Below are 57,671 nucleotides of genomic sequence, written 5' to 3'. Positions count from 1 at the left end.
CGCATCCGAGACGCGCTTGGTGACGACACCGGCACCGGAATAGATGACGGCATAATCGCGATCAACGCCAGGCAGGCGCGTCATTTCGACTGCGCCCAGTTGTTCCAGTTTTTCTGTATTGATGACTGCCGACAAAGGTGTCAGCGGTATCGCGCCGCCGGTATAACCCGTGCCGCCGCCACGCGGGATGATGGTCAGGCCCAGCTCTATACAGCTTTTGACGAGTCCCGCCATTTCATCTTCAGTGTCTGGTGTCAGCACGACAAAGGGGTATTCCACGCGCCAGTCGGTTGCATCAGTGACATGGGATACGCGGCTCAGGCCATCGAACTTGATATTGTCTTTTGCAGTGAAGCGCGCCAGCAGCCTGTTGGCCTTCTTGCGCAAATCATAGGTATCGCGAAAATCTTTGGAAAAGGCTGCCACTGCCTTGCGTGCAGCCAGCACCAGCGTCTCTACGCTATTGCTACGTTCTGCATCATCGTTGACGGTACTCAGGCGGCGCTTCTCGACTTCAGCCAGCCTGTGGTTCAAGGCATCAATCAAATCCTGACGACGCTTGGGGTTGTCCAGCATATCGTCTTGCAAATAGGGATTACGCTGCACGACCCAGATATCACCCAGCACTTCGTACAGCATGCGCGCAGATCGCCCGGTCTGGCGTTTGCCGCGCAATTGATCGAGCAATTGCCAGGCGTCTTCACCTAACAGGCGTATGACGATTTCGCGGTCAGAGAACGACGTATAGTTATAGGGAATTTCCCGCACGCGGGTCGGTGTGGCGCCTTGGGGTGCATCTGCGAGCAAGGCCTGGATCTGGGCTGGAGCATTCATCAGTGACGTGGTTGGACGGATATATAAAAGTCCATTCTAACTTATTGCGATGCACCACGCGCCAACAGCCTTGAAGTTTATACGGTAATGAATGGTGATTGTGGCAATTTTCCGAATGGAATTTGGCAAAAACTCACAGAAATGCCAAAAAAGTGGATAAATTGCAAAATCATCACAATTAGCGCTGCACAAAAATCAGTCGGGCAAATTTGATTTACATCGTTTGTCGTATTTTACACCTGACTGAAGAGCAGGCAGTGGTCGTTTGACACAAAATAGAGAAGATGAAACTTAAGCCAGCACTTCCAATCCTTTAAGATCATTCAAATCATCAGCGCAATTTGCCAAGCTTGGCGAAAACTCCCGAGTAACAGACAAATCCCAGATTTTTGCATATGAAATATTTTGTTACAATGCTGCCGTTATTTGCGATTGAAATAATAAATCGTCAATATTCTTAAGCGCAAAAATCACTGATCACGAATAATATGAAACTAACACACGCAACAAGCCTTTCCCTGGCGCTACTTTTATCTGCCTGTGGTGGTGGAAGTGGTGGTAATAGTCCTGCAAACAATACCGCCGTTGTTAACAATGGGACTGGAACTGGTACCGGAAATAATACAGGTACTAACACGGGTACTAATACGGGTACTAATACGGGTACTAATACGGGTACGGTAACGGCCTATGGCTGCACAAACAAGTTTGGAACAACCTGGACAGAAATTGATGCAGCAAAGAACGTACCCTATTTCAGTATTGTTGTGTATGGCAATGGTTTATTTTTAGGCATGGGTTACGGAGATACCCTGGCAAGCACAGATGGTGAAAATTGGAGCAAGGTAAGCAATTCCTCCACCAACAGTCCGAATATAGCCTATGGTGGTGGGAAGTTTGTCAAGGTTGGCAATGCAGGACTCAATTACACCAATTTGATGGCCTCCATCACCAGCGATGGCGTGAAATGGGAAGATGTATTGATCTCAGACGGCAACAAAAAGTCTGCGCAGGCCGTACCAGTTATTCAACCTGTAGATATTACTTACGGTAATGGCAGGTTCGTTGTACTTGGCGTCAACGGCAATATCATCTGGAGTGCAGATGGCAGGAACTGGAATTTAGCAACCAGTCTGGCCAACACCAAAGTAATAGGATCAGTATGGGTCGCCTTTGCCAATGGCAAATTCTTTACTTACGGCATTGAAAGTAAAAATCAGCTCAGTGTCAGCAGCGACGGCAATACCTGGCAAACACAAGGAATCACCAGTGAAGAAGGGTTTCCTACCGATACCATCACTGGAATGCAATATGTCAACGGCAAGTATGTAGCGATAGACGCCAAAGGTGTGATTGCTTACAGCACTGATAGCATTAGCTGGAAAATTGGATACAGGGGCCGAGGTAGTACTCCTGTGCATGGCAACCAGATGTTCGCAGGTGGCGGGCAAGTGATGACCGTCGATTATGCAAGCGCTTTTGTAGCCGATGACCACGCTGTCGTCTACAGTTGCGATGGTGTGCACTGGGACAAAACCGCAGCACCGCATGCCAACGTCAATTACATGATTGCCATTGGAGACAATGTAGCGGTGCGCTCTTCAGGCAAGATGGCATTTTCCAAGCGCTAATCAGAACAGACTGAAAGAAAATAAGAGACTGACTGAAATTACTCTGGATTTCCGCAATTAGGAAAATTGCTTGCTATCAAGGATATCTGCGGAAAGCTGTACGCAACCTTCCGCAGTTTCAATACAATCAACCCAGCAAAGCAGGCGCAGTCTTGCCGTATTTCAGTGTCGTTTCAACAGGTAACCAGTTGCCTGTTGATTCCTGGCGGCCTTGCAGCAAGAAGCGTGGGTGGGCTTCTTTGGCGGCGTCGGCAGCGGCTTTGGACAACTCTCCGATCTTGCCTTTTTTGAGGCGGTTTACGACCAGGCCGATTTCTGTTTCTGTGAAATCGCGCAGCATGTCGTAGTCACCATCGCTGTCGCCAGCAACAAATACCGGGCCGTAGCCTTTTTTGGCAACCAGTTCGCGCTTGATGACGACGGTTTTGCCCGGACCCCAGTTCAAAGGCCAGTCTTTGCGGTAGGCGTTTTTATACACGTCGCCGTTTTGCTCCAGACGGAGGCCCAGAACATTTTCACGTTTGACGTGGTAGCCATATTTAGGATTGGTGGCGAATACGGCAACCACGTCTTCCAAAGAAGCGGTGCTGACATAGACATCGAAACCATTCTCGCGGAAAGTGTTCATCAGTGTCGCCACTTCTGTACACAGGCGTATGCCGTGGAAGTGCGCTGTGGTGACGACGCCGGCCACGCCAGGCAGAGAGGCCGGGCTGGTGTATTTGGTTTTGGTCAGGCTCATGCCGAGGTTGGCATCATTCGACGCTTCTGCCAGAGCGCTGACTTCGCCTACTGTCATATTGGCGAAGAAGTAGATGACCCATGGGTAACCGACGTTCACGCCATGGGTGTCATTGACGGCTTCATACAGGAAATAAAGCTTGGCGCGGAAATCCTGGAATTGGGCAGTTTCAACGATTTCTTCGAGGCTGCGGCTGCCCGCCATGCCTTTGTAGTTAGCATGCAAGTAGGCATAATCGCTGTCGAGGTCAGTACATACACTTTCGAGGTCCAGAATCTTGCCAGCAGCATTTTTGTAGTCAGCCGTGAAATTACCAGCCGGTACGTTTTGACGGATGGTTGCAGAGAATTCTTGCGGGCTCAGCTTGAATGCGAGGTGATTGATCTGGTACATCAGCAGCGCTTCTTCGCAGTCATTCATGATGCTGGTGTTGTCCCAGTCGAACACGGCGTAAGGTTTGCGCTTGGCAGAATAGGTCTTGCTGGTATTGCCATGCTTGGCGATCAAGGCCGCAACCAGGTCACGGTTGCGCGGTGACCATTTGGCGGCATCGAGAAATACTGCCGGTGCTGCTGCAGCTGGTTTCGCCAGTGCAGGGGCAGCAAGGCTTACGCCAGCCGCAGTGGCAACCAGACCTTGCAAAAAGCCACGGCGTGGCTGTTGATGGGGTTGTTTAGTATCTTGCATTTGATTTCCTCAATGAGCGCATGACATGCCACATGCCGGGCATGTATCTTTATTAAAAACTTGTTTAAGCGTACAGAACTTGCATAGTGTGATCGTGCGAATACTGCTTTTTTTGACTACTTTCCGGCAAGCATTATAGTCAAACATTGTGACATCCCGACAAAAGGCACAAAATTTTTAAGCGAATTTGTCTATACATTAACTACCAGGCTGGCTGACCTGATCTGGCTTGGCTGCGATTCTGTTCTAATACATCCAGCAAAGAATACAAATGACATAAATGCACTTCGGAAGGTGCAAACAGACGTACCGGTAAATCGCTCATGCCTATGCCCTGGCTGGTCAGCAATTGCCGCCCGTCTGGCAAGGCAATCAAGCCCCTGGCATAACGGCGCTCACCTGAGCCGGGCGGCAAGACCAGCGGCTTGCCACCGGGCGTGGCAATTTGCCCGCCATGGGTATGGCCGCAAAAAGCAAGTTGGAAATCATGTCCAGCGACAAGCTTGAGACCCAGCGGCGAATGCATGAGCAACAAGCGTACCTCGCTTGCCCCGGCAAAAGTCTGGTCTGCGTCAGGCATGCCGACGCCGGGTTCATCCAGGCCGCAAATCGAAATTGCATCAAAGGGAGCGGGCAAGCGGGTGTTTTGATTGACCAGGAGCTGGACACCCGCCGCCTTGAGGCAATTACTGATATGCACATCATCCAGCCACAAATCATGATTACCCATGACGGCAAACTTGGGAGTAGCAGGATTGAGTAAACCCAGTGGCCTGCGCAGATGCCGCATGTGTCTGGCATGCAGCGAGACGAAGTCGCCACCAAACAGGATGACATCCGGTGCAAAATCAGCAATGGCGGCAAATGCCTGTTCCAGCAAACGAACATCCGTCAACGGGCCTGCATGCAAGTCTGAAATGAAAGCCAGCTTGCATTGAAAGCCTTCAGGCAGGGGCAGGTAAAAATCACGCCTGTCGATGTACAAACCACCTTGCAGCTTCAGCGCATAGGCAATGCGTGCGGCCCAGTTTTCTTGATAGAAAGCGGCTTCCAGCCCTTCTCCAGCACGCCGCCACCAGCCATAGTATTTGCCTCTGCCCATATTTGATCAGATCAGAATATGAAGGTGGCGATTTTGGACCAGACCCCTTCTGGCACTTTCAATAACAGCCAGGTGATGACGATGTAACGCAGGCACTTGCCCACGGCCATATAAAACACACTGGGCCAGAAAGGCATGCGCAGCCAGCCTGCCAGAGTACAGATAGGGTCACCGATGCCGGGCAACCAGGCCAGCAGCATGGTCTTGGGGCCAAAATGCTGTAGCCAACGGTACCAGTAGCTTTCACGCTCACGGTCAAAGGCTTGCTTGGCGGCATAACCCATACCGTAATCAACCACCCCACCGAGGGTATTGCCTATGGTGGCGACGATGATCACTTGCCAGAAAATTGCCGGGTTGGCCTTGATGACGGCAAATACGGCAGGTTCTGAGCCTAATGGCAACAAAGTGGCTGAAATAAAACTGATGAGAAATACCGAACTCAAACCGACTTCAGGTACGGCCAGGACACTTAATAACCAATGGACTGCGGCTTCTATCATCGTGGTTTGATATGGCTGTAAAAAGCATACATTATAATGGCGCCTGCAATTTCAAATCAGTATGCAGTGACTTAGGGCTAAATTAGCTCTAGATCACCAGTAAATCACGACTAGATCAGCCATTTTTAACTAACAATAAGACATCCATGAGCACCGATTATCTGAAGAAGATCCTGACAGCGCGCGTCTATGACGTCGCATTTGAAACCCCGCTGGAATACGCTACCAGCCTGTCGGCTCGCATGGATAACCGAATTTATTTCAAACGCGAAGACATGCAAAGCGTGTTCAGCTTCAAGCTGCGCGGTGCTTATAACAAAATTGCTCATCTCACACCAGCGCAACTCAAGCGCGGCGTCATCTGTGCCTCTGCTGGCAACCATGCCCAGGGTGTGGCTTTGAGTGCGAGTAAAAAAGGCTGTAAGGCAGTCATCGTCATGCCAACCACCACGCCACCGGTCAAGATAGATGCTGTACGTACTCATGGTGGTGACCTGGTTGAAATCGTGCTGTTTGGTGATTCTTATACCGATGCATACGGCCATGCGCTGGAACTGGAAAAGAAACGCAAGCTGACCTTTGTCCACCCCTTTGATGACCCTGACGTTATCGCAGGCCAGGGTACTGTGGGGATGGAAATTTTGCGCCAGCATGCCGAGCCTATCCATGCAATCTTCGTCGCGATTGGCGGCGGTGGCCTGATCTCTGGCGTCGCTGCTTACGTCAAGGCAGTGCGCCCTGACATCAAGATCATCGGTGTGCAAACGACAGATTCTGACGCCATGGCACGCAGCCTAAAAGCCGGCAAGCGCGTGACTTTGAATGATGTGGGTCTGTTCTCTGACGGCACCGCCGTCAAACTGGTGGGTGAAGAAACCTTCCGTCTGGCCAAGTTGTATGTCGATGAAGTAATTACCGTTGATACTGATGCTGTCTGTGCTGCCATCAAGGACGTGTTCCAGGACACCCGCAGCATTTTGGAACCTGCCGGCGCATTGGCAGTAGCCGGTTGCAAGGCGTATATAGAACGCGCCAAGGCCGATAAAAAACCGCTGAAGAATGAAACCCTGGTGACCATCGCCTGCGGTGCCAACATGAATTTTGACCGCCTGCGCTTTGTCGCTGAGCGTGCCGAAGTCGGTGAAGCGCGTGAAGCGGTGTTTGCCGTGACCATACCAGAAGAGCGCGGCAGCTTCCGCCGTTTCTGTGAACTGGTCGGTGCACGCAATGTCACAGAATTCAATTACCGCATCAGCGATGAAAAAGCTGCGCATATTTTTGTGGGCATACAAACCCACGACAAGCTGGAATCTGGCAAAATTGCCAAGAATTTTGAAAAACACGGCTTCCCTACCCTGGATTTGACACATGACGAGCTGGCGAAACTGCATATCCGCCATCTGGTGGGTGGCAAGAGCAGCCTGGCCAAGGATGAATTGCTGTACCGCTTTGAATTCCCTGAACGCCCGGGCGCTTTGGGTCGTTTCCTGAACAGCATGGCACCGAACTGGAATATCAGTTTGTTCCATTATCGTAACCATGGCGCAGATTACGGCAGAACTTTAGTTGGTTTACAGGTTCCAAAGAAAGAAATGAAGGCTTTCCGAGAATTTTTGGCGACCCTGGGTTACCGCTATTGGGATGAAAGCAAGAATCCCGTTTATCAATTATTTTTGGGCTGATACAGCCCAGAGCCTTAAGTAATACTGACCTTAAGTAACACGGACCTTAAGTAATACACTAAGCAATACAGACAATATGACAGATTCCGCACCAAATACGCCTGAACATTCTTTACTGGGCAAGCCCGCGACTTACAAGTCAGAATATGACGCCAGCCTGCTATTCCCTATTTCCCGCAGCGGAAAAAGGGAAGAAATAGGCTTGGGCAACAGCCTGCCTTTCTTTGGTGTGGATATCTGGAATGCCTATGAAATATCCTGGCTGAACATGCGCGGCAAACCGCAGGTAGCGATTGCTGCGATTACGGTACCGGCAGATTCACCGAACATCATAGAATCAAAGTCTTTCAAGCTTTATCTGAATTCTTTCAACCAGACCCGCCTGGCGGGTACAGATGCGCTGGTCAGCCTGTTGCAGGCAGATTTGTCTGCAGGTTTTGGAGCGGCAGTACAGGTAAAACTGAGCACGCCAGACCAGTTCGACAAGTTAGCCATGCACGAACTGCAAGGCCAGTTGCTCGACAGGCTAGATATTGAAGTCGATAGCTATACCCCCAACCCATCGCTGCTGACTGCGAATGTTGATGAGTCTCCAGTAGAAGAAACTCTGATCTCTCATTTGCTGAAGTCCAACTGCCTGGTCACTGGCCAGCCAGACTGGGGCAGCGTGCAAATCCATTACGTCGGTCCACAAATCAACCAGGAAAGCCTGTTGAAGTATTTGATAGGATTTCGCGACCATAATGAATTCCACGAGCAATGTGTGGAACGCATTTTTGTCGATATCATGCGCCACTGCAAGCCGCAGAAGTTGTCAGTCTATGCAAGGTATACCCGTCGCGGCGGGCTGGACATCAACCCATGGCGCAGCAATTTCAGTACGGGCCAGGGCCCGGACAATCGCCGGAATGCACGCCAGTAAGCGCAGCAATATGCGTGGCTGCATCCCTCTTACACTCATTTTTGTATCCATTTGTAAGCAATATTATGTTGAAATTCAAATATTTCCCCTTGCGCGCTGTCTTGTGCGCCTCCGCTTTTTTGCTGTGCACAGCATCCCAGGCGCAAACAGCTAGCGCCCCAGTCCAGGAAGATATGGGCTGGTGGGATAGTGCCAAAGCCAAAGCCAATAAAATCCTGGATGAAGGCGACTTTTCCCTGATGCTGGCTGGTCATACCCACCATGGCCGCAATACTTATACCAGGGAAAGAATTGCAGAGCTGAATGAAAATACCTGGGGTCTGGGTTTCAGCAAAGCCATACGCACCAAGGAAGATAATGAAGAATCCCTGTATGCCATGATGATCTCGGATTCGCATTTCAAACCCCAGCCCATGGCTGGCTATGCCTACCAGTGGATGAAACCGCTGGGTGACAAGGTCGAAGTTGGTGGCGGACTGACTGGCGTGCTGATCAGCCGTACCGATTACTTTGGCGGCTTTCCCTTCCCTGCTATATTGCCCGTGGCCTCGATAGGCACACGCAATACCAAGCTGATGGCGACCTATGTGCCACGTTTTTCCAAGAACAAGGGCAATGGCGACGTGCTGTTCATGTTTGTCCGGATAGACTTGAAATAAGCGCTTGAAATAAGCGCTTGAAATAAAGTCCGGACAGGTAAGTACAATTTTGCAAGTGGCGCTTTTTATCTGACGCAGGCTAATGTGTTTTTAATATGCTAGCTAATTACCATCATTGTCCTTAGAACTTGCTTGATGTAAAGTATCCAGACTTATTCGTTTTATAGATTGTCGTCGTGATAATTCCGGTCCCGTTTTCAAGTACTAGTACACGCGAGCCTGTCGCCAGTCAAGACTGGCATCTGGCCTTGCTGGAACATAACCCGGATGCGATGTATGTGCTCATCGACGACAACCTCGTGTATGCCAATCCGGCAGGTGCAGAACTCATGCATGCCGGTGACCCGCAGCAGTTGATAGGCCTGAAGCCAGAAGCTTTTTTGCATGGGCGGCATCATGAAGGTGCCAAGACCATACTGCAAAAACTACGGCAGGATGGGGCACAAAGCAAACACACCTGCCAGTGCATACGGCTTGATGGTCAATTGCTTGATATAGAAGTCCGCGCTACCCAATTCAATTTCAATGAACAAACCGCCATCTTGCTGACGGCGCGAGAAATCACTCCCCGCAGCACTTCACGTTCCAGCGCTACCGTCACCGCCCTGCCCCTCATCGATCAAGTCCGTTATAAATCCAGCCGCGTCCATGAAGCCCTGCATCACGAGAAAGAAATTCTCGAGATGATCGCGCTCGACAAACCGCTGACTGATATTCTGGAAGACGTCTGCGACCGCATGGAACGCTTGCTCGACAATGGTGCCTTGTGCGCCATCACGCTGTATGACGCCAGTAGCCAGCAATTGAGTTTTGGTGCCGGCCCTTCGCTGCCAGATGGTTTTTGCGCCTTGCTCGGTAATCTGCCGGTCGATACCAGTTCGGGCTCAGCCTCTGCTGCGATTTATTACCAGCGCACTACGATAGTCCAGGATATTGCAGTCAGCCCGCTGTGGAAAAATTTGCGTGAACCGGCGCTGCGCTACGGCTTGCGTTCATGCTGGTCCTTGCCTATCACGACTGCCTTTAACACCCTGCTCGGTACGGTCGATGTGTATCACCAGATGGTGCACAGCCCGAATGAAGATGAGCAGGCCATGATGATGGATGCATGTGACCTCATCGGCCTGGCCATCGATAAAAAGAACATGGAACAAAGCCTGGAGGAAAGCGAAGAACGCTATCGCTCCGTGGTCACCAATCTCAGTGAAGGTATTATGGTGATAGGCCCTGACGGCCAGATCCTGACCTGCAACCCCAGCGCCCAGCGCATTTTGAAGATAGAAGATATCGCCACCGTAGGCAGGCGTCATCGGTACTTCAAGAACATACTCGGTGACGAGGGACAATCAATACGCATGGGCGATGATCCGGCCTCAGTGGTGTTCCGTACCAGGACACCGATACTGAATTTGTCGATGGGCGTGGAGTTGCGCGATGGCTCCATCGTCTGGTTGCTGGTGAATGTGCTGCCTATCAACAAGAAAAGCAGTGCCAGTGTGTCTGCCGTCTTGATTTCATTCACCGACACCACAGAAGTGCGCGAGACGCAAAGGCAATTACATTTCATGGCTTCTTACGATGCCCTGACTGGCTTGCCGAACCGCCATCAACTGAACCAGCGTCTGGTCAAGGCACTGGCCGGTGCCAAACGCACCCAGCACCGCCTGGCCTTGCTCTTTCTTGATCTCGACAGGTTCAAGAACGTCAATGACACCGCTGGCCATGCGGCGGGCGATACACTCTTGCGTGATGTATCGTCGCGCCTGAGTTCGTGCATACGTACGACCGATATGCTGGCCCGCCTTGGTGGGGATGAATTCGTCATCGTTGCTGAAGCCTTTGAAGATGCCATGCAACTCAAGGACCTTGCGGAGCGTGTACTGGCCCGCATGCGCGATCCTTTCGTCATTGAGGGCAATGAATATCATCTGGGTACCTCTATCGGCATCAGCGTTTATCCACATGATGGTGAAGACGGTCCTACGCTGCTGCGCTGCGCTGATTCGGCGATGTACCATGCCAAGGAACTGGGCCGCAACAACTACCAGTTCTTCACCACAGAACTCAATGTACGCGCCCAGCACCGCTATGCGCTGGAAACCAATCTGCGCCGCGCGCTGACTGACAATGAATTCCTGGTGTATTACCAGCCCAAGATCAGTCTCAGTACCTCACAGATCGTTGGTGCAGAAGCACTGATACGCTGGCAAATGCCAGACGTGGGCCTGGTACCACCGAATGAATTCATCCCTATATCAGAAGAAATCGGCCTCATCCTGCCACTGGGCCGCTGGATCTTGCGCCAGGCCTGCCTGCAAACCCAGCTATGGCGTGAGCAATATTCGCCGGACATGGTCATCAGCGTGAATATCTCGCCCAAGCAATTCCAGGACCCTGGCCTGCCTAAATATATAGAGCAAATCCTGCAAGAAATCGGTTTGCCACCATCTGCACTGCAGCTGGAGATTACTGAAGGCTTGCTGATGGGTGACATAGACTTGCTGCTGCCGGTCTTTGATGCGATCAAAAAACTCGGTGTCAGCATTTCTCTGGATGATTTTGGGACAGGCTTCTCTTCACTATCTTATTTGCAACGTTTCCCTATTGACAACCTCAAGATAGACCGTTCTTTCATCCGCGATATCCCGGGCAACCCCGATTCTGTTGTACTGACGCACGCCATCATCGCCATGGCCAATGCGCTGGGCATGAGTGTCACAGCCGAAGGGGTGGAAAAAGCCGACCAGATGTTCTTCCTGGCCGACTCCGGTTGTCAGGAGATGCAAGGCTTTTATTTCAGTCAACCCCTGCCTGTTGATAAATTTGAAAAATTACTGAGAGACAACGTTCGTTAAAAGTGTTGTCAAGTTTTGCGCAAATCTGCCAAAAGAAGCCTATAATTTGTCAAAACCTAATTTTGTGCATTGCACCATTTCGCTGTAAAACGATCTTGCACCATGACGAATATTGCAAAAATCCTGCCTCTGAACAACGTACTCCTGGATCTGGAAGTCTCCAGCAAAAAAAGAGCATTTGAACAGGCCGGGCTGTTATTCGAAAATAATTGCAGCATAGCGCGCTCGGTTGTCTCTGATAACCTGTTTGCACGTGAACGCCTGGGCTCCACTGGCCTCGGCCATGGCGTCGCCATTCCGCACGGCCGCATCAAGGGCCTGAAGGCACCGATTGCGGCCCTGGTCAGGCTCAAGGAAGCTATTCCTTTTGAATCGCCAGACAGCCAGCCAGTCAGCCTGCTGATTTTCTTGCTCATGCCTGACAATGTCACGCAACAACATCTGGAAATTCTGTCTGAAGTGGCAGAAATGCTGTCAAACGAAACTTTCCGCGACAGCCTCAATACGGAAGCCAGCGCTGCTGCGATATATGAAAAAATCATGGCCTGGCGCCCGAACCTGCCAAGCACAGCATGACAGATTGTGACAGGGCTGCCCGCAGCGTATTTCGTCTGCGGCAGTCTGACCAAGCTCAAGCTACCTGCGTTTCCTGATACTTCAAGCAAGCAAAATACCCCAGACAACCAAGACATCGTCAGATTCGACCCACATAGCCATGCCATCATTGACAGAACTCACGGTACAAAAAATCTACGACGATAACCGCGACACCATGCAACTGGGCTGGTTTGCGGGTTTTGCTGGTGCCGACAAGCAGATCACAGGCGACGCTGCGTCTTCTGCCGACCAGGTCGGGCATTTGAACCTGATCCACCCTGGCCGCATACAGGTACTGGGGCATCAGGAACTATCGTATTACAACCGCCTGTCAAATGCTTCGCGCAATAACCTCATGCGTGAACTGGTCGCTGGTGCACCACCTGCCCTGATCGTGGCACAGGGTCTGGAGTCACCGCCGGCATTTCTGACGACTTGCGACGACAATAATATCCCGCTGTTTTCTACGCCCTATCCTTCCGCTCAAGTTATTGATTATTTGCGCGTGTATCTGTCGAAAAAACTCGCACAAAAAATTACCATGCATGGCGTCTTCATGGACGTGCTGGGTGTAGGTGTGTTGATCACTGGTGAATCCGGCCTGGGCAAGAGCGAGCTCGGGCTGGAATTGATTTCACGCAGCCACGGCCTGGTGGCCGATGATGCTGTCGAATTTTCGCGCATTGCCCCGAATATGATAGAAGGCCGCTGCCACGAGCTGCTGCAAAACCTGCTGGAAGTACGCGGCCTGGGCCTGCTCGATATCAAGACCATCTTTGGTGAAACCGCAGTGCGCCGCAAGATGCGTCTGAAACTCATCGTGCATCTGGTACGCCGCAGCACCTTAGAAGAAAATTACGAGCGCCTGCCGATAGATTCGCAGACTGAAGAAGTGCTGGGCCTGCCTATCAGAAAAGTCGTGATCCCGGTTGCTGCAGGCCGCAATATCGCGGTACTTCTGGAAGCTGCTGTGCGTAACACCATCCTGCAATTACGTGGTATTAATACGCTGGAAGACTTCATGGAACGGCAGCGCCGCGCCATGGAAAACGGCGACTAAGAGGCTGTTGTAAAATTAACCTGGCGTTGTTGCGCCTCCTTAATGTTATACCCGGTACTAAAGTACTGCCTGCGTCGGCGACGCCTAGCCATCTTAATTTTAAAACAGCCTCTAATTACCTACTACGATATCCGCTATGGAAATCCTGCTTATCTCTGGTATCTCCGGCTCCGGCAAATCGGTAGCCCTGAATGTGGTTGAAGATGCAGGCTACTATTGCGTCGATAACCTGCCGCCCAGTTTGCTGGCTGATCTGGTCAATACGCTCATCAAAGAAGGCGTGCCGTCAGCGGCCATCGCCATCGACAGCCGCAGCGCGAATCAACTCACGCATTTACCAGACTCCATACGCACACTGCGCGCAGAAGGGCACGACGTCAAAGTCCTGTTCCTGACCGCCAGCACAGAATCCCTGGTCGCCCGTTTTTCAGAAACCCGCCGCAGCCACCCGCTGTCACACCGGCTTGGTCTCGACAAAGAGCCCGGCGACAGACTCAGCCTGACTGAATGCATACAAGAAGAACGCGAAATCCTCTCAGGCATACAACTGGTCGCCCACGTCATTGACACCAGCGATCTTAGTGCCAACAAATTGCGCACCTGGGTCAAGGACGTCATCGAAATAGGCCACACCCCGCTGACGCTGATGTTTGAATCCTTCGCCTTCAAGATAGGCGTGCCGCTGGATGCCGACTTTGTCTTCGACGTCCGCATGCTGCCCAACCCCCATTACGACCCCATCATGCGCCCGCTGACAGGCCGCAATGAACCCGTGATCCAGTTCCTCAAAGAACAGCCGATGGTAGATGACATGTTTGCCGACATCGAGCAATTCATCACCAAATGGCTGCCAGCCTTCAAACGCGACAACCGCAGCTACCTGACGGTCGCCATAGGCTGCACCGGTGGTCAGCATCGCTCAGTGTATATGGTGGAAAAACTCGCCGCGCATTTCAAGGCGCAGGAACAGGTGCTGGTCAGGCACAGGCGCTTGAGTTAAGAACAGCTTGGCATTGTGCTGCCCATTAACTCCAATAATTGCTGAAACAAGGATTTAAATTGGCAGCTAAACAGATAACTGTCTTTTTCCCATCAAGTGTAGATAAAGAGCTGATTCTTGCAAATTTGGTCAATAGCCTGTCACTGGAAATTGATCGCCTTCCTGATGATTTCCCTTATGAATTCTCCGCACAACGTGGCAAGGGCCCATCTTACGTGCTCATCGAGTATCAAGGAAACGATCGTGATGAGATTGAAGAATTAAGCCAATGGGAACGCCCATCAGAAAATTACAAACAGTTGCTTTTGCAATGCGAATGTACAATCCTTCTGCACTATCGGGATAGCAACCAGGCACGGCAATTTTTTCTTACGCTTGCAGCAGCCCTTGGTACTACAAGCTCAGGTTGCCTGGTCGAGAATGGGTTTGGATGTTTGCTACTGCTTTCTGAAATTGTTACCAGCCTTGAACATAATAAGGCGTGGACTTGGGAACGAGATGCCTTCCCGGATTTACCTCATGTGGCCATATCGGAATGGGCAGATAATCTGTGTAGTTGAAATCTTAAGTACCAATCATTGAGGATGTCTGATTTTCTATGATAGATCCTAATCTCGAAGAGGCTTCGAAAGCCCGCATAGGCACTGGTAGCGCAGCATAATCATACGCGCGCTAAATTTTTAATTCGTAGCCAAGGCTCCCCCCCCCCACATGTAGCAAATTTTTCCTGGAGCCTCAAAATATTTTCAGCAGAAATTTTATAATCCCGGTAAGTTAATTCACACATCTTCTTTTCATTGGGTGGCAATGGCTTAACCTCTTCAAGATAAGACTTAAATTGATCGATGCTTTGTATCTCGCTGTACTCTGAACATAAGCTTTGCAACACTTGCTTCCGTGCTCCGGCATGAATTATCAGAAATCGCGTTATTTGATAAATTGCAATGTCACGCCCCTTTGACAATTGATATAAATGTCTGTACTCATCAAGCGGCATTTTGAGTAAATTCGGCAAGCCGCATAGAAAAAATGCTACAAAAACAGTACTGGTCAAACGATCAGACAATGCAGCTAAAAGTATGATCTTGTTTTCCTGAAGCAAAACATCCCGCATTATTACTTCAAGTTCAGAATACTCTCTTCTTTGCACCACACCGGTGATCGTCTTTGAGAAAAAATCAAGTTCTGTCATTGTTTGCATGAACATCCTTTAACATCGTGGGGGTCATCAAAATACTCACCATCGCAGCCACTGCCTTTAAGAACCCATGGTAAAGGATTTCTTAAAATTGCATAAGACATGTATGCAGGTTATATTGCTGGCGGATGCAGCCATATTCACCCCATGCGACTCGCACCAGTATCTTCACTACTAATCGCTTTCTTCGCATGAAGTTCAATGAACACTATCCTCAATTGCCTGCCACAAAATCTCGACAATCCTGCCTGTAACGACTTCATAGCTAATACGCCTTTAACAGCCTGGATGCCTGTGTTGAAGTACCTGCAACAGGCATTCGACCTGCCTGCTGAACCTTGGGAGAAAATCCCCCTGGGTGCGAATGCCTTGTTTGGATTGGGTGAGGGCGTGATAGTCAAACTCGTGCCACCGAACTGGCGGCGTCAGGGTGACAAAGAAATTCTGGTGGCACCTCTGCTGGAAGGCAAGTTGTCATTGCAGACACCCGGGCTCATCGCCAGCGGTGAAATCGATCACTGGGTATTTGTGATCTTCAGCCGCTTGCAAGGCACCTTGCTTGCGGACATCTGGCCATCGCTGGATATCGAACAAAAGCGATCCATCATGCTGCAGACTGGCCAGCTCGTGCGTGAGCTAGGCAGTGTGAAGTTTGATACGAATATCGCCATCAAGGTCGATTGGCCAACCTATATAAAGAACCTGATTAACGATTGCATGCCCAGGCACCAGCGCAGGAAAATGCCGGAAACGTTGCTGGCGCAAGTCATGCCCTATATCGAGGCCGCGGGAGACTTTACCAAAGCAGGTGACTTGCGATTTATCCATATGGATATCCATCCTTGGAACCTGATGGCAAAGCAGGAACAGGGTCAATGGAGGCTCACAGGCCTGCTGGATTTTGGCGATGCCATCGTCGGCAATAGCGACAGGTTTGAACTCCTGACACCGATGATCTTCATGGCGCAAGGCAATCCCTTGCTGATCCAGGCGCTATTGCAATCTTATGGTGGAATGACAGATATCAGCGCAGCAGAACTGCAACGCCAACTGACTGCCTATATGCTGATCAGGCCTGACTCTGATGTGACTTTTTGTATGCAGCAAGTGCCTGCTCACGGGCCGCGCAATAGCTGGGAACAGGTTGCTGCTCAGATGTTTCCGCTGTAAAACCCAGAGACGCGATGACAGTCAATTATTTGGCATTACAAAATAAGGAGAACAATCTCAGATTCGCTTCCTTATTGTCTCTTCATGTGAGCTTAAGTTCTTATTGCGCAGGCCTTCTTATGACTTCATTTTCTTGCTGTTTATACGGTCCCAATTCACTTTGCACAGAATGAAGAAATTTACGAAACCTGGCTTCCATCAGCGCATCATATTTTTTTGCATTGCTTTTCAGATGAGGCCAGGCTAAACGTGCCGTCACAGCTATGTTTGCTGAATCTGCGACCTGGTCTCTCCTGGCATCAAGGATGGTATAGCGCGTCGCGCCTTGCAAGGCTTCCTGACGGAATATAGTCCATGCATCAAGATTTTCTGTCTTGGGTGAGCTACTACCATACTGTTTTACCGGCACATCATAGGCAGTGCGCCCTGCGTCAGTAATGAGATCATAAAATTTCAATATGAGATTGGTCGAATCAGCCGTTTGCCTGTCCGCCGGATTGGGTAACTGGAAAACTGCGGCAGCCACTGGCAGTTTGGATTGCATGTTCAGTACAGCCCAGTCATCATCCACAGTAAAAGCCAGCGCCCCGGTTTGCGTGATGATTTTGAGCCTGGTATCGGCAAAGGCGGTGATGCAGACAGTGATGCAGGCAGTGCCAAGTAGCAAGCTTGCGAGCAAGGTTTTTAATTTATTCGTCGGCATGTTATTTAAAAATTTCTCTGATATCAGGCAACGTCCGTATTTTTTGCCAGCCCCTGAGCATACCGTGCCAGCGAACGATTGTAGCGCGGCAAATATTCTGCCAGCGCTGTCAGGCTAAGCGTAAGTGCCTCGCGTTCGCGCCCAAGATCAGTCAGCGCCAGGGCCAGAAAGCCGCGCACTGCACTGTCGAGTTCATCACTGCCTTGCTGCATTTCTGCAAACAACAAGTCAGCCGCAGTTTGCGGATCACCCAGGTGACGGATGGAGCTGGCCATTTGTATATTTGCCCGGCGGCGTCGCAAACCTGTCAGGCCATTTTCGAGAGCAGCTTTATACAGGGGAATTGCCAGTTCAGTAAAACCGCAAGTATCGCGTGCGCCGCCGCGTTCAAATAGTCCAACAGCGGCATCAGGTGGCAACTTTGCAGCCAGTGCATCCATGCGGGCGATGAAGGTTTGTGCTTCTGTCGCGTCAAATTCTGCCCACAGAGCCGCCAGTCTTTCCTCCCAATGATCGTCCGGCGTAGTCATGGTGTCATGTACGTTCAATTACTTTCCAATAAAGTTTTGATTTCCTGGATGCGCTCATAATCCACATCAGGCCAGTGCGGTTCACCATAAGAATGTGATTGAAACTCGCGCAGGAATCGCCAGAAGGGTTTCAATATCTGGGCATTACTTCCCTGAATGATAGCGACTTCTTTCGCATGGCTGCGCTTGCCGTCACCAGCATATTCTATCCTCAGCCTCACCTCTGCCAAAACTCGCTCAAAGTACATGAAGTATCCGGCTGGCTCAAGGTTCCACCAAACGGACGCATCAAGGCCACTCGCCGCGCTTTGAATAGCGGCAGCAAGTTCTTCAACAGGATTATTGGGAACATCTGAAGCATCAATCTCAATGGGCTTGCCATCAAGAGTGAGTGTCAGCGCCAGCCATCCGTTCACAGGTGCCTGGTACGAAATTTGGATCAGGGACATGTACTGCTTTTGATAAACTCAGCATTTCACAGTGCGGACAGGTTTGCTATCCGCACCATGGTGATGTGAGCAGGCAGCCTGTTATGCTTACTCTGTAGTCTTAACACTGTACAGACTGCCATAGTTCACTGGTCTGGCGTGAGCATCTCAAGCTCTTCAGCTCTCAATATTCTGGCAGTTACACTGCATTCATTCGAGCTTAATCTGGCAGATGTACCACCGTCAGGATCATAATAGAATTGACAATTGGCATCTGTGAATTTCAGCCACAAACGCTGCACTTCCTGTAACTCCTTTTTTCGCTCTGCCTTCAGTTTACCCATCAATTTTTTATAGGCATTATTGAGACGTTTATCGACACGGCCGTATTCAGCAGAGGTGCAATCAAGCATGGCTGGATCTACCCCCTCTGATTTTTCCATGCACTTACTATATTCGGCACTACGCGCTGGTACAGCCCTGCCATATGCTGGAAATGAAAGGCCTGTGCTCAAAGCTGCGGTCAAGATGAAGATGAATTTGTATCTGGCTTGCATACGTTTGATGGATAGATGAAATTGTCATGAAATTTACCAGGATTTTGACGCTTCATTGCCACGATGTGCCGCCCCTGATAAGCACAAAAATACTTGCCATAAGAGTATTACATATTTTAGTCAGGCCCGGTAATTAAAGAGCATCAGGTTCTGAAAAACAATTTGCTCTCAAAAAACAAGCCCTTCAGGCGCTTGCGGAAAATCGCGATAGTCAGGGCCAGCAATAGCATGACTACATTAAAACCGAGGATTTTATTGCCACCCATATCCACGAAAGGAATGGCATTCGAAGGCATGGTAGCGGCATACAGGCCACGGTCATAACTTGCGCCTATGACCTGGCCACCATCGTTGATGGCATTGGTCAGGTACAGGCTTTTACCGGCCGCGTGCAGCGTCATTTTATTGTCGCGCCAGATAAAGGAAAGGCGCAAGTCTGCAGTATCAACTACGCCAACGACATGGCCTTCGTTATTGATGCCGGTGGCAAAGCTGTCGCCAAAGCCGATTTTGGCACCGAGGTCTATCATCTGCTTGCCATCGTGCATGAAGGCATGCCAGCGGCGGTCTTTCATTTCCGAAGCGCCCACGACGATGCCATGGTCGTTGATAGCCGTTGCTGAACTGGTGCGGCCACCCAAAGTGCCCAGGTCCCTCATGCCGCTGGCAGCATCATAGAGGAATGCCCGGCGCGTGCCATCGGTGATCATGGAAGAACCAACTACCTGCCCCTGGTTGTTGATGCCGCTCGCATAACTAACCCTGCCACCCAGGGTACCCAGGTCTTTCAGTGGTTCACCTGGGGTATATAGAAAGGCATGCCAGTCACGTTCAGGTGTATCAGAGAACCCAGCAGCCTGGCCAGTCTGATTGAGTGCAGCACCATAACTATTCGGGCCACCCAGGGTGCCCAGGTCGTGGGTGCCATGATCGCGGGTGCGAATGAATGCGCGCCATATTTCCCCTTTTTTTGAAGAACCGACGATCTCACCCTTGTCATTGATGCGCTTGGCTTCGCTCTCGGTTTCGCCCGGCAACTCCAGCTTGACGAGCTTACCCTTTTCAAAGAACACGGCGTGAGGTGTGCCGTCTTTTTCCTTGATGACGGCAGCCACCTGCCCTGCTGCATTCATGTCATAGGCAATCGACTCGCCATACTGCTTGCGCTCTATACCCAAAGAATGACTCGTCGAGGCAACAGCCTGGCCACCAATCAAAGCCAGCAGAAACAAAGAACTACGCAATGCATGGTGCATACAGGTATCCTTTCTGGAGGGAGGTCTTACGGGGAATTTGCAAGCAAATATACAGGATTATTATTTGGCAATAAAGATAAATGATTATTATTTGCCACCATCAATTGAGACGTAGTGAGGATTTTTTGAAATTCACCATGACGCGCGGCCCATGTCAGCTTGCCAGATGCAAGTGTGCCAAGTTACGCCCGTGAAGCCACGCCAAGGCAAATGGCAAAGAAGGTGCAAGCCCAGGCAATAAAGCGCATTAATTCGCCGTGTACGCTTAAATGAAGCAACGCTGAAGTATGCCTGGACTGCCTGAGAATTCTAACAGTGAGCACAATGCGCGCTAAGCTGTTTTAACAAGCAAGGATATGAATGATATGGCTATGCCTGCTCCGACATGCCTATATTGAAATCGGTGCGTTAAGACATGCCCAGAGGCTCAGCGTCGGGCAAGGTCAAATACCCATAATGAACGAACAAATAAAAAAACCCAGTCAAACATGACTGGGTTTTTGTACATTCTCAAAGCGGCTGAATCAACTCACCCGGCTCAGACTCGCGCCATCAAACAACGATAGTCTGATGCTCATCACCTTCACGGGCACGGATTTCACCGATTTTATAGACTGTTTCACCAGCAGCAGTCAGTTGTGCCAGGGCTGCATCAGCCAGTTCAGCAGCAACGATGACCACCATGCCTATACCGCAGTTGAAGACGCGGTGCATTTCTGCATCTGCCACGCCGCCGTGTTGCTGCAGCCAGGTGAACAGGGGTGGCAGTGTCCATGCGTCTTTATGCAGGACAGCGGTCAGTTTGTCGCCCAATACACGCGGGACGTTTTCCACCAGGCCGCCACCAGTGATGTGGGCCATGCCTTTGACTTCCAGGGATTCCATCAATGCCAGTAAAGGTTTGACGTAGATACGGGTTGGTGCCATCAGGGCGTCACCGAGGCTGCGGCCATGAAAATCAGCATTCAGGTCTGGCTTTGCGACTTCGATGATCTTGCGCACCAGCGAGAAACCATTGGAGTGGATGCCAGACGATGCCAGGCCGAGAATGACGTCGCCAGGTTGTATCTTGCTGCCATCAATAATTTTGGATTTTTCGACCGCGCCGACAGCAAAGCCAGCCAGGTCGTATTCGCCATCGGGATACATGGATGGCATTTCAGCAGTTTCGCCACCAATCAGGGCGCAACCAGCCTGTTCGCAACCAAAGGCCACGCCCTTGATGACATCAGTTGCCGTGGCAACATCAAGCTTGCCGCAGGCAAAATAGTCGAGGAAGAACAGCGGCTCTGCGCCTTGTACCAGGATGTCATTGACACTCATGGCGACCAGGTCGATACCAACGGTGTCATGTTTGTTGAGGTGGAAAGCCAGTTTCAACTTGGTGCCGACGCCATCGGTGCCGGAGACCAGGACAGGTTCCTTGTATTTTTTGCTGACTTCAAACATGGCGCCAAAACCGCCTATGCCCGCCATGACACCTTCGCGCATGGTGCGCTTGGCAAAGGGTTTGATGGCATCAACCAGCGCATCGCCGGCAACCATATCGACACCAGCGTCGGCGTAAGAGAGAGAAACAGGGGTAGAAGTGCTCATGATATTCGGCAATAGGGGCAGGAGGCGGTAAAATAGAGAAATTGCCAGAAAAGTCCGGCAAAACCGCTATTTTAACAAATTGACCGCGTATATTGACCGCAAATACGCTGTATTTTGGGCCAGGCAGCAAATTCGATAACTTCTTGACTACTATTTAGCCAAAAACATGCCATTTTCTTTTACGTCGGAGCAAAAACAATCCATGCTGTGGCTGGCCGTGGCAATTGCGCTACTGAGCTTGCTGTCGCTGCTGGGCCCGGTGCTGATGCCTTTTATCGTCGCCAGCATATTGTCTTATGTGCTGACACCCTGGGTCGATAAGCTGTGCGCCCTGCGTATCAAGAAATTTGGCCTGCCGCGCTCGGTTGCTGCCACCCTGGTCATTGTGATTTTGATAGCTGCTGTGCTGGCGATGTTACTGATCATGATCCCTATTTTGCAAAAAGAATTGCCTCAATTACAAGATCAGATACCGCGCTTCTTTAATAAGCTCGATGAAATACTGTCGCCCCTGCTCAATGAATTTGGTATCAAGGTACGTCTCGACAGCAATGGCATCAAGTCTTTGCTGACGGAGCAAATATCCACCAGTGGCGAAGCCATAGGCAAGGCCGTGCTCAATTCTGTCCGTGTCGGTGGTACTGCCGTTCTGGGCATGGTTGCCAATTTGTTGCTAATCCCTATCGTCTTGTTTTATCTGTTGATGGACTGGCATTCACTGATCAAGCGCCTGAGCCACTTTATCCCGCGCCGCTTTGTCAATAACGTGGCCCATGCGGTTGAAGAAGTCGATGATATCCTGGCGCAATATCTGCGCGGGCAAATCCTGGTGATGATCGTGCTGGCTGTGTATTACTCGGTGGCACTGAGCATTGCCCGCTTTGACCTGGCTTTGCCAGTGGGCATTATCACTGGCTTTTTGGTGTTCATCCCTTACCTGGGTTTTGGATTGGGACTGGTATTGGCAGTGATCGGTGCTATTCTGCAATTTGATGGATTTAGTGGCCTGATATCGGTCGCCATCATCTACGGCATAGGCCAGGTTGTAGAATCGTTTTACCTGACACCACGCCTGGTGGGCGAGCGTATAGGCCTGCACCCGTTGACGGTGATTTTCGCCTTGATGGCATTCGGAGAGTTATTTGGTTTTATCGGCATCCTGATTGCGCTGCCAGCATCCGCCGTTATCTCGGTCGCCGTCAAACATATACGCACGTCTTACCTGAACAGTCCTTTTTATAGCCAGACATGAGGCAATTATTACTCGACCTGGACGCGCAAAAGCTGCCGTCCCTCGCCACCTTTGTGGTGGGGCAAAATGCTGAGCTGGCACAATTGCTGGGCATGTTTGACCAGCGCATTACCAGTCAGTATGGCGAGCGCTCTGTGTATATCTGGGGTGAGCCAGGGGCGGGCAAGACGCATTTGCTGCATGCACTGGCAGCAGATACCACCGCCCGCTATATCCCGGCTGACGCGCCAGAATCTGCCTTTGACTTTACTGACGGTGTCAGCCTCTACCTGCTCGACGATTGCGACCAATTGTCGCCGCTGAACCAGATTGCCGCCTTCAATCTGTTCAATGAAGCACGTGCACGTGGCGGTTTTTTGATTGGCGCAGGCAACCGCCCGCCGATGATTTTGAATGTACGTGACGACTTGCGCACCCGCTTTGGCTGGGGCCTGATCTACCAGGTACATGGCCTGACTGACGAAGACAAGATAGCTGCTCTGGAAAAAGCGGCCCAGGCGCGCGGCATACAGATATCCCCCGGCGTGTTACCCTATCTGATTACCCATTACCGTCGTGATATGAGTACGCTAAGCAATATCCTCGACCAGCTGGACCATTATTCTTTGGTGACCAAGCGCCCCATCACCCTGCCTCTGCTGCGCGAACTGATGTTGCAGCAACAGCAGGACCCTGAAAACACGACAGAATAGTATGCGCAATATCGCCTTATTTGATCTTGACCACACCCTGATCCCCATCGATTCTGATTTTGAATGGGGCCAGTTCCTGTGTCGCGTCGGTGCTGTTGATGCCGACGAATTTGCCCGCCGCAATGCAGAGTTTTTTACGCAATACCAGGCTGGCACGCTGGACCCGGTTGAGTACCTGGAATTTGCGCTTGGTACACTGGCGCAATTCCCGCGTACCAAACTGGATGACTTACACCAACAATTCATGCAGGAAGTCATCAATCCTGCGCTGTTGCCTGCTGCCTACGACCTGATCAAGAAGCACCAGGACCAGGACGACCTGATCGCCATCATCACTGCCACCAACCGTTTTGTAACAGCCCCCATCGCCGTTGCGCTGGGTGTACAGCATTTGATGGCGGCAGAACCTGAGCTGGATGCTGCAGGCAACATCACCGGCAAGCTGCTGGGTGTGCCCAGCTCAGGCCCTGGCAAGGTCGTACATCTGCAAGACTGGCTGGTAAAGCAAGACGTGACACCGCTGAGGCAGCTTAGCGACTTTCACCATAGTTATTTTTACAGCGATTCGCAAAATGATATACCGCTGCTGGAACGCGTCAGCCATCCTGTCGCAACCAATCCCAATGCCAAATTAAGTGCCCATGCACTGGCAAAAGGTTGGCCTCAACTTCACCTGTTTGACAAGCAATGATCAAGAAATTTATTCGCAAAATACTGGGCGTAAAAAACAAGAGCGATGCCGCCAGCGCCAACCAAAAGCCAACTGTGCTGAATCATAAAGACCATGGCATAGACCCGCAAATGGTGTCCGCGAATGCCATACGCATCACCCAGACCCTGCAAGAGAATGGCTTCAAGGCCTTTGTCGTCGGTGGTGCAGTGCGCGACTTGCTGACGGGTGTCAAACCCAAGGACTTCGACATTGCCACCAATGCCACGCCTGAACAGGTCAAGCGCCTGTTCCGCCGCGCCTTTATCATAGGCCGCCGCTTCCAGATCGTGCATGTCATGTTTGGGCAGGACTTGCTTGAAGTGACCACCTTCCGCGGGTCTGCAACCGATGGTGCGCCCAAGGATGAACATGGCCGCGTGCTGCGCGACAATACCTTTGGCGAACAATATGAAGATGCCGCCCGCCGCGACTTTACCGTGAATGCCATGTACTACGACCCGGCATCCCAGATAGTGCTCGACTATCACGGCGGCATGAAAGACATCAAAAAGAAAACCCTGCGCATCATCGGCGTGCCAGAAGCCCGTTACCGCGAAGACCCGGTACGCATGCTACGCGTAGTGCGCTTTGCCGCAAAACTGAACTTCACGATAGATGCCGCCACCCGCGCACCCATCGCGGTCATGGCGCCGCTGATCAACAATGTGCCTGCAGCGCGCGTCTTTGATGAAACTCTTAAGCTGCTGACTAGCGGCCATGCCATGGCATGCCTGCAGCAACTGCGCAAAGAAGGTCTGCACCATGGCCTGATGCCCTTGCTGGACGTGGTGCTGGAGCAACCCCTGGGCGAAAAATTTGTCACCCTGGCGCTGGCCAATACCGATGCACGCGTACAACAAGGCAAGCCAGTTTCACCAGGCTTTTTGTTTGCATCCCTGTTATGGCACCAGGTCGTGGAAAAATGGGAAGCCTATAAAGCCGCTGGCGAATTCCCCATCCCTGCCCTGCACCTGGCAGCCGATGATGTCTTGAATACACAAACCGATGCCCTGGCGATACAACGCAAGATAGGCTCCGACATGCGCGACATCTGGGCCATGCAACCCCGCTTTGAAAAACGCGCAGGCAAAACCCCCTACAAAGTGCTCGAACATCCGCGCCTGCGCGCAGGTTATGACTTCTTGCTGCTGCGTTGCGCCTCGGGCGAGATCGATGAAGAAATCGGTGAATGGTGGACAGACTTCATGGAAGGCGACAGCGCTGAACGTGAGCAACTGATCAACAGCAAACCCAAGACAGCCGAAGCTGGCGCAAAAAAACGCAAGCCCCGCCGCCGCGCCCCACGCAAAGCAGCCGCTGCAGCCGAATGAGCATGCAAGTAAATTTGCAGGTTTTTATCGGCATAGGTGCCAACCTCGGTGACGCCGCGGCCACCGTCAGCAAAGCGATCGCCGCGCTGGCGCAATTGCCAGACACCACTCTCGTGGCGCGGTCTGCCCTGTTTGGCAGTGCACCCATAGATTCTAGCGGTGACGATTACGTCAATGCAGTCGCTGAACTCTCGACCAGCCTGAGTGCCGCCGACTTGCTGCAACACCTTCAAGCCATAGAACTGGCGCACGGCCGCGAGCGCCCCTACCGCAATGCACCACGTACCCTGGACCTGGATTTGCTCTTGTATGGCGATGAAGAAATCAATACGACCGACTTGCAAATCCCCCATCCGCGCATGACAGAACGCGCTTTTGTGCTGCTGCCCCTGCTGCTACTGTCTGCCGATATCAACATCCCCGGCAAAGGCCGCGCACAAGACTATGTCGCCGCGGTGGCTAAGCAACGCATACAAGAATTACCCATTACCTGAACGCCTGACCAGGCGATAAGCGAGGCCCTATGCAAATCCCCATCATTGTGCAAACCACAGGCTTGCTGATACTCTCCAACGTCTTCATGACGGTAGCCTGGTATGGCCATCTGAAAAGCCTGTCCAGCAAAGCCTGGTGGGTAGCCGCCTTTATCAGCTGGGGCATCGCCCTGTTCGAATACCTGCTGCAAGTGCCCGCCAACAGAATAGGCTACACTGCCTACAGTCTGGCCCAGCTAAAGATATTACAGGAAGCCCTGACCCTGATCGTCTTCGTGCCCTTTGCCATGTTTTATATGGGCCAGCCATTCAAGCTTGATTATGTGTGGGCAGGCTTGTGTTTAGTGGGCGCAGTTTATTTTATCTTTAGAAGTTAAAACAATAAGTAGATCAAAACTGGACAAATGGTAAATCAATCCATGTTCTACTTTTGATGTTGCTTTTGAATTTGTAGTTGCTTTTGAATTTGTAGTTGCTTTTGAATTTGCAGTTGCTTTTGAATTTGCAGTTGCTTTTGACGCTGCTGTTGTTTTTGACCTTCATCCGCTTGGGACGAAGCCATTTGTGTAGCGCAGAAAATGGATAAGAAATGGCCGATGTTTGAGCAAAGCGAGTTGCGGACATTTCCCATTTTTTGCGCTGCATAAATGGGTACTCCCGCAGGGAGCGAGTCTGCGGTCGCCTTTCTTTGAATACTTTCTTTGGCGAAGCAAAGAAAGTATTTCGGCCGCCGGGACGACACCCGGCCTGGTCGATCAACAGCAATAGAATTCAAGAAGCAAGCACAATAAAGAATACAAAAAATAAATTTGAGGATGTAGGTGGAGACAAAATCGCTGTCAAAAAAAACCAAATGACAGCATCACCTCTGGAGAAAAAGAATGGCTGAATATTTGCAAGACCGTAAAGCAGTAAGCATTCCTGGCTTGATCGCAATGCGTGAAAAGGGTGAAAAAATCACCATGCTCACCGCGTACGATGCCAGCTTCGCTTCCCTCATGGACCGTTGCGGCGTCGAGATTTTGCTCATCGGTGATTCCCTTGGCATGGTATGCCAGGGACATGACTCCACCCTGCCAGTGACACTGCAAGATGTGGCCTATCACACTGCGGCAGTAGCACGCGGTAACCAGAAGGCACTGGTCGTGGCCGACATGCCCTTTGGCACGTATGCGACACCGGAAGCCGCTTTCAACAACGCCGTGCAACTGATGCAGGCGGGCGCACAGATGGTCAAGCTCGAAGGCGGCCACTGGCTGGCACCGACCATCAAGTTCCTGACAGAACGCGCGATACCGGTCTGCGCCCACCTGGGGCTGACACCACAATCCGTGCATCAGCTAGGTGGCTACAAGGTACAAGGCAAGACCGACGCCTCCGCCAACCTGCTCAAAGCTGAAGCCCTGGCCGTACAGGAAGCCGGTGCAACGTTGCTGGTGCTGGAAGCGATACCTGCCAGCCTGGGCAAGGACGTCACAGATTCCCTGCACATCCCCACCATAGGCATAGGCGCAGGCGTCGATTGCTCAGGCCAGGTACTCGTCATGCACGACCTGCTGGGCGTGTTCCCTGGCCGCAAAGCCCGCTTCGTGAAAAACTTCATGGAAGGCCAGACCAGTATTGATGCCGCGGTACAGGCTTATGTGGCAGCGGTAAAGGATAAATCTTTCCCGGCGCTGGAGCATAGTTTCTGAATCTGGTTTGCCATTTTGGCTTTGGCAGCCTGATTAGAATTCTGGCTGCCAGAGCTATCTATCGTATCGACCAGTACTCTGGCCAGCAATATGCATCAGGCATGTACACTATATTTACCGACTTTCAGCACGCCAATCTTCTATCCATTTCAAATATTGATGTCTTAGTTTAACGAAGCTTTCAAGATCCCAATTCTCTTCAACCGGGATTGGCTTCATATCTTGAACTAATTTTCTATCAACCAGAAATTCATTCCAAGACAATTGCTGCGGCAATCTCTCATCAAACAACAATATATGCTTTATGTTATCCACGACATAAAGCATTGCTGAAATGTCCGAAACTGAGCCTAGCATTGCAGGTTTATCATTTAACACATCATCAAACCATTTAATAAAATCAAGGCACTTTTGATTAGTCATATTATTTAAAGACGCAAGAATTTGAATGTGATTTTCTTAATTGAGCCCAGTATTTGTAGTCGCGATGAAATATCTGGACAGGTAAATATCTCCGCTCTTTCAACTAGGATCGCCATAAGGCGACAGTGCAATTATTTGTTTTTCCTCATGAAACTCACCATCAGCTAATTTCCAGACATAGCTCTCAGTCCCATCTTCATGGTCTGCGTGAAATATCCCTGTCAGATTGATACTTATCTCGTCTTCTGAATATTTTATTTCTTTCGACAGCGTTTTTAATTGATCTCGTATGTAGCCTAGACGCTGAATGCGGATATCCGCACCGTAAAAAATATAATGCGTCCAATTGATATGCGTATCTGGAATCACCCATCCCTGGTTATACATTTCGGCAAGCTCAGCGTCAAATCCGTAGTCCTCTGCTCTGGCAATGAAAGATGAAATGACTTCCTTGATTTGAGGAACACTCTCTTCATGACATGCGATCCAGCCTCTTACGCTAATGTATGTTCCCATGTTTGTTGTCCCAGTATATAGGTTGAACCATGATAAAAATAAGTATTGTACTATTGTCAGCTAAACCAGCTTACCAGCGTGCGAAAGCAAGACACATGCAAACGTCACCGCTTGATCGCAACAAAAAAACCACGCTACGGTTAGCCACAGTGTTATCTGGCACGTTTCTTGATATGCTGTATTGGAACCGTAACCACGAGACTAGAACATGGCCAAGTTTTTCAATGAAATGCATGCCTATGATGCCGCTGTAAATGGTGGCGCGGGCGGAGAATTGACGCGGGAACATTACCGTGAGTTTTGCAACTGGCTGGCACAACAGCCTGCCGAACGATTGAAACGCAAGCGGGCCGAGGCTGACCTGAGCTTTCGACGGGTGGGCATTACCTTTGCGGTGTATGGCGACGATGCGGGTACTGAGCGGCTGATCCCGTTTGACATTATCCCGCGCATTATTCATGCGGGTGAATGGGCGCAGCTGCAAAAGGGCCTGGCGCAGCGGGTGCAGGCGCTGAACATGTTTATTCATGATATTTATCACGACCAGAATATCATCAAGGCGGGCATCATCCCTGCCGAGCAAATCTATAAAAATGCCCAATATCGCCCTGAAATGCAGGGTATTTCAGTCGCTTCTGATATTTATGCCCATATTGCGGGTGTGGATATTGTGCGGGCTGGCGAGGGTGAATTCTACGTACTGGAAGATAATTTGCGGGTGCCGTCTGGCGTGTCTTACATGCTGGAAGACCGCAAGATGATGATGCGGCTTTTTCCTGAGCTGTTTGCACGTAACAAGATTGCGCCGGTTGATCATTATCCTGACATGTTGCTGGATAACCTGCGCTCTGTCGCGCCCATGGGTGTGGATAACCCTACCGTGGTAGTCATGACGCCGGGCATGTATAACTCGGCTTATTTCGAACATGCCTTCCTCGCTCAGCAGATGGGTGTTGAGCTGGTAGAAGGCAAGGACTTGTTTGTCAATGACAATGCGGTCTTCATGCGCACCACGCGTGGGCCAAAACGGGTGGACGTGATTTACCGCCGTATTGATGATGATTTTCTTGATCCGCTGGCTTTCCGGCCTGATTCTTCCCTGGGTGTGCCGGGCTTGCTGTCGGTGTATCGTGCTGGACGCGTAACGCTGGCGAATGCGATAGGCACGGGCGTCGCGGATGATAAATCGATCTACCCATTCGTGCCGGACATGATCAGGTTTTACCTGACGGAAGAACCGATATTGAATAACGTGCCAACTTACCAGTGCCGCAAGCCAGATGACCTGTCTTATACCCTGGCAAATCTGGACGATCTGGTGGTCAAGGAAGTACATGGTGCAGGTGGTTACGGCATGCTGGTGGGTCCGGCTTCAACCAAGGCACAGATAGAAGATTTCCGTCAGCGTTTGCTGGCCAAGCCTGATGGTTATATTGCCCAGCCTACGCTGGCATTGTCAGCCTGCCCCACCTTTGTTGAAAGCGGCATCGCCCCGCGCCATATTGATTTGCGCCCCTTTGTCTTGTCTGGCAAAACGATCTCCATGGTGCCTGGCGGCTTGACGCGGGTGGCCTTGCAGGAAGGTTCGCTGGTGGTGAATTCTTCACAGGGTGGCGGGACCAAAGATACCTGGATATTAGAAAATTAAATCAGGAGAAATACCATGCTGAGCCGTACCGCTGATCATTTGTTCTGGATGGCGCGCTATACCGAGCGCGCAGAAAATACTGCCCGTATGCTGGATGTAAACATCCAGACTTCGATGTTGCCACAGTCTGCTGAGGATGCTGAGCGTGGCTGGCGTGCCATGCTGGGCATCTCTGAATTGCAGTCTGCCTTTGACCATCAATATGGTTTGCTGACGAAAAAGGATGTGCTGGACTTCATGGTCCGGGACCCGATGAACCCGTCGTCCATCGCGTCCTGTCTGAAGGAGGCGCGTGAGAATGCCCGCGCCGTGCGCGGTACGCTGACGACCGAGGTATGGGAAACCCAGAATGCGACCTGGCTGGATATGCAGGACAGGCTGTCGGACACGATACTGGAAAACGACCCCAGCCAGTTTTTTGAATGGGTCAAGTATCGCTCTCACCTGTCACGTGGCGTGACACTGGGCACCATGCTCAAGGACGAGGCGGTACATTTCATCCGCCTTGGTACCTTTATAGAACGTGCCGACAATACGGCAAGGATACTGGATGTGAAGTTCCATGGTGCCAAGGAAAGTGGGCGCGGCAATGACAGTCTGCAAAGAGATTTCTATTATTGGGCAGCGCTGCTGCGTTCAGTATCCGGTTTTGAAATTTACCGCAAGGTGTATCGCGATGTCATAACGCCAGAGCGGGTGGCAGAATTGCTGATGCTGCGTGGTGACATGCCGCGCTCTCTGCTGGCCTGCATGGATGAAGTCGTAGCCAACCTCAAGGAAGTGCGTAATGATGTGTCAGCAGACACTGAGCGTTTTGCTGGTAAGCTGCATGCAGAATTGCAATTTGCCCGCATCGAAGAGATATTGGCAGAAGGTTTGCATGACAACCTGACGCGTTTCCTGGAAAACATTTTTGATCTGGGTAACCGCGTCAGCCGCGATTTCCTGGTGCCGCTGGCGGCTTGAGAAAAATATCATGCAACTTTTTATACGTCACGAGACCATCTACCGTTATTCGGCCCCGGTGACCTACACCATACAGCAATTGCGCCTGACACCACGTGCCGAGTTGCATCAGCATGCGATTTCCTGGCAGATCAAAACGGCCGGGCAACGCCATGCCTACATTGATGCTTATGGTAATCCTTCGCATACCCTGACCATTACTGGCCAGCATCATGAGGTTGCCATCATCGCCGAAGGAGTGGTTGAACTGAGCACGCCTTACCAGGGCCGCATCACCGACCAGGATACTTTTTCGCCCCTGGTATTTACCGTGCCGACACGGCTGACAGAACCCGTGCCAGCCATCATGGACTTTGCGCAGAAGCACTTGCCTGATAGCGGCAAGACCAGCACGGCTGCACTGCTTAATCTGGCGACGCACATTCGTGGTGCAGTCGAGTACCAGACTGGTGCAACCATCGTCACAACCAGTGCCAGCGATGCCCTGTTGCTGGGCCGAGGCGTCTGCCAGGACCATGCCCACATCATGCTGGCCTGCTGCCATGCTCGTGGCATACCGGCACGCTACGTTTCTGGTTATATTGACCCGGAATCCACTGGCCATGCCGACAGCCATGCCTGGGTCGATGTGTGGGTAGAAGATGCCGACTATAGCGGCTGGGTCAGCGTGGATGCCACGCATGCCGTTTTGATGACCGATTCTTATTGCCGCCTGGCCATAGGGCGCGATTATGATTCAGCAGCGCCGGTACGCGGCGTGCGCCGTGGCGGCGGGCTGGAAACCTTGAGTGTAACGGTGCAGGTAACGCCGCGATAAGGTATGAATACGTTCATGCATACGACCATGAGCGTGTCCACGAATTGTCCACGAATGTGTCCATGATTTGGGCCCTGTTCAATTGTTACAGGCATTGCATACAAATGTGACAAGCGTATTTCAATGCTCCGGTTTCGGGTAGAATTCTAGTTTCTATGGATCAAAACTCTGCACTATGACTTACTGTATTGGCATGCGCCTGGACGCCGGGCTGGTGTTTCTCTCCGACTCACGCACCAATGCAGGCGTGGATCAGGTAGGCACCTTCCGCAAGATGTCGGTGTTTGAGAACCCTGGCGACCGCACCATGGTGCTGATGACAGCTGGTAACTTGTCGATTTCACAATCGATACGTCAACTGGTGTCTGATCATGTGGATGCCAACGGCAACAGTATCTGGACTGCGGCGAATATGTATGAGGCAGCCCGCATATTGGGTGAAGCCGTGCGCACTGTCTATCACCGCGACGCCAAGTCGCTGTCTGAGTTTGGCATAGACTTTAATGTGAGCCTGATCTTTGGTGGCCAGATCAAGGGCGAGCGCTGTCGTTTGTTCCAGATTTATTCTGCCGGTAATTTCATCGAATCACACAATGAAAACACTTACTTCCAGATTGGTGAAGCGAAGTATGGCAAACCCATAATAGACCGCGTAGTCACCCCGGCAACGCCGCTTGATGAGGCCGCCAAGTGTGCGCTGATCTCGATGGACTCTACCCTGCGTTCTAATGTGTCTGTTGGTTTGCCGCTGGATTTGCTGGTGTATGAAGACAATAAACTGGCCATCACCCATTTCGTCACGATAGATGAAAAGAACCAGTATTTTCAGATGATACGTAATACCTGGGGCCAGCAATTGAAGTCTGTCTTTGAAAGTATAGACGACCCGGTCTGGAATGCCAGCCCGGAAGTTCAGGGCAATGTCTTGTCAGCCACCAATATGCACAGCAAGCCTGTGCGGGTTGCCGTGCCACCAGAATTGCGGGATATTGTAACGACAACGCCGTCACCTTTACAGTCATTGGCGCAGCAGCCGAGTAATATCAAGCAGGCATAAGTATTATTGCCTTGCAGGCTGACCATCGCGCTCCATCTAACTCAGACCTCAGGCCGGTGTTTACTAAGGCTCATACCTGACGGCATTGATGAGGATAGTGACACCCATGTAAGTGCCGATGGGAAAACCCAAAAGTAATGGAAAGGCCAAAGCCATGGATGCACTGCGGCTCCATGTCTTGTCTTGCTCAACCGCAGCGCTCAATTTGAAATGCGCAAAAGATAAAGTCGCCGTAAGGATAAACAGCGCAATATGTGGAATCGACTGACCTCCCGTGGCGAATATGCCGAGCGCAAAAAAAATTGTTACCAGGCCGTACAGATAGCAACTATAGCGGTGCATGTCTTCAAGTTTGCGTTTCGGTCCTGGTCCGTCCCATGATGACGCCATATTCCCTCTCCAATCAATATTACTGCATGCCAAAAACTGAAAACTCAGTTGTATGGCCTTTTTGTGTTTTTATTTGCATGAATTCCTAACGACAATAGGTACTCACATCCCTCTCGGCAATTGCCTTGTCGTTTGCGTCGGTTTTGATATTGCCACCATGAATCACCTTGCCGCTCAAAATACCCTTGGCAAGGGCACAACGGGATTCATTGGTTTCTGGCTGATTGCCTGGAACAAATGGCGAGGGCTCTTTAGGTTTTACTGCGGGTTCTTTGGTTTGTTTTGCCTGTTTCTCTATCTGGCGCTTGCGAAAGTCAGCCTCCTGTTCCTGCCAGCTCGGCGCGGCGGAAGGTCTCCCCTCTCCTGAAGTCACTTTCACTTCTTCCACTTTGGCTCTGCCTGCCTCATCCTTTTTTTCAGAATAATGCACCTTGCCATTGGCATCGACCCATTTATAAATTTCGGCATGGGCGACAGTAGTGGCAAATGTCAGTGTCAGGCAAGCTGCCAGGAAAACTGGCTTGAGAACAATTTGCTTCATTTTTTTCACTATTTCTACGAGATGCCAAACGATAACAGAGCTTGTCTGCTTATACAAATGCCATCAGTATGCCATCAGTTTTTCGGGGTATTGCGTACTGAGCTTGCACAAGCTATCCATCATTTCTTGCCTTTGATTTTGCGCCAGGCACAGTCAACGGCATGGTCATTCACCATGCCTATTGCCTGCATATACGCATAGATAATCGTCGAGCCAACAAATTTGAAGCCACGCTTGAGCAAATCCTTGGAAATACGGTCCGACAAATCTGTCGTAATAATACGTTCACCGCTATTGACGATGGGCTTGCCATTCACAAAGGCCCACAGATAAGCATCCAGGCTGCCTTGCTCTTCACACAAACGCAGGTAAGCCTTGGCATTGGTGATGGCCGCAGCGACTTTTAAACGGTTCCTGACGATGCCGGCATTGGCCAGCAGTGAAGCGACTTTTTCATCATCATAGGCAGCGATTTTTTTGGCATCCCAATTGTCAAAAGCAAGGCGATAATTTTCGCGCTTGTTGAGTATGGTTTCCCAACTGAGACCGGCTTGTGCGCCTTCAAGATTGAGCATTTCAAACAGACGCACTTCATCGTGACAGGGCACACCCCATTCATGATCATGATAGTGCAGGTACAGGGGGTTAGAGGGGTTAGCCCAATTGCAGCGTGTTTTCATACGTAAAAACCATGTGGAGTAATATATGATGTGGGGGTAAGCAGGTTTTTAACAAAATTTTTCAATTCGAATTGACATTCTACCTATTTCTTCTAGAATCGACGTTCGTCATCAGATAGTGGAATCACCATGTTGCGTTTTAAGCCTAGCAGTAAAAATCTGTTCGCCTTGTCAGCAGTGAGCCTGATCCTCGCTGCCTGTGGTGGCGGCAGTAACCAGGATGCCAAACAGGCAGCCGCCGTGCCACCATTGTCACCAGTTCCAGTCATACAGGCAGCAACAGCCGCCGATGTCCTGAGTTTCACTGGCAAGCGCCAAAACTATACCATTACAAGGCAAGGGTCCACTTATGTGATTGTCGATACCCTCGGCGGTACCGCACCAGTCACTGCACCTGTAACGGCGACGACTCTGCAATTCAGTGATTTTCGCGTCAATCTGCGCGTAGGCGACAAGGCTGCAGCACTCTCTGTTGCCAGCCTGAACAATCTGATTGACCTGTACGTAGCCTTCTTTAACCGCGTGCCCGATGCCGACGGTCTGGCTTACTGGATAGACCAGGTACAGGCAGGCATGACCGAAGCCCAGATTGCCGAAAGTTTTTACCTGGTTGCACTACAGTCTCCTGCCCTGACCGGGTATTCCAGCAGCATGAGCAATGACGACTTTATCCGCATCATTTATAAAAACGTGCTTGGCCGTACCGGCACCACTGCACCAAATGCGGCAGAAATCGATTACTGGTCCAGCCAGCTCAAAAACGGCACGCCCAAGGGCAGCATGGTCAGGGCTATCCTGGTATCGGCCCGCGAATACGCAAATGACGCCACCTGGGGCTGGGTCACCAGTCTGCTGAACAACAAACTTGATATCGCCAATTATTTTGCGGTACAACAAGGCCTGAGTTATCTGACTCTGGATGACAATATCACCAAGACCATGGCGATTGCCGCCGCAGTCACCAGCACCTCCACCTCGGCTGCCCGTGACCTCATCGGTGTCAGTGGCAACCCGATTAACTCTTCACTTATCGTCCCTGGTACGACAGGCATCTATGGTTCACCCGACAGCCTGGCGAATATCTGTACACCGAATGGCGAAAAGAGCTGGGTACGTGCCCACCTTGATGATGTCTATCTTTGGTACCGCGACATCGTCAATGTACCTGCCGCCAACTACAGCACACCCGCCAGTTATTTTGATGCACTGATCGTTAAATCCAAGGACAGGTTCAGCTTCACTGATGCACAGGGCAGCATCGATGATTATTTCCAGTCTGGTGAAGATGTCAGTTATGGCTATAGCCTGGTGCGTGAAGGCAGCAAGATACGGGTGCGCTACGTGCAGCCTGGCTCGCCTGCTGACATTGCACAACTCAAACGCGGCACCACACTGGTTAGTGTAGATAACACGGATCTGGGCGGCTCACTGAATGATACGCAATACAATGCCCTGTTCCCACTAAAAGCTGAAACCCATAGTTTCAGGGTGCAGGATACCAATGCACCAAGCAGCCGCCTGGTGAGCATGACATCCACCACCGTCACAACAGCACCCGTACTGCAAGACCAGATACTGAATGTAAATGGCAAGAAGATAGGCTATATGGTCTTCACCGACCACATCCGCACGGCAGAGGCACCGCTGGTAACCGCGATGCGCAAGTTCCAGAATGCACGTGTTGATGACCTGGTACTTGATCTGCGCTACAACGGCGGTGGCTACCTGTATATCGCCAATGAATTATCGACCATGATTGCCGGTTCCAAGGTTGTTAATAAAGTGTTTGAACAATTGCAGTTCAACGACAAGCATACCGACCTGACAGCAGATAATGTTTCTTACTTCTATGACACGGATACCAACAACCGCTTCTTGCCGCAACTGAACCTGCCACGGGTGTTCATCCTGACTGGCAGTGGTACCTGCTCAGCCAGCGAATCCATCATCAATGGTCTGAAACCTTTCATGCAAGTCATTTTGATTGGTGATACTACCTGCGGCAAGCCTTATGGCTTCGTCCAGACCAATAACTGTAAGACAGCCTACTTTGCGATTCAGTTTGCTGGCGTCAATGCAGCAGGTCAGGGCGACTTCACGAATGGTTTCTCACCCTTGTGCAAAGTATCTGATGACTTGAATCATGATCTGGGCAATCAAAGCGAATCACGCCTGTCTGCTGCGCTGACCTATGCCAGCACAGGTTCCTGCCCAGCCGCAGGCTTCAGCCCTGCACCACCACCGCTGGAAGGTTCACCTATACGAGACAAGAGCATGCAGCCATGGCGCAATATCAAATTGCTCAAATCGGCGAATATGCAAGCCAGGTAAGCAAATGAAGTAAGCGAAGTGAACAACAAAAAAGCGCACATTGTGCGCTTTTTTGTTGTCGGCTGTGTGACCTGCTGAATGAACAGAACCTTTGATCAGTCACCTGATCTGCCAGTTTTAATGCATCACTACCCTGCGCATTTTTTGAGAGATATACGCCAGGCTGACCAGGCTCATCAGGGCGCAAACCAGAAAGGCGATGCCAACTGCGGCGACACTCAGGGTTTCACCTTTCAACACCTGGTTCATCATCTGGTTTTGTGACAGCACTGGCACCCACTGGAACCAGGAAGGCTCGCGACCAGGGAACAGGATAGGTACCAGCGATACAAAGGGGATGAACATGGTCACCAGCTGGTTGCGTACCTGGGCTTCTTTATAGCTTTTGCAATCCAGTGAAATGGCAATCTGTATCGCCGCGACGCTGGCGGCCAGTGGCAACAAGACCAGCAAGAAGCCCATCGCATCCTTGAAATTGAACTGGAATTCAGCACGCAGGGTTTCATTATGGATCAGCCATTGCGAAGGGAAGAAGCTGAAGATGGTCAGCACGACTACCCCCATGCCAACAATCGCGACCGCCCCCCATTTGCCGATAGTCAGTTGCCAACCGCTGACTGGGTTCATCATCAAAGGCTCGAGCGAGCCGCGCTCACGTTCACCTGCCGTCGTATCAATGGCGGCATACATGCCACCGAGGACAATGGCCATCAAGACCATCATGGGCAGCATGGTGGTGATGGTGGCCTTGCGTTCTTCCGGCTTTTTGATGTGACGCTCGCGTATATCCAGGCGCTGTAATAATTCCAGCGACACGCCGCGCATGGCTAGCCCCAATGTAGCCAGTTCCTGCGAATAGCCATCCAGCAAACGGCGCAGGGGACGTACACCAAATTCTGCCTGGCGGTTTGAGGTATCAAAGGCTATTTCCAGAACACCCTTGCCACCTGATGCCAGCTTCTCATCAAAGTCATCGGGGATCAGCAAGACGGGCTGGTCAAGCTCCTTGCTTTGCGATTTGGCCGCATAATCATCAGGCGCGGTCTTGATTTGATAACCCTGACGCAGGATGAAATTTTCCAGGCCACGTGCACGTTCTATGCCCTTGACGAGGACAGTACGTTTTTCTTCCTGCGATTCAACCTGGGTCAGCACGACCGAGAAAATCAGCAGCATCAGTGGCACGCCCAGCAATGAACTGATCAGGGCTACCATCAGGGTGCGGCGGTCACGCAAGGCATCACGCAATTCCTTGCGCAGGATAGCTAAAGTGGCTTTCATCAATTCACTCCTGTCAGGGATTTTTGCGGATGCAGGAATGCCAGTTTGACGAAGGCATCTTCAAAATTATCTTCACCGGATTGCGCCAGCAATTCTTCTACCGTGCCATGCGCCACGTCCTTGCCCTGAGCAACGATGACAACCTGATCGCACAGTCGCTCTACCTCTTGCATAATGTGAGTGGAGAAGATGATGCACTTGCCGCCGCCTTCTGGCGAGCGCAGGAAGCGTAAAAATTCCCGCAGCGCGCGGGTAGCGACTACATCCAGACCGTTGGTGGGTTCATCCAGAATGATGTTCTTGGGATCATGCACCAATGCTCTTGCCAGCGCGGTTTTCATACGTTCACCCTGGCTGAAACCATCGGTGCGGCGGTCCAGCAATTTGTCCATATCCAGCCAATTTGATAATTGCTGGGTACGCTGTTCTGCATGGGCAGTGTCCATGCCATGCAGCAGGCCATAGTAATGAATATTTTCACGCGCAGTCAGGCGCGGGTAGAGGCCACGCGCATCTGACAAGACACCCATATGTGACTGGGTCGATGAAGTACCGGCCTTGACTGCTGTGCCATCGACCATGATCTGTCCTTCGTCGGATTGCAAAAGTGCAGCAATCATGCGCAGCGTGGTGGTTTTGCCTGCGCCATTTGCGCCCAGCAAACCGGTAATGCAGCCATCATTGGCGCTGAAGCTGACGCCATCGACAGCCTTCACCACTTCACTGGTTTTTTTCATCAAGCCCAGGCTGCGTGCAGCATTGACAAAAGCATTGCCTGAGGATTTGCCGAGGCGCACAAATTCTTTGTGCAAGTCATTGACGATAATCATGGCTTGGCCTCCTTGCCAACTTTGCTGGCAGCGGGCGGCACGGGTGCCTGCCAGGCCAGCGCACGTGGTATCTGACGGACGCAGGTGGTATCGACCTTGACGGCTTCGCTGTCTTCTTTGGCATTTAAAAAACGGTGTACTACATCGCGTATGCAGCCTTGGGCCAACAAACCGTGACCAGTATTTTCTATGACGACATGACGGGCATTCGGGCCCAGCGCCTTGGCGACTTCATCGCCATATCTGGTGGGGGTAACAGGATCAAGACCACCGCTTAGCAGCAGGGCGGGCGATGCTGAGGCAGGCACTTTGAAAAAGTCAGCGGGTATTTCGCTACGCGGCCATTTTTTGCAAGTCTGGGTATATTGTTCAGCCATGAGTTTTTCAAAATCATCATTGGCAGGCAAACTTGCCGACTGCGCGAAAGCTTCGCCACACCACACCGAGAAATGCATGCCGTAAGAAATACCACCAGGGCCAGGCAAATTGGTCGCACCTGTCATGGTCACCAGCGGCGCATAATTGCCCTGCTCCGCTTGCGTCAGTGCATATGGCAAAGCGGACAGCGAATTAGGGCTGTACAAGGACTTGTGAACCAGGCCCAGCAAGCTGTCGCGCGTCATCTCGGTCTTTATGGGTGTACCCATGCGTGGGTGCGTGATATTGATTTTCTGCGGCTGGCTGGCCAGCAGTTTTTTCCAGCGGTTTTCCAGATCCGGGTAACTGGCATTGCACGCAGCTTCTTTTTTGCAGTCCCTGAACAAGGCATCCAGCGCTTTTTGCGCATCGGCACTGGCCAGGCGCATGCTGGGTGGCACCACGCCATCGAGCACGATACGGCGCACGGATTGCGGGAACTGACGCAGGTATTCAAGCCCGGCACGTGTGCCATATGAAGCACCGACGACATTGATACGGCCATAGCCTTGCTTCAGACGTACCGCCTCCAGATCCTGCATGGCAATGCTGGTGCCAAAGTATTGCAGCTCGCCATAAGGCAAGGTTTGCAACTGGCGCATGCAGTCGTCGGTGACTTTGACTCTTTGCTCTGGCGATAAAACTTCTTCGGCTTTTTCGAGTTCAGGACATTCCAGCGGTGCACTACGGCCAGTACCACGCTGATCAACAAACACCAGGTCACGGCGACGGTTCAGGCGTGCCATCAGGGTGGTCGCCCAACTGGCAACGCTGATGGCACTTTGGCCTGGGCCACCGGCCAGCAGGAAAACTGCATCCGGCAATTTATTCCTGTCCTGCGAAGGGATCACAACATAGTGGATATCAATCTGTTTGCCTTGCGGTTGCGCCGGGTTCAAGGGTCTTTGCACCTGGCCACATTGCACTTCTTGCGGGAATTCTGGCAGGCGGCAAGCCTTGGTGGGTGAGGTAGTGGCTGCGGCATTGGCATGTGCAGTCACCGCACTGCATAGCGCCAGGCCAGACATGAGCCTGAGCATGAATCTTTTGTTCAAAGTGGTCTCCTGAAACTGCTTACTTGAATAGCAACTTCAGGAGTCTAAGCGGAATTACTCAATCAGTAAATGGCAGTTGAGTTTGCGTGCCAAGATTGGTCAGCAAAGTCTTGATAGGTGCGGGCAAACCCAGTTGCATTGCTTCACTGAGCGGATGCCAGCCATGCTCGCCCTCTGCAACTTTCAGGTGACGTTTTTTGAGTTGCACATGCACCGGCAGGATATGCAGTTTGAAGTGGGTGAATACATGGGCAAAAACCGGCAAGACCTGAATGCTGGTGATGTCACCAAAATGGCTGGCGCGCTCACGCACAGTCGTCATTTGCGCATCGACAGAAAAAGCATCATCCTCGCCGCTATATTCTTGCATGCCTGCCAGCTCTGGCAGCGACAGCAAACCACCCCAGATGCCGGTGGGTGGCCTGCGCTCCAGCAAAACTTCTGCGCCATCCTGCACCAGCAGCATGATGGCCTGTTTTTCTTTTTGCGCTTTTTTTGGTTTACGTACTGGCAGCTCTGCGGTTCTGCCTTGCGCATAAGCCACGCAACGTGGCTGGAAAGGGCATAGCGTGCATTTGGGGCTGCTGCGCGTGCATACCGTAGCCCCGAGGTCCATCAGGCCCTGCGTATAAGCGCCTATGTCTTGCGCGGGCAATAAAGCCTGGGCGCGCAGCCACATATTGTCTTCAACTGGTTTGGTGCCGGGATAGCCGTCTATGCCAAACACACGGGCAAATACCCGCTTGACGTTGCCATCCAAAATTGCTGCTACCGTGCCATAAGAAAAGGCCGTGATCGCAGCGGCCGTTGAGCGGCCTATGCCTGGCAATTCTTGCAACAAGGCAGGGTCAGCCGGGAACTTGCCCTGGTATTGATCCACCACCTGTTTGGCACACTGATGCAGGTTACGGGCGCGGGTGTAATATCCGAGGCCGGCCCAGTGTTCCATGACTTGTCCGGCCGGCGCTGCGGCCAGGTCAAACACGGTAGGAAAAGTTTCCAGGAAGCGTTTGTAATACGGAATAACTGCAGTGACCTGCGTTTGCTGCAGCATGATTTCAGACAGCCAGACGCGATAAGCCTCATGGCTTTGCTGCCAGGGTAAGCCATGGCGGCCATGCTGTTTTTGCCAGGTGATGAGCGCTGCAGAAAAACTGGGATCGACGTATAGACTTGAGTGGGAAGTAGCAAGCTGAGGCTGACCCGCGGGGTCAGCCTTGCTGCGTGATGCTTTAGACTTCATTATTTCAGGCAGCCACCCTGAGTGCGGTAAGTTCTGCAGTCAATGCGGCCCGCAGTGTATCTTCGAGATCGGTCAGCGCTTTTTTCTGCGCATCGATATCTGCCTGCAAACTCTCGAAAGACGAAATTTTGTCTTCCAGGCTGTCGGTTGCCACATGGATGCGCTGTATCGATTGCATGCGGTTTTTCAACTGCCCTTTATGCTCACGTATCTGTGCTTCCAGCGGTGCCATGACGACTTTTTGCCAGGCTTCGACATCGCGGTTGGCTTGCAAAAAGCTTTGCTTGACGCGGGCGGCAACAGAATCAAAGAACTTGTGCATCAACACAACTTGCGGCGTGGTCAGCAAGGTCGCGGTACTGAACTGCTTTTGATACACGCCTTCAATCGCTTCGACTTCCTTGATGTATTTGTCCAACGAGAATGACATGGGTGACGACAGGGCCAGGCCATGTTCAGTCGAAAACTTGCGGTACATGACCGTCATCATTTCCGAAATCTCATCTGTCTTTTTATTCGATGTCTGCAGGTTCAGTTTAACCTGAGAAAAGAACTGCCTGACCGATTCACGCAGGCCAACCGAGAACTTGCTCTTCTCCATGGCCTCGCGCGATTTACGGATTTCTTCACGCAGGATATCCATGCCCAGGCTGGTATATACCTCAGTCGATAAACGGGTAAACACCGACCGCGTGCCCTGCATGCGCAAGAGGCTGGCGTCGAATTCTTTTTTCTCGGCATCGATACGCTTCATCATGTGTTCGATGACGTTCATATTCTTGCCGCGCAGGCTCTTCAATTCCATCATCTGCTCAACCATGCTGCGGCTGCGGGCAGAAATAACGGCCTGTTGCGCATGGATGATTTCATTGATTTCTGAAGTCATCTGGGCGCGGATGATGTTTTGCTTGGCAGGTATCAATTCCTTGGACAAGGCATATTCCAGCGTAGGCAGGCGGCTGCGTGCCAGTAAAGGTGCATCTTTATTGATCTTGGCTACCAGGCCTTTTTGCGCCGAGATAGGGAAAATCTGCTTTTCTTCCAGCCCCAGAGTATGCGCAACCGTGCTGACCTGACGGACGATTTGCGCTTCCACCTCTTCAGGCGTGCGCAGTTCATCCCACATGCTGTCTATCTTGTTCAGGACGACCATGCGGCCAGGGCCATTGCCGATATTATTGCGCCAGACATCGATATCGCTCTTGGTCACGCCAGTGTCGGCGGCCAGAATGAACAAGACGGCATGTGCATTCGGGATCAAATTCAGTGTCAGTTCAGGCTCGGTACCTATCGCATTCAGACCTGGCGTATCGACAATGATCAGGCCTTCCTTCAACAAAGGATGGGGGAAATTGATAATCGCATGACGCCATTGGGAAATCTCTACCAGGCCATCTTCATCGACTTCCAGCGGTGCGTCGGGGTCGTTTTCATCAAACAGGCCGTATTGTTTGGCCACGTCTATGCTGACCTTCTTGGTCAGGCTGACTTGCTTGAAGGCTTCCAGCATGCCGTCGCCAGAGCTGATGTTCAGCGGCAAGACCGTCCATACATGGCTTTGGCCCTTGTATTCACTGGTCGATTGCGCTTCGGCACGGGTTTCTATAGGCAGCAGGCGTATGCAGGGCGGGATGGTATCGTCATACAAAAGCTCGGTAGGGCACATGGTGGTGCGACCGGCAGATGACGGCAATATACGCTGGCCATAGTCTGCAAAGAAGATGGCATTGATCAATTCGGACTTGCCGCGTGAAAATTCAGCAACAAAGGCGATGGACAGTTTGTCGTCAACCAGACGCTCCATCAGACGTGCAATACGCTGATCACTGGCGGCATCGGCCATATCCGATCCATGTATCCATGTCCGGTACTGCTCCAGCGCTTTGACCACTCCTTTGCGCCAGTCGCTGTACTCCTGGAATTTCTGAACCAGATTGCTCATGTTCCCCTCAGTTAACTTTTTTGATATTCCAAGTATATATGGAAGCGTTAAAAAAATACGCGTAAATCGAATTTTGCTTACATTTCAGCCAGATTTGTGGGTTTATTTCTGACATTTTGCACAATAAAAGCTACTGCGTTGTCCTTGTTTTATCTGTCTGACGGCTTCGCCGCAAACACGACAGGGTTCGCCAGTGCGGTCATACACAAAGTAAGATTGCTGAAAATACCCGCTTTGCCCATCCACGCCCATGAAATCTTTAAGGGTGCTGCCACCCGCCTCAATCGCTGCCGCCAGGGTCGCACGTATGGCCGCTTCCAGTAAAGTATAGCGCTTCAGGCTGATGCGTCCAGCCTGAGTTTTAGGGTTGATGCCCGCCCGGAACAAACTCTCTGATGCATAAATATTACCAACACCGACCACAATATCCCCGGCCAGCAAGACTTGCTTGATGGGTGCACTACGGTTTCTTGTTAATTTATACAATAATTCTGGATTAAATCCGGCTTCCAGCGGCTCTACCCCAAGCTGACGTATCAGCAGATGCTCTTCCAGATCGCCATCAGCGGCATCATGCCAGAGTACCGCGCCAAAACGGCGTGGGTCTGTCATGCGCAAGGCAAACTCGCCTACGATAATATCAATATGATCATGCTTGGCCGGTGGCAGGTTTTTGTCCAGTACGCGCAAATGACCGGACATGCCGAGATGTATCAGCAAGGTGCCATGCTCAAATTGCAACAACAGGTATTTGCCCCTGCGCCCCGTCGCCAGGATGCGCCTGCCTGCCAGCAAAGCAGGCAAGTTGGTGGGAAAAGGCCAGCGCAAGCCAGCACGGCGCATGATCACGTCAGTGACCAGCTTGCCTGTCAGGTGCGGTTCTACACCGCGGCGGGTCACTTCAACTTCAGGTAATTCTGGCATGTGAGGGAACTTTTACCATTACAATCTGACACAGTGTATATATGCAGTGAAACCCACAGTTGCGCTGCTTCAGCGTAAAATCAATCATCAACGTCAAATCCGGATTCGTTTTGAAAACACTGCCTACTCTCATATTTAACCCTATTGTATCCGCAATATCATCGATATCTGCTGCAGCACTGTGGCGACCTGCGGCGCTGGTATTGAGTGCAGCCCTGATCAGCGGATGTGCAAGCGTAGGCAAACCAGGCGCAGTTGCGGAGGACACGCATCATGTCAGCGATGCGGCACAGGCAGCCCTGTCTGCAGAAAAAACCCTGAACGGCGTAGCCAGTGCACCGGTCTATGAAGACCCCTTGCCTGAAGTCAAGCTGACCGAGGAATTATTCTACAAGATCGTCACCGCAGAGATCGCCTTCCAGCGTGGCAGTTGGCAAAGCGCCTATGTGATCCTGTACTCAGTAGCGGAACAAACCCGCGATCCGCGTATTGCCAAACGCGCTGCGGAAATCGCGCTGGCCGCCAAACAATCAGGTGAGGCCTTGCAGGCTGTGCGCCTGTGGCGCGAACTGGCACCGAATTCAAATGAAGCCACCCAGTATTACCTGGGCTTCATGGTGATGAATAATAATCTCGCTGAGATACAGTCTGTCTATACCGAAAAACTGAAATCATCTGACCCCAAACAACTGGGCGTGATGATGTTGCAGGTGCAGCGGCTGTTGTCGCGTGCCCGTGACAAGAACGGTGCATACAATACCTTGACCACCCTGCTGCAACCATATAAAGACAGCCCGGACGCCCACATGGCACTGGCCCAGGGTGCCTATGTCAAGGGTGACCACAAGCTCGCCGTCAGTGAGGCACAACAAGTACTGAAAGCAAGGCCAGATTCTCAACTGGCGGTGCTCACCGTTGCCCAGGCATCTTCACAGGAGGATGCAGCCAAGGCCTTATCGGCTTTCCTGATAAAAAACCCCAGTGCCCGCGACGTGCGCCTGGCCTATGCCAGCATACTCATAGACCTGAAACAGCTGGATCAGGCCAACCATGAATTTGAAATCATCGCACGCGACAAACCTGATGATGTCAGTGCCATCTACACCCTGGGTGTACTGGCGATGGAGCGTAACCAGCCGCAAAAAGCCGAGGCTTATTTTCTGCGTTATCTGCAGTCACTCGAAGGTAAGGCCGGCGAAGAGCGCGACCCGACCACAGCCCTGGTCAATCTCTCACGCATAGCAGCTGAACGCAAGGATTACAAAGCCGCGCAAGACTGGCTGGCGCAGGTGGATTCTTATGATGGCCGCAATCCTGCCTGGTTCAATGTACAGATACGCCGTGGCTTCTTGCTGGCCAAGGAGGGCAGGCTGCTGGAAGCACGCGCCTTCATACAGCAAATCAAGACCAGTAATGAAACCGAGCAAATCCAGCTGATACAGACCGAAGCGCAGCTATTGCGTGACGCAAACCTGCCGGATCAGGCCAGGGCAGTGCTGGAACAAGGCATTAAGCAGACGCCGAATAATCCTGACTTGCTGTATGACTTTGCCATGCTGGCCGAGTCACAAAAAGATATCCCAGGCATGGAAGCTTCATTGCGTAAGGTCATAGAACTGGCACCCACCAGCCAGCACGCCTATAACGCTCTCGGTTATTCATTTGCTGACCGTAATGTGCAACTGGACGAAGCCAATACCCTGATAGAAAAAGCCAACCAGCTGGCTCCGGATGATCCTTTCATCCTCGATAGCCTGGGCTGGGTCAAGTTCAGGCTGGCCAAGTATGACGAAGCGGAACAAGCCCTGCGCCGCGCCTATCAGATGCGCCCTGATGCCGAGATAGGCGTGCATCTGGGTGAAGTCTTGTGGACCATGGGACAGAAAGATGATGCAAAAAAAATCTGGCGTGATGCCCTGAAAAAAGACCCGGAAAACCAGACCCTGAAATCCACGCTGGAAAGATTGAAAGTCAAACCCTGATGCTGATCTTGTCAAAGATGCTTACATCGAAAATTGAATAGAATGACACCTGGCGGACAGACAATGTCCGCCTTGTCATTTGTACCCGAACATACGCACAACCAACACAGCAAACATGCCATCAAATACCCGATTTAGCCTGCTCGCTTCAGCTCTTTTTTGCACCTTGCTCAGCACTGGCTGCGCCAGCCTGAACAGCCAGACGCAAGCACCGGCGGCAACTGCAGTCAGTACCGCAACTGCCAGCACCCGGCAATATCAGCAGCAGATACAAATCAGCGGCAAGATATCCATCCAGTACCAGCAGGCCGACAAGCCACAAAGCCTGCCCGGTGGCTTTGAATGGGAGCAGGATGCGCAAGGCATACGTATCACCCTCCTGTCACAACTCGACCAGATCATGGCGCGCATCACGCAGAATGCGCAGGGGGCAACACTGGAGCTAAACGGCAAGGTACCGCGCACTGCCAGCGATCTTGACCAGTTATTGCAAGATACCCTGGGCTGGTCTTTGCCGGTAGCAGGTTTGCGCGACTGGCTGCAAGGCTTTGTCGCCATCGATGGCAAGCAACCGAGTGCCGTGAAAACAGAAGACCAGACTCTGACTACTCAAGGCTGGAAGCTGCGTTATGTCAGCTGGCATGAACAACCAAGCTTCCCGAAACGCATAGACTTGCAAAGATATACCGAACAGGCTGGTGATGTCTCTATCCGCATCGTGGTGACTGAATGGAAATGAGCAGACTGGACAATTGCCCTGCCCCCGCCAAACTCAATTTGTTTTTACATGTGACTGGCCGCCGGGCAGATGGTTATCATTTGCTGCAAACCGCCTTCCAGTTGATAGACCGTTGCGATTACCTGGATGTCGAAGTGCGCACCGATGGCCAGATATGCAGAACCAATGAGATAGAGGGTGTGCCAGCGGACAGCGATTTGATCGTCCGCGCAGCAAGATTATTGCAGAGCCATACCGGCTGCACTTTGGGTGCGAACCTGACTTTACGCAAAAACCTGCCCATGGGCGGCGGCCTTGGTGGCGGCTCGTCTGACGCGGCGACCGCCCTGCTGGCGCTCAATCATTTATGGCAAACCGGCGTACAGCGCGATGAGTTAATGAAACTGGCTCTGCAACTGGGTGCAGATGTGCCTTTCTTTCTGTTTGGAACAAATGCCTTTGCGGAAGGGGTGGGCGAAGAATTACAGGCTCTGGTCACGCCAGACGTCTGGTTTGTGGTGCTGGAGCCGGGCGTACAAGTCCCTACACCTGCAATTTTTTCGGCAAAGGAGTTGACAAGGGACACAAATCCGGTCAGAATAACGGACTTTTCCAGTGATGCAAAACATAATTGGAAAAACGATCTGCAAACAGTTGCCTGCGCATTGTTTCCGCAAGTTGATGCAGCCATTCAATGGCTCTCACAATACGGCGATGCAAAGATGACGGGATCTGGAGCTTGTGTTTTTTGTGCATTTGCCGACGAGACGGCAGCAGACACAGTGTTAAAACAAGTACCAGATCGCTGGACATCATGGAAAGCAAAAGCACTGAGTAGCCACCCGATGGCGCAGAAATTGGGATCGAAAAATATTTGGCTTGAAGCCGGTTTAACGCTAAAATAGCGGCGAACTTGGAAACAGGCAAACGGTTGTGTAGGGGAGTCGCCAAGCTGGTTAAGGCACCGGATTTTGATTCCGGCATGCGAAGGTTCGAATCCTTCTTCCCCTGCCATTAAATTAAAGCCGCCGCATAGATTGTGCGGCGGCTTTTTCAGTTTTATCAGCGGCCATTTTTGTATAAAACCCATGCAAAATAAGCCAGACCCACAAAATCTCAGCCGATAGGTCCCAGCCATGGCAAATGCGCGCGCAAATGACAACATGATGGTTTTCACTGGCAACGCCAATCCTGCACTGGCTGCCGGTGTTGCCAAACAACTCGGCATCCCCCTTGGCAAAGCAGACGTTTCCAAATTCTCTGACGGTGAAGTCATGGTCGAGATCAATGAAAACGTCCGCGGTAAAGATGTCTTCGTTTTGCAATCTACCTGCGCACCTACCAACGACAACCTGATGGAAATCATGTTGATGGTTGATGCACTGAAACGTGCATCTGCCGGTCGTATCACTGCTGCTATCCCTTATTTTGGTTATGCCCGCCAGGACCGTCGTCCCCGCTCTGCGCGTGTGGCGATTTCTGCCAAGGTCGTTGCCAACATGCTGGAAGAAGCCGGTGTAGATCGCGTGCTGATCATGGACTTGCATGCGGATCAAATCCAGGGTTTCTTTGATATCCCTGTTGATAATATTTACGCTTCGCCAATTCTGCTGGGTGATCTGGTTGCCAAGAATTACGAAGACCTGCTGGTGGTCTCCCCTGACGTGGGCGGTGTGGTACGTGCCCGTGCTTTGGCAAAACGCCTGGGTTGCGACCTGGCCATCATCGACAAACGCCGCCCAAAAGCGAATGTCTCTGAAGTCATGAACATTATTGGTGAAGTTGAAGGCCGTAATTGCGTCATCATGGATGACATGGTCGATACTGCCGGTACATTGACCAAAGCTGCTGAAGTATTGAAAGAACGTGGCGCCAAGAAAGTATTGGCTTACTGTACTCACCCCGTCTTGTCTGGCCCTGCGATACAACGTATTTCGCAATCGCCACTCGATGAACTGGTCGTGACTGATACCATCCCGTTGTCTGAAGCAGCGCGCGCCTGCCCCAAGATTCGTCAATTGTCTTGTGACAGCCTGCTGGCAGAGACTTTCCGCCGCATCACCAAGGGCGAGTCTGTCATCTCTTTGTTCACGGACTAAAATTTTCCGGCCCTGCCATCTCATTGATGGCAGGGCTATTTTCTGGGCCCCTGGTCGCGGGGGTTCAATACCGCAAAACAAATCAATGTTTTGCATTTTTTGGAGTAACACCATGAAAGTTATCGCATTTGCACGCAATGTACAGGGGACCGGAGCGAGCCGCCGCCTGCGCCTTGCTGGCCAAACACCTGGCATCATCTACGGCGGTACAGAAGCCCCGGTATCCATCACTCTGGATCACAATGCGCTGTACCATGCATTGAAAAAAGAAGCGTTCCACTCTTCCATTCTGGACCTGGAAGTTGATGGCAAATCAGAAAAAGTATTGTTGCGCGACTTCCAGGTCCACGCCTACAAACAACTGGTTTTGCACGCTGATTTCCAACGCGTAGATCCTAACCAAAAAATCCACGTTAAAGTGCCTCTGCATTTCATCAATGCTGAAGTATCTCCAGCAGTGAAATTGTCTGCTGCAGTCATCAGCCACGTTGCTGTTGAACTGGATGTTTCCTGCTTGCCAGCAGAATTGCCAGAATTCGTTGAAGTTGACCTGTCCAAACTGGAAGCTGGTCAATCCATCCACGTATCTCAACTGACACTGCCAAAAGGCGTGACAGCGGTTGTACACGGTGGTGACGCTACTGTTGCTATCGCTGTTGTGCCAGCTGGCGCAACTTCTGCAGAAGCTGAAGCAAAATAATTTGCATTTATGCAGATTAATTGAAAGCCGCCTTCGGGCGGCTTTTTTTATTTGGACTAGCGCGAAACTTTGTTTATGCGAAATACGATAATTGGTATTACTATTTCTGCTATCAATGATTTCTGGAGTTATACGCATGCCCTCGCCTTCCTGCCGCAAGCTATGCCTGAGTCTGCTCGTCCCCCTGTGTTTCGCCGTAGTCAGCCCCGCCAGCCAGGCGCAACTGGCTGCAGGCATCAAATACGATACCAGCTACCCTATCATCAGCCCGGTGTATGCAAAGTCTGGCATGGTGGCGACTGAACAGGCGCTGGCAAGCCAGGTTGGCCTCGATATCCTCAAGCGTGGTGGCAATGCGGTGGATGCTGCAGTGGCAGTCGGTTTCGCGCTGGCTGTGGTGCTACCAAACGCAGGCAATATTGGTGGTGGTGGCTTCATGATTATTCATGACAGCAAATCAGGCAAGGATATCGCGCTGGATTTTCGTGAACTGGCTCCAGAAAAAGCCAGCCGTGACATGTACCTGGATGCCAAGGGCAATGTCATCTCCGGCAAATCCCTGTATAGCCATCTGGCAGTTGGCATACCCGGCACAGTGGCAGGCATGGATCTGGCCTTGCGCAAATATGGCAGCATGAAATGGAAGGATGTCATCGCTCCGGCGATACGCCTGGCTGAGCAGGGCTTTGAGATCAGCCCGCATCTGGCTGAACTCATCGATTCCAGCAAAAATCAGCTCGGCAAATGGCCAGCCAGCCGTGCGATCTTTTTCAAGGATGGCAAACCCATGCTGGCTGGAGAGCGCTTGCTGCAAAAAGACCTGGCACAATCGCTGCGTCTGATTGCCGAGCAAGGCCCGGCTGCATTTTATGAAGGTGCGGTCGCCAAAAAAATCGTCGCTGAAATGCAGCAGCATGAAGGCTTGATCTCTGCCAGTGACCTGAAGAATTACAAGGCAGTGGAACGCATACCCGTGCGCGGCAATTATCGCGGCTATGAAGTAGTCTCCATGCCGCCACCGAGCTCTGGAGGCGTGCACATCATACAGATGCTGAACATGCTGGAGCACTACCCACTCAAGGAACAGGGTGCCAACAGCGCACAGACCCTGCATCAGTTGAGCGAGGTTATGAAGCTGGCCTATGCCGACCGTTCAGAATTTTTGGGTGACCCTGACTATTACAAGGTGCCGCTCAAGGGCCTGACTTCACGCGCTTATGCGGATGAACTGGTCAAGAAAATACAGCCAGACCGCGCCACACCGTCTGCCGAAATCAAACCCGGCAAACCCCTGCCCTATGAAAGCGACCAGACCACGCATTACAGCGTCGCCGACAAATTCGGCAACATCGTCGCTACCACTTATACTCTGAACCTCAACTTTGGCAGCGGTATCGTTGCCACTGGCACAGGCATAGTCCTGAATAATGAGATGGATGATTTCTCTGTCAAGGCAGGCGTACCAAATGCCTTTGGCTTGCTGGGCGGTGATGCCAACGCTGTACAGGGATGGAAGCGGCCTTTAAGCTCGATGTCGCCTACCATCGTACTCAAGGATGGAAAGCCCTTCCTGGTCACCGGCAGCCCCGGTGGCAGCCGCATTATCACGACAACACTGCAAACCATCCTGAACGTCATAGACCATGACATGAACGTGGCCGAAGCTACCATCTCGCCACGCATACACCAGCAATGGTTGCCAGACCAGCTACGCTTTGAAAAAGGTATCAGCATGGACACCCTGCGCCTGCTGGAGCAAAAAGGCCAGGTACTGCGCCCTGCTGCCACGCTGGGCAAGACCCAAACCATACAGATAGTCCCGCAAGGCTTTGCCGGGTATTCCGATCCGCGCAACCCGGATGGTGCTGCGCTGGGGTTTTAAACGGAGTTTTAAGTCAGGACCACCACCTGCCAAATCAGCCTGGAGTAAATAACAGCTTTTGTCGCGTTATTAAAAAACCACTGACCTAAAGTGTAACAATTTCGAAACAAGTGCAAATTTTTGTATTGCATTGACATTTTTTGTCATTGACATTTGTCGTTTTAGTATTTTTCAATATAAAAAACTAAAATGACAAGAATATCGCGCCTGATGTCATATCTTCATCAAACTGGATACAACCCAGGCCGATATTTTTCCATGGCCAGATATTTTTGCGCTATTCCCGGTTGCAAGAGTTTATATTTCTTGCGAACTTTCTATTGGGCATTTTTCCTGTATCAACAAGGCAAACAATTGCAAGCTGGGTGCAAGAACAATTGTGGCTTTAAGGGTTCAGCTTTAGCATACGGCTGGCGATTTTAAGCGCATTCAAACGATTGGCACAAAATTTGCGTCTATGACGTAACTAAACTGCTTTTGCTGCTGAGGAGAAAGAAATGCAAAGATATTCAAAAACAATTCAGCGAGGCTTCACACTCATAGAATTGATGATCGTGGTGGCCATCATCGGCATCCTGGCAGCAATCGCTTTTCCACAATATTCTGATTATGTTTCCCGCACACGTGCTTCTGGTGCGATATCCGAACTCAATAGCCTGAAAAAAGAATTATCCATTTGCTACCAGAATGAAAATAGCTGGTCAAACTGCACGGTCATGGGCAGCAATTCCATCCCTACTGTCATCACATCAAAATTTTTGACCAATGCGGCCCCCTCCATTTCGAATGCAGGTGTGATTACGCAGGCAACGACAGGGGCAACTACCAGCACAGGAACTGCATTGAGCATCATATTGACGCCTTCCATCAGCTCAGGGCAAAGTAATATGATATGGGCAAACACAGGGACTGTCTGTGATCCAATTCGCGGTTTGAAACCAGGCCAGGGCGGCTGCTAATATCCTGCATTTATGCTGCACTGAAGCTGCACATAAGCTATACATAAGCAATACATGAGCAGGCTGGCGGGAACAGTGCTGAAATGCATGTCCCGCAATGTCAATCAAGCCATGCATAGCCCTTGATTTTCGCGCTTGATTGAACAAAGGCCTGGATATCGTAGCAGCCTTCACCCGCACTCCCCCTCGCTACTTATACCTTCGTTCCCTCGCACCATGTAATCCACATGCTACGCAGCGCGGCATCTACTTTAGCCGAGAATCCCGCCTCATCCATCAACTTGCTGTGTATCATCTGTTCGCGCAAGGTCTCACGCACTTGTGCGAGCATGCTGGTGTTACTGGCAAGTTCGACGACTTTATCTATATATTCCTGTTCAGTTTGCGCTATCCATTCTGAATGACCAATACCTTTCAGAATTGAACTACCCAGCAAGCCAACGCTAGGCCGCCCGGCCAGCGTCACATAGGGTACGCCCATATACAAAGTTTCAAATAGTGTAGTACCTGAATTGTGCGGAAAACAGTCCAGGCCTATATCGATCTTTCTCAGGGTATTCCAGGGCGGGGTATCGTAGCCTATCTCCAGTCGGGACTTGTCTATGCCAAGTGCGGCAAATTTTTCTTCGAGATCCCGGCGCAAATCGGCATTTTTAAAATTCCCGCTATTGATTAATAATTTTGCGCCTTCAATTTTTTTCAGTATCGCTGCCCATACACGTATGGTGAGATGGTTGATCCTGACTGACCTGGTCAGCGTACCAAGGGTTACATAGCCATTTTTGAGGGCAGGCAGAGTGCTGACCTCGCCCATTCCATCGGCAGGACGATATGCAAATGAGGGTGTCTCCAGGCGCCAGGGCTGCTCTGAAAATACGGCTTCAGCGCCTGGTGGAGCACAAGTATCATCGGTCAGAAAATAATCAATCGCCTTGAGGCCAGTGGTGTAACCATAACCCAGCCACGAAACCTGCACCGGCGCTGGCTTGCGGGCAAATACCTGCAAGCGGTTACTTCCCGTATGACCAGCAAGATCGATCAGAATATCGATGCCATCCGCCCGGATTCTCTCTGCCAGCTCGTCATCAGACAGGCCTGCCGTGGGCACCCAGTGATCTACATATGTCTTATAACGCTCAGTGACTGCATCTTCATATTTCAATTCTGCGTAGGCATACAACTCAAAACCAGACGAGTCATGATGCGCGAGCAAAGGCTCGAGAAAATACTGGACTGCATGCCGGCGAAAATCTGGCGAAACATAGCCAACTCTGATACGGCGATGCGGGTTCTTGTCGTTAGCAAATGCCTGCCACTTGCGCTGGTGCGGACGCGCATACTTTTCTTCATAGACCTGATACTCACCAAATATCTCACTGGCACTTCGCACAGGGTCATAGTTCAACAGGAACAGCAAGTTGCCATAGGTCTCGGCATGATCTGGCTCTATTTCCAGCGCTCTGCGATAACTTTGTTCGGCTTCTGCCCTCATGCCGCGGTCAGAATAGGTATTCCCCATATTGCTGAACAAATTGAGTGAATTGGCATCCAGGCTGAGGGCACGTTGATAAGATGCTGTCGCCTCAAGGTAGCGCGCTGTTTCGTGATAAACAATGCCCAGATTGCAATGAAAGCGGGCAATCTCAGGTTGTAAGGATATCGCAGTTTTATAACATTTTTCTGCATCCTCAAGGCGAGTCTGCTTTTTATAGACGTCACCAAGATTACAATGCGCATCTGCAAAGTCGGGACGTATTCTCAAGATAGCCTGAAAACATTGCGCCGCTTCTTCCAGCCTGTTTTTCTCTTGCAAAATCAAACCGATATTATTGCGGGTTTCTACATGAAGTTCATTGATCTTCAGGGCACTATTAAAATAGCTTTCCGCCTCATCATATTTGCCGCGCTCCTTGCATATCATCCCCAGATTGCATAAAGCAGCAAAATTTCCAGGATCAGCTTTAATGGTTTGCTTATAGTGATCTTCCGCTTCGTCCAACAAAGACTGGCGCTGCAAAATAGTCGCGAGATTGAAGTGTGCATGGCTAAAATTGGGCCTGAGTGCCAGAGCCTTGCGATACCAAGACTTGGCTTCATCCAGGCGCCCAAGCGATGTCAGCGTCACGCCCAGGTTAAAAAAAACGTAGTGAGACTCGGGGTGAAATTGAAGTATCTGCTTATACGCCTGTTCAGCATCTTCATAGCGACGCAACTCATCCAGACTGATACCCAGATTAATGGCCGCATCCAAAAAATCTGGCTTGATTGCCAGCGCTAGCCGGTAATACTTTTCAGCCTGCACGCAGTTGCGCTGCTCATACCAGGCGTCACCCAGTTTATTGTTTAATTCTGCATCTTCCGGATGGAGCCGCAGGGCCTGCTGATAGCTTTTTACTGCCTCAACAAAGTTTCTGTTTTTAAAAAACGCATCTCCGGCCGTCTTCAAACTTTCAGCACCGGTCTCTTGCGAATGTGTTACCAAGCCAGCAGGCTCTGGAGCCCTGACAGAGTTAGTGCTCTTGTCAGCAGTTGAAGAAAATTTACTCTTAATCCAATTCAGCATTTGTCATTTCTCAAGTAAGCGCCAGCCATATTTATCTATTAGTCCAGATTGTAAATGTGGCGCGCAAGTTTGAGCAATAAATCAGAACTGCCTTGCAAGTCCCGGGATGTGCCTTTTACATATGACGGGTTCTTGCCGGTAAGGCAAGCTGAGAGGTTTTTCTGTCATAGACAGGAATGGAAAAGATATGAGAACCCGCAAACTGTTTGCTGAGCTTGCGGGTAAATTGATGTCAGCAGCCGCCCTGGCCGGACTTCAAACCGCGTATGGGGTCACAGATTGTCCCACTTGCTGTCCAGATCATGTTTGCCTGGCCGCTGGAGATAGTCGGGGTCAATGTCAGAGCCAAAGGTGTACCACCAGTCGTGGTCGCGCCCGTTTGTGTTGCAGTAATAACGCCATTACCCGCTGCAGTAGGAACTACAGGCAAAAACTTGGTGGTGACCGGATAAGATGGAATGCCATTGCTACCTATGGTAGAACAGCTTGCCCATGCACCTTCCATTTGATAGCAAAGCGAAATCGCATGCTTCAGACTCTGCAACTCTGAAATTGCCCCGGCTGCGCGCGTGCGTGACGTATAGTCAGAATATTGAGGAAGCGCAATTGCGGACAGAATGCCGATAATTGCCACGACTATCATCAATTCTATCAAGGTGAAACCGCGTTGTAGCGTTTGCGTAGATATGGTCATTTATTGTTACCGCATATAAGAGTTGATCGTTACTGAAGATAACATAGCATCATCGACAGGAACCAGATACTTTCCTTGATTATCCAGGTTATTTTCATGAGCCGGGGTCAAATCATGTTTGTTTTAAAAAAGACATCGCGAAAATTATATTCCCATGAAATTCATGCAGGCCATTCTCAGGCAGCGCTTGTTTGCCTCAGGCTCCACAGAAACTTGTCCGATCCCGTTATAAGTGTATTTTTGATCGCTAAAATAAAAAAAGCCCACAACAAAGTGGGCTTTCTTGACATTCAAACCAGCTATTATGGGCAGCCGCCTTGACCAGCTTTCAAACCACGAATAGGGTCGCAGATTGTGCCGGACGCTGTCCAGATCATGTTGGCTTGACCAGAAGAGATCGTTGGAGTCAATGTCAAATCCAAAGGTACGCCAGCAGTTGTTGTTGCACCGGTTTGTGTTGCAGTGATGATACCCAGACCAGCTGCAGTTGGGATTACTGGCAGGAATTTAGTTGTAACTGGGAAAGATGGGATACCGTTAGAACCTGTAGTTGCACAGTTAGTCCATGCACCTTCATTTTGGTAGCAAATTGCCATTGCAGATTTCAGACTATCCAGTTCCGAAACCGCGCCAGCTGCGCGAGTACGGGATGTGTAATCAGAATACTGAGGGATAGCGATCGCTGCCAGGATACCGATAATTGCCACAACAATCATCAATTCAATCAATGTAAAACCACGTTGGACTGCTTGCATATTTGATTTCATTTACCGTTCCATTTTAAGATTGGATTTTAAATTAACAATTAATTAAAAATAAATATTTCAACATTGCATGATAACAATTTATGTTTAAACACTCGTTAGTCACAAGCTTTACATGAGAGGCCTATTAAATTCACTCTCAAGCAATAGATGAAAAAGTTAAATATCTTTATTTAATCGTAAATAACACCCTTGTGGGTCTTATCTTCCGCTTGGTAGAAATTTCGTCAATTACTAACCCCCGATGTCAGAATAGTTGTCGCGTCATCCGATAAATAGAAATCATATCGGGGGCGGGAAAAAGAGATCAAGTGAAAAAGTATTCAGAGGAACGGAAAGAGGCGATCCTGAAGAGGATGATG

The 57,671-nt window shown here is 51.0% G+C and carries 55 protein-coding genes and 1 tRNA gene (1 of these 56 running past the window's edge); 30 read left to right on the top strand and 26 right to left on the bottom strand.

All coding sequences use genetic code 11. From position 1 onward, the window contains the following. Positions 1–834, bottom strand: the 5' end (the start) of a protein-coding gene (locus tag ACO0LN_RS21575; RefSeq protein ID WP_422977320.1) for a DUF3683 domain-containing protein. Its footprint begins 3,138 nt before the window's first position; the window shows 834 of its 3,972 coding nt (coding positions 1–834); the start codon lies at positions 832–834; its stop codon lies beyond the left edge, outside the window. A gap of 488 nt (positions 835–1,322) precedes the next feature. Here ACO0LN_RS21575 and ACO0LN_RS21570 point away from each other — a divergent pair, with 488 nt between their 5' ends. Beyond that, positions 1,323–2,465 carry a hypothetical protein gene (locus ACO0LN_RS21570; protein ID WP_422977318.1) on the top strand — a complete coding sequence of 381 codons (1,143 nt, stop codon included), beginning with the start codon at positions 1,323–1,325 and terminating at the stop codon, positions 2,463–2,465. A 127-nt stretch (positions 2,466–2,592) separates the two neighbouring features. Here the strand turns inward: ACO0LN_RS21570 and ACO0LN_RS21565 are convergent, their stop codons facing one another. The 3 genes from ACO0LN_RS21565 to ACO0LN_RS21555 form a co-directional block, all read right to left on the bottom strand. Further along, entirely contained in the window at positions 2,593–3,894 is a 1,302-nt protein-coding gene (locus tag ACO0LN_RS21565; protein WP_422977316.1) for an HAD family hydrolase, read from the bottom strand. Positions 3,895–4,096: 202 nt separating this feature from the next. Continuing rightward, a complete protein-coding gene (locus tag ACO0LN_RS21560) occupies positions 4,097–4,996 on the bottom strand; it encodes a metallophosphoesterase (protein WP_422977314.1) in 900 nt (299 codons plus the stop codon). Positions 4,997–5,007: 11 nt separating this feature from the next. Next, on the bottom strand, positions 5,008–5,499 hold the full coding sequence (locus ACO0LN_RS21555; RefSeq protein WP_422977312.1) for a YqaA family protein: 492 nt from the start codon (positions 5,497–5,499) through the stop codon (positions 5,008–5,010). Positions 5,500–5,591: 92 nt separating this feature from the next. Here ACO0LN_RS21555 and ilvA point away from each other — a divergent pair, with 92 nt between their 5' ends. From ilvA to ACO0LN_RS21515, 8 genes are all read left to right on the top strand, one after another. Then, positions 5,592–7,181 (top strand): threonine ammonia-lyase, biosynthetic, encoded by a 1,590-nt coding sequence (gene ilvA, locus ACO0LN_RS21550; RefSeq protein ID WP_422977434.1) that lies wholly within the window; start codon positions 5,592–5,594, stop codon positions 7,179–7,181. Between the two features lie 76 nt (positions 7,182–7,257). Further along, a complete protein-coding gene (queF, locus tag ACO0LN_RS21545; RefSeq protein WP_422977310.1) occupies positions 7,258–8,103 on the top strand; it encodes an NADPH-dependent 7-cyano-7-deazaguanine reductase QueF in 846 nt (281 codons plus the stop codon). Between the two features lie 65 nt (positions 8,104–8,168). Continuing rightward, positions 8,169–8,762, top strand: coding sequence for a hypothetical protein (locus tag ACO0LN_RS21540; protein ID WP_422977308.1), 594 nt, complete (start codon positions 8,169–8,171; stop codon positions 8,760–8,762). Positions 8,763–8,938: 176 nt separating this feature from the next. After that, positions 8,939–11,617 carry an EAL domain-containing protein gene (locus ACO0LN_RS21535; protein WP_422977306.1) on the top strand — a complete coding sequence of 893 codons (2,679 nt, stop codon included), beginning with the start codon at positions 8,939–8,941 and terminating at the stop codon, positions 11,615–11,617. A gap of 102 nt (positions 11,618–11,719) precedes the next feature. Next, positions 11,720–12,193: a PTS sugar transporter subunit IIA gene (locus tag ACO0LN_RS21530; protein WP_422977304.1), complete on the top strand. Its 474-nt coding sequence runs from the start codon at positions 11,720–11,722 to the stop codon at positions 12,191–12,193. A gap of 139 nt (positions 12,194–12,332) precedes the next feature. Then, a complete protein-coding gene (gene hprK / locus ACO0LN_RS21525; protein WP_422954109.1) occupies positions 12,333–13,274 on the top strand; it encodes an HPr(Ser) kinase/phosphatase in 942 nt (313 codons plus the stop codon). Positions 13,275–13,410: 136 nt separating this feature from the next. Beyond that, complete coding sequence (gene rapZ, locus ACO0LN_RS21520; RefSeq protein ID WP_422977302.1) at positions 13,411–14,274, top strand: RNase adapter RapZ; 864 nt, start codon at positions 13,411–13,413, stop codon at positions 14,272–14,274. Between the two features lie 59 nt (positions 14,275–14,333). After that, the gene (locus tag ACO0LN_RS21515) at positions 14,334–14,834 is read left to right on the top strand and encodes a hypothetical protein (protein WP_422977300.1); all 501 of its coding nucleotides are present in this window, start codon (positions 14,334–14,336) and stop codon (positions 14,832–14,834) included. A gap of 101 nt (positions 14,835–14,935) precedes the next feature. Here the strand turns inward: ACO0LN_RS21515 and ACO0LN_RS21510 are convergent, their stop codons facing one another. Beyond that, positions 14,936–15,475: a hypothetical protein gene (locus ACO0LN_RS21510; protein ID WP_422977298.1), complete on the bottom strand. Its 540-nt coding sequence runs from the start codon at positions 15,473–15,475 to the stop codon at positions 14,936–14,938. Positions 15,476–15,673: 198 nt separating this feature from the next. On the opposite strand from ACO0LN_RS21510, the gene ACO0LN_RS21505 reads away from it, so the two are divergent. Next, positions 15,674–16,642: a phosphotransferase gene (locus tag ACO0LN_RS21505; RefSeq protein ID WP_422977296.1), complete on the top strand. Its 969-nt coding sequence runs from the start codon at positions 15,674–15,676 to the stop codon at positions 16,640–16,642. A gap of 100 nt (positions 16,643–16,742) precedes the next feature. Here the strand turns inward: ACO0LN_RS21505 and ACO0LN_RS21500 are convergent, their stop codons facing one another. The 6 genes from ACO0LN_RS21500 to purM form a co-directional block, all read right to left on the bottom strand. Further along, positions 16,743–17,345 (bottom strand): hypothetical protein, encoded by a 603-nt coding sequence (locus tag ACO0LN_RS21500; RefSeq protein ID WP_422977294.1) that lies wholly within the window; start codon positions 17,343–17,345, stop codon positions 16,743–16,745. Positions 17,346–17,368: 23 nt separating this feature from the next. Next, positions 17,369–17,893, bottom strand: a complete 525-nt coding sequence (locus ACO0LN_RS21495; RefSeq protein ID WP_422977292.1) for a tetratricopeptide repeat protein — start codon at positions 17,891–17,893, stop codon at positions 17,369–17,371. Further along, on the bottom strand, positions 17,890–18,324 hold the full coding sequence (locus ACO0LN_RS21490; RefSeq protein ID WP_422977290.1) for a hypothetical protein: 435 nt from the start codon (positions 18,322–18,324) through the stop codon (positions 17,890–17,892). The genes ACO0LN_RS21495 and ACO0LN_RS21490 overlap by 4 nt, the downstream gene beginning before the upstream one ends. Before the next feature lie 125 nt (positions 18,325–18,449). Beyond that, complete coding sequence (locus ACO0LN_RS21485; RefSeq protein WP_422977288.1) at positions 18,450–18,746, bottom strand: lysozyme inhibitor LprI family protein; 297 nt, start codon at positions 18,744–18,746, stop codon at positions 18,450–18,452. 257 nt (positions 18,747–19,003) lie between these two features. Further along, positions 19,004–20,116 carry an HAF repeat-containing protein gene (locus ACO0LN_RS21480; protein WP_422977286.1) on the bottom strand — a complete coding sequence of 371 codons (1,113 nt, stop codon included), beginning with the start codon at positions 20,114–20,116 and terminating at the stop codon, positions 19,004–19,006. A 552-nt stretch (positions 20,117–20,668) separates the two neighbouring features. Beyond that, positions 20,669–21,712 carry a phosphoribosylformylglycinamidine cyclo-ligase gene (gene purM, locus ACO0LN_RS21475; protein WP_422977285.1) on the bottom strand — a complete coding sequence of 348 codons (1,044 nt, stop codon included), beginning with the start codon at positions 21,710–21,712 and terminating at the stop codon, positions 20,669–20,671. 166 nt (positions 21,713–21,878) lie between these two features. Between purM and ACO0LN_RS21470 the strand changes: the two genes are divergently transcribed. From ACO0LN_RS21470 to ACO0LN_RS21445, 6 genes are read left to right on the top strand one after another with little or no spacing between them, the layout of a single operon-like run. Then, a complete protein-coding gene (locus tag ACO0LN_RS21470; RefSeq protein WP_422977283.1) occupies positions 21,879–22,964 on the top strand; it encodes an AI-2E family transporter in 1,086 nt (361 codons plus the stop codon). Further along, complete coding sequence (gene hda, locus ACO0LN_RS21465) at positions 22,961–23,656, top strand: DnaA regulatory inactivator Hda (protein WP_422977281.1); 696 nt, start codon at positions 22,961–22,963, stop codon at positions 23,654–23,656. Before ACO0LN_RS21470 ends, hda begins: the two co-directional genes overlap by 4 nt. A gap of 1 nt (position 23,657) precedes the next feature. Continuing rightward, positions 23,658–24,347, top strand: a complete 690-nt coding sequence (locus ACO0LN_RS21460; RefSeq protein WP_422977279.1) for an HAD family hydrolase — start codon at positions 23,658–23,660, stop codon at positions 24,345–24,347. Further along, on the top strand, positions 24,344–25,699 hold the full coding sequence (pcnB, locus tag ACO0LN_RS21455; protein WP_422977277.1) for a polynucleotide adenylyltransferase PcnB: 1,356 nt from the start codon (positions 24,344–24,346) through the stop codon (positions 25,697–25,699). Before ACO0LN_RS21460 ends, pcnB begins: the two co-directional genes overlap by 4 nt. Next, positions 25,696–26,193: a 2-amino-4-hydroxy-6-hydroxymethyldihydropteridine diphosphokinase gene (folK, locus tag ACO0LN_RS21450; protein WP_422977275.1), complete on the top strand. Its 498-nt coding sequence runs from the start codon at positions 25,696–25,698 to the stop codon at positions 26,191–26,193. The genes pcnB and folK overlap by 4 nt, the downstream gene beginning before the upstream one ends. A gap of 29 nt (positions 26,194–26,222) precedes the next feature. Continuing rightward, on the top strand, positions 26,223–26,570 hold the full coding sequence (locus tag ACO0LN_RS21445; RefSeq protein WP_162057561.1) for a DMT family protein: 348 nt from the start codon (positions 26,223–26,225) through the stop codon (positions 26,568–26,570). 47 nt (positions 26,571–26,617) lie between these two features. On the opposite strand, the gene ACO0LN_RS21440 is transcribed toward ACO0LN_RS21445, so the two are convergent. Beyond that, complete coding sequence (locus tag ACO0LN_RS21440; protein WP_422977273.1) at positions 26,618–26,968, bottom strand: hypothetical protein; 351 nt, start codon at positions 26,966–26,968, stop codon at positions 26,618–26,620. A 106-nt stretch (positions 26,969–27,074) separates the two neighbouring features. Here ACO0LN_RS21440 and panB point away from each other — a divergent pair, with 106 nt between their 5' ends. After that, on the top strand, positions 27,075–27,887 hold the full coding sequence (panB, locus tag ACO0LN_RS21435; protein WP_422977271.1) for a 3-methyl-2-oxobutanoate hydroxymethyltransferase: 813 nt from the start codon (positions 27,075–27,077) through the stop codon (positions 27,885–27,887). Between the two features lie 114 nt (positions 27,888–28,001). Here panB and ACO0LN_RS21430 read toward each other — a convergent pair whose 3' ends face one another. Both ACO0LN_RS21430 and ACO0LN_RS21425 read right to left on the bottom strand, forming a co-directional pair. Continuing rightward, positions 28,002–28,310 (bottom strand): hypothetical protein, encoded by a 309-nt coding sequence (locus tag ACO0LN_RS21430; RefSeq protein ID WP_422977269.1) that lies wholly within the window; start codon positions 28,308–28,310, stop codon positions 28,002–28,004. Positions 28,311–28,409: 99 nt separating this feature from the next. Beyond that, complete coding sequence (locus ACO0LN_RS21425) at positions 28,410–28,826, bottom strand: hypothetical protein (protein ID WP_422977267.1); 417 nt, start codon at positions 28,824–28,826, stop codon at positions 28,410–28,412. Between the two features lie 208 nt (positions 28,827–29,034). On the opposite strand from ACO0LN_RS21425, the gene ACO0LN_RS21420 reads away from it, so the two are divergent. The 4 genes from ACO0LN_RS21420 (at position 29,035) to ACO0LN_RS21405 (ending at position 33,314) form a co-directional block, all read left to right on the top strand. Then, positions 29,035–30,474 carry a circularly permuted type 2 ATP-grasp protein gene (locus tag ACO0LN_RS21420; protein WP_422977265.1) on the top strand — a complete coding sequence of 480 codons (1,440 nt, stop codon included), beginning with the start codon at positions 29,035–29,037 and terminating at the stop codon, positions 30,472–30,474. Positions 30,475–30,489: 15 nt separating this feature from the next. Next, the gene (locus tag ACO0LN_RS21415) at positions 30,490–31,440 is read left to right on the top strand and encodes an alpha-E domain-containing protein (RefSeq protein ID WP_162039722.1); all 951 of its coding nucleotides are present in this window, start codon (positions 30,490–30,492) and stop codon (positions 31,438–31,440) included. A 10-nt stretch (positions 31,441–31,450) separates the two neighbouring features. Further along, positions 31,451–32,257, top strand: coding sequence for a transglutaminase family protein (locus tag ACO0LN_RS21410; RefSeq protein WP_422977262.1), 807 nt, complete (start codon positions 31,451–31,453; stop codon positions 32,255–32,257). Between the two features lie 175 nt (positions 32,258–32,432). After that, complete coding sequence (locus tag ACO0LN_RS21405) at positions 32,433–33,314, top strand: peptidase (RefSeq protein ID WP_422977260.1); 882 nt, start codon at positions 32,433–32,435, stop codon at positions 33,312–33,314. A 63-nt stretch (positions 33,315–33,377) separates the two neighbouring features. Here ACO0LN_RS21405 and ACO0LN_RS21400 read toward each other — a convergent pair whose 3' ends face one another. From ACO0LN_RS21400 to ACO0LN_RS21390, 3 genes are all read right to left on the bottom strand, one after another. Then, complete coding sequence (locus ACO0LN_RS21400) at positions 33,378–33,704, bottom strand: hypothetical protein (RefSeq protein ID WP_422977258.1); 327 nt, start codon at positions 33,702–33,704, stop codon at positions 33,378–33,380. An 85-nt stretch (positions 33,705–33,789) separates the two neighbouring features. Then, complete coding sequence (locus ACO0LN_RS21395; protein WP_422977256.1) at positions 33,790–34,245, bottom strand: DUF4124 domain-containing protein; 456 nt, start codon at positions 34,243–34,245, stop codon at positions 33,790–33,792. Positions 34,246–34,364: 119 nt separating this feature from the next. Continuing rightward, positions 34,365–34,925 carry a DNA-3-methyladenine glycosylase I gene (locus ACO0LN_RS21390; protein WP_422977254.1) on the bottom strand — a complete coding sequence of 187 codons (561 nt, stop codon included), beginning with the start codon at positions 34,923–34,925 and terminating at the stop codon, positions 34,365–34,367. 129 nt (positions 34,926–35,054) lie between these two features. On the opposite strand from ACO0LN_RS21390, the gene ACO0LN_RS21385 reads away from it, so the two are divergent. Continuing rightward, positions 35,055–37,256, top strand: a complete 2,202-nt coding sequence (locus ACO0LN_RS21385) for a DUF4214 domain-containing protein (RefSeq protein ID WP_422977252.1) — start codon at positions 35,055–35,057, stop codon at positions 37,254–37,256. A 117-nt stretch (positions 37,257–37,373) separates the two neighbouring features. Here ACO0LN_RS21385 and ACO0LN_RS21380 read toward each other — a convergent pair whose 3' ends face one another. The 6 genes from ACO0LN_RS21380 to mutM all read right to left on the bottom strand — a co-directional run bounded on the left by ACO0LN_RS21380 (position 37,374) and on the right by mutM (position 44,948). Continuing rightward, a complete protein-coding gene (locus tag ACO0LN_RS21380; protein ID WP_422977250.1) occupies positions 37,374–38,537 on the bottom strand; it encodes an ABC transporter permease in 1,164 nt (387 codons plus the stop codon). Continuing rightward, positions 38,537–39,367 carry an ATP-binding cassette domain-containing protein gene (locus tag ACO0LN_RS21375; protein ID WP_422977248.1) on the bottom strand — a complete coding sequence of 277 codons (831 nt, stop codon included), beginning with the start codon at positions 39,365–39,367 and terminating at the stop codon, positions 38,537–38,539. Before ACO0LN_RS21375 ends, ACO0LN_RS21380 begins: the two co-directional genes overlap by 1 nt. Beyond that, on the bottom strand, positions 39,364–40,839 hold the full coding sequence (locus ACO0LN_RS21370; protein WP_422977246.1) for an alpha/beta hydrolase: 1,476 nt from the start codon (positions 40,837–40,839) through the stop codon (positions 39,364–39,366). The genes ACO0LN_RS21375 and ACO0LN_RS21370 overlap by 4 nt, the downstream gene beginning before the upstream one ends. 58 nt (positions 40,840–40,897) lie before the next feature. Further along, positions 40,898–42,082 carry an A/G-specific adenine glycosylase gene (gene mutY / locus ACO0LN_RS21365; protein WP_422977244.1) on the bottom strand — a complete coding sequence of 395 codons (1,185 nt, stop codon included), beginning with the start codon at positions 42,080–42,082 and terminating at the stop codon, positions 40,898–40,900. 4 nt (positions 42,083–42,086) lie between these two features. Next, complete coding sequence (locus ACO0LN_RS21360) at positions 42,087–44,024, bottom strand: dynamin family protein (protein WP_422977242.1); 1,938 nt, start codon at positions 44,022–44,024, stop codon at positions 42,087–42,089. A 102-nt stretch (positions 44,025–44,126) separates the two neighbouring features. Next, on the bottom strand, positions 44,127–44,948 hold the full coding sequence (gene mutM, locus ACO0LN_RS21355; RefSeq protein WP_422977240.1) for a bifunctional DNA-formamidopyrimidine glycosylase/DNA-(apurinic or apyrimidinic site) lyase: 822 nt from the start codon (positions 44,946–44,948) through the stop codon (positions 44,127–44,129). Positions 44,949–45,151: 203 nt separating this feature from the next. Here mutM and ACO0LN_RS21350 point away from each other — a divergent pair, with 203 nt between their 5' ends. From ACO0LN_RS21350 to ACO0LN_RS21315, 8 genes are all read left to right on the top strand, one after another. Continuing rightward, positions 45,152–46,930: a tetratricopeptide repeat protein gene (locus tag ACO0LN_RS21350; RefSeq protein WP_422977238.1), complete on the top strand. Its 1,779-nt coding sequence runs from the start codon at positions 45,152–45,154 to the stop codon at positions 46,928–46,930. A 115-nt stretch (positions 46,931–47,045) separates the two neighbouring features. Further along, positions 47,046–47,669, top strand: a complete 624-nt coding sequence (lolB, locus tag ACO0LN_RS21345; RefSeq protein ID WP_422977235.1) for a lipoprotein insertase outer membrane protein LolB — start codon at positions 47,046–47,048, stop codon at positions 47,667–47,669. Beyond that, the gene (gene ispE, locus ACO0LN_RS21340) at positions 47,666–48,553 is read left to right on the top strand and encodes a 4-(cytidine 5'-diphospho)-2-C-methyl-D-erythritol kinase (RefSeq protein ID WP_422977433.1); all 888 of its coding nucleotides are present in this window, start codon (positions 47,666–47,668) and stop codon (positions 48,551–48,553) included. The genes lolB and ispE overlap by 4 nt, the downstream gene beginning before the upstream one ends. Before the next feature lie 32 nt (positions 48,554–48,585). Then, positions 48,586–48,662 (top strand) — tRNA-Gln (locus tag ACO0LN_RS21335). A gap of 122 nt (positions 48,663–48,784) precedes the next feature. Further along, complete coding sequence (locus ACO0LN_RS21330; RefSeq protein WP_422939545.1) at positions 48,785–49,747, top strand: ribose-phosphate pyrophosphokinase; 963 nt, start codon at positions 48,785–48,787, stop codon at positions 49,745–49,747. A 112-nt stretch (positions 49,748–49,859) separates the two neighbouring features. Continuing rightward, positions 49,860–50,447, top strand: a complete 588-nt coding sequence (locus ACO0LN_RS21325; RefSeq protein ID WP_422977233.1) for a 50S ribosomal protein L25/general stress protein Ctc — start codon at positions 49,860–49,862, stop codon at positions 50,445–50,447. 136 nt (positions 50,448–50,583) lie between these two features. Further along, the gene (ggt, locus tag ACO0LN_RS21320) at positions 50,584–52,329 is read left to right on the top strand and encodes a gamma-glutamyltransferase (protein ID WP_422977231.1); all 1,746 of its coding nucleotides are present in this window, start codon (positions 50,584–50,586) and stop codon (positions 52,327–52,329) included. 497 nt (positions 52,330–52,826) lie between these two features. Further along, positions 52,827–53,288, top strand: a complete 462-nt coding sequence (locus tag ACO0LN_RS21315; protein ID WP_422977229.1) for a pilin — start codon at positions 52,827–52,829, stop codon at positions 53,286–53,288. 193 nt (positions 53,289–53,481) lie between these two features. Here the strand turns inward: ACO0LN_RS21315 and ACO0LN_RS21310 are convergent, their stop codons facing one another. From ACO0LN_RS21310 to ACO0LN_RS21300, 3 genes are all read right to left on the bottom strand, one after another. Continuing rightward, positions 53,482–55,851, bottom strand: a complete 2,370-nt coding sequence (locus tag ACO0LN_RS21310) for a tetratricopeptide repeat protein (RefSeq protein WP_422977227.1) — start codon at positions 55,849–55,851, stop codon at positions 53,482–53,484. 232 nt (positions 55,852–56,083) lie between these two features. Beyond that, the gene (locus ACO0LN_RS21305; RefSeq protein ID WP_422977225.1) at positions 56,084–56,545 is read right to left on the bottom strand and encodes a pilin; all 462 of its coding nucleotides are present in this window, start codon (positions 56,543–56,545) and stop codon (positions 56,084–56,086) included. A gap of 302 nt (positions 56,546–56,847) precedes the next feature. After that, complete coding sequence (locus ACO0LN_RS21300; protein ID WP_422977431.1) at positions 56,848–57,300, bottom strand: pilin; 453 nt, start codon at positions 57,298–57,300, stop codon at positions 56,848–56,850. Positions 57,301–57,671 lie beyond the last annotated feature (371 nt).

The sequence above is a fragment of the Undibacterium sp. TC9W genome (genome assembly GCF_049339865.1).
GTDB lineage: Bacteria > Pseudomonadota > Gammaproteobacteria > Burkholderiales > Burkholderiaceae_D > Undibacterium.
This window is presented reverse-complemented; position numbering and strand designations above follow the sequence as displayed.

What these genes read in the sequence shown, in the direction of transcription:
- ACO0LN_RS21420 (WP_422977265.1), top strand. Translation starts at nt 29,035, where the DNA reads ATGGCCAAGTTTTTCAATGAAATGCATGCCTATGATGCCGCTGTAAAT.
- ACO0LN_RS21530 (WP_422977304.1), top strand. Translation starts at nt 11,720, where the DNA reads ATGACGAATATTGCAAAAATCCTGCCTCTGAACAACGTACTCCTGGAT.
- ACO0LN_RS21430 (WP_422977269.1), bottom strand. Translation starts at nt 28,310, where the DNA reads ATGACTAATCAAAAGTGCCTTGATTTTATTAAATGGTTTGATGATGTG.
- ACO0LN_RS21375 (WP_422977248.1), bottom strand. Translation starts at nt 39,367, where the DNA reads ATGATTATCGTCAATGACTTGCACAAAGAATTTGTGCGCCTCGGCAAA.
- ACO0LN_RS21415 (WP_162039722.1), top strand. Translation starts at nt 30,490, where the DNA reads ATGCTGAGCCGTACCGCTGATCATTTGTTCTGGATGGCGCGCTATACC.
- ispE (WP_422977433.1), top strand. Translation starts at nt 47,666, where the DNA reads ATGAGCAGACTGGACAATTGCCCTGCCCCCGCCAAACTCAATTTGTTT.
- ACO0LN_RS21570 (WP_422977318.1), top strand. Translation starts at nt 1,323, where the DNA reads ATGAAACTAACACACGCAACAAGCCTTTCCCTGGCGCTACTTTTATCT.
- purM (WP_422977285.1), bottom strand. Translation starts at nt 21,712, where the DNA reads ATGAGCACTTCTACCCCTGTTTCTCTCTCTTACGCCGACGCTGGTGTC.
- ACO0LN_RS21485 (WP_422977288.1), bottom strand. Translation starts at nt 18,746, where the DNA reads ATGGAAAAATCAGAGGGGGTAGATCCAGCCATGCTTGATTGCACCTCT.
- ACO0LN_RS21310 (WP_422977227.1), bottom strand. Translation starts at nt 55,851, where the DNA reads ATGCTGAATTGGATTAAGAGTAAATTTTCTTCAACTGCTGACAAGAGC.
- ACO0LN_RS21395 (WP_422977256.1), bottom strand. Translation starts at nt 34,245, where the DNA reads ATGAAGCAAATTGTTCTCAAGCCAGTTTTCCTGGCAGCTTGCCTGACA.
- ACO0LN_RS21400 (WP_422977258.1), bottom strand. Translation starts at nt 33,704, where the DNA reads ATGGCGTCATCATGGGACGGACCAGGACCGAAACGCAAACTTGAAGAC.
- ACO0LN_RS21510 (WP_422977298.1), bottom strand. Translation starts at nt 15,475, where the DNA reads ATGCAAACAATGACAGAACTTGATTTTTTCTCAAAGACGATCACCGGT.
- ACO0LN_RS21445 (WP_162057561.1), top strand. Translation starts at nt 26,223, where the DNA reads ATGCAAATCCCCATCATTGTGCAAACCACAGGCTTGCTGATACTCTCC.
- ACO0LN_RS21490 (WP_422977290.1), bottom strand. Translation starts at nt 18,324, where the DNA reads ATGTCCCTGATCCAAATTTCGTACCAGGCACCTGTGAACGGATGGCTG.
- ACO0LN_RS21505 (WP_422977296.1), top strand. Translation starts at nt 15,674, where the DNA reads ATGAACACTATCCTCAATTGCCTGCCACAAAATCTCGACAATCCTGCC.
- ACO0LN_RS21315 (WP_422977229.1), top strand. Translation starts at nt 52,827, where the DNA reads ATGCAAAGATATTCAAAAACAATTCAGCGAGGCTTCACACTCATAGAA.
- ACO0LN_RS21380 (WP_422977250.1), bottom strand. Translation starts at nt 38,537, where the DNA reads ATGAAAGCCACTTTAGCTATCCTGCGCAAGGAATTGCGTGATGCCTTG.
- hprK (WP_422954109.1), top strand. Translation starts at nt 12,333, where the DNA reads ATGCCATCATTGACAGAACTCACGGTACAAAAAATCTACGACGATAAC.
- ACO0LN_RS21390 (WP_422977254.1), bottom strand. Translation starts at nt 34,925, where the DNA reads ATGAAAACACGCTGCAATTGGGCTAACCCCTCTAACCCCCTGTACCTG.
- mutM (WP_422977240.1), bottom strand. Translation starts at nt 44,948, where the DNA reads ATGCCAGAATTACCTGAAGTTGAAGTGACCCGCCGCGGTGTAGAACCG.
- ACO0LN_RS21300 (WP_422977431.1), bottom strand. Translation starts at nt 57,300, where the DNA reads ATGCAAGCAGTCCAACGTGGTTTTACATTGATTGAATTGATGATTGTT.
- ACO0LN_RS21460 (WP_422977279.1), top strand. Translation starts at nt 23,658, where the DNA reads ATGCGCAATATCGCCTTATTTGATCTTGACCACACCCTGATCCCCATC.
- ACO0LN_RS21405 (WP_422977260.1), top strand. Translation starts at nt 32,433, where the DNA reads ATGACTTACTGTATTGGCATGCGCCTGGACGCCGGGCTGGTGTTTCTC.
- lolB (WP_422977235.1), top strand. Translation starts at nt 47,046, where the DNA reads ATGCCATCAAATACCCGATTTAGCCTGCTCGCTTCAGCTCTTTTTTGC.
- pcnB (WP_422977277.1), top strand. Translation starts at nt 24,344, where the DNA reads ATGATCAAGAAATTTATTCGCAAAATACTGGGCGTAAAAAACAAGAGC.
- folK (WP_422977275.1), top strand. Translation starts at nt 25,696, where the DNA reads ATGAGCATGCAAGTAAATTTGCAGGTTTTTATCGGCATAGGTGCCAAC.
- mutY (WP_422977244.1), bottom strand. Translation starts at nt 42,082, where the DNA reads ATGAAGTCTAAAGCATCACGCAGCAAGGCTGACCCCGCGGGTCAGCCT.
- ACO0LN_RS21385 (WP_422977252.1), top strand. Translation starts at nt 35,055, where the DNA reads ATGTTGCGTTTTAAGCCTAGCAGTAAAAATCTGTTCGCCTTGTCAGCA.
- ACO0LN_RS21325 (WP_422977233.1), top strand. Translation starts at nt 49,860, where the DNA reads ATGAAAGTTATCGCATTTGCACGCAATGTACAGGGGACCGGAGCGAGC.
- ACO0LN_RS21470 (WP_422977283.1), top strand. Translation starts at nt 21,879, where the DNA reads ATGCCATTTTCTTTTACGTCGGAGCAAAAACAATCCATGCTGTGGCTG.
- ACO0LN_RS21555 (WP_422977312.1), bottom strand. Translation starts at nt 5,499, where the DNA reads ATGATAGAAGCCGCAGTCCATTGGTTATTAAGTGTCCTGGCCGTACCT.
- ACO0LN_RS21360 (WP_422977242.1), bottom strand. Translation starts at nt 44,024, where the DNA reads ATGAGCAATCTGGTTCAGAAATTCCAGGAGTACAGCGACTGGCGCAAA.
- ACO0LN_RS21480 (WP_422977286.1), bottom strand. Translation starts at nt 20,116, where the DNA reads ATGCACCATGCATTGCGTAGTTCTTTGTTTCTGCTGGCTTTGATTGGT.
- queF (WP_422977310.1), top strand. Translation starts at nt 7,258, where the DNA reads ATGACAGATTCCGCACCAAATACGCCTGAACATTCTTTACTGGGCAAG.
- panB (WP_422977271.1), top strand. Translation starts at nt 27,075, where the DNA reads ATGGCTGAATATTTGCAAGACCGTAAAGCAGTAAGCATTCCTGGCTTG.
- ACO0LN_RS21540 (WP_422977308.1), top strand. Translation starts at nt 8,169, where the DNA reads ATGTTGAAATTCAAATATTTCCCCTTGCGCGCTGTCTTGTGCGCCTCC.
- hda (WP_422977281.1), top strand. Translation starts at nt 22,961, where the DNA reads ATGAGGCAATTATTACTCGACCTGGACGCGCAAAAGCTGCCGTCCCTC.
- ACO0LN_RS21330 (WP_422939545.1), top strand. Translation starts at nt 48,785, where the DNA reads ATGGCAAATGCGCGCGCAAATGACAACATGATGGTTTTCACTGGCAAC.
- ACO0LN_RS21565 (WP_422977316.1), bottom strand. Translation starts at nt 3,894, where the DNA reads ATGCAAGATACTAAACAACCCCATCAACAGCCACGCCGTGGCTTTTTG.
- ggt (WP_422977231.1), top strand. Translation starts at nt 50,584, where the DNA reads ATGCCCTCGCCTTCCTGCCGCAAGCTATGCCTGAGTCTGCTCGTCCCC.
- ACO0LN_RS21410 (WP_422977262.1), top strand. Translation starts at nt 31,451, where the DNA reads ATGCAACTTTTTATACGTCACGAGACCATCTACCGTTATTCGGCCCCG.
- ACO0LN_RS21305 (WP_422977225.1), bottom strand. Translation starts at nt 56,545, where the DNA reads ATGACCATATCTACGCAAACGCTACAACGCGGTTTCACCTTGATAGAA.
- ACO0LN_RS21500 (WP_422977294.1), bottom strand. Translation starts at nt 17,345, where the DNA reads ATGCCGACGAATAAATTAAAAACCTTGCTCGCAAGCTTGCTACTTGGC.
- rapZ (WP_422977302.1), top strand. Translation starts at nt 13,411, where the DNA reads ATGGAAATCCTGCTTATCTCTGGTATCTCCGGCTCCGGCAAATCGGTA.
- ACO0LN_RS21425 (WP_422977267.1), bottom strand. Translation starts at nt 28,826, where the DNA reads ATGGGAACATACATTAGCGTAAGAGGCTGGATCGCATGTCATGAAGAG.
- ACO0LN_RS21560 (WP_422977314.1), bottom strand. Translation starts at nt 4,996, where the DNA reads ATGGGCAGAGGCAAATACTATGGCTGGTGGCGGCGTGCTGGAGAAGGG.